This window comes from Rhodococcus sp. C26F (assembly GCF_053345925.1).
On record NZ_JBKFBA010000015.1, the window covers coordinates 11,739 to 66,797 of the forward strand.

Below are 55,059 nucleotides of genomic sequence, written 5' to 3' on the forward strand. Positions count from 1 at the left end.
CACGGCTGCGCGGCACCGCTGTGGCAGGCCGGCGCTGTCATGGGCACCGTTGCCGTCAGTAATGTCCCACCGAAAGCTTCGTCAAACACATATGTCCAGTTACGTTCGAACCGTGTGCTCTCGGGCACACTGTGGGACATGACCGATCGCCAGAGTCCGCGAACCGCCCACACCCGCCCGGAAGGCGTCTCCGACGCCACTGTGAAAGCGACCGGCAAACTGTCCGAGGCCCTCGAGACCGTCGAGCAGGCGCGAGGCCATCTCTATGCCTTCCACCAGCTGATGGGCCGCGCCGATCTGCTCACCGGCGACGCCGAGGAGTTGTTCCGCGAGGCCGGGCACGACAAGATCGCCGAGCGGCTCGGCACCGAGATCATCGGACGCAACATCGCCGAGGGTCGCTGGACCTTCCAGCTCGTCGAGGAGTTCGACGACGGCTACTGGTCGGACTTCCGCACTTTCGAGAAGCAGGTGCGCGACGAACTCGTGCAGGGCCGGCGCCATCTGTTCGAGGCCGAGATGAAGGAATCGCGGCGCACGCACGGCCGCCGCCATCACGAGGCCTGCCCGGCCGAGGAGCAGTGACCGTGGAGATCCTCAGCAGCCGCACCATCCTCCGTCCGCGCGACCCCGAGGCCGCCCTCGAGTTCTACGGTTCGACGCTGGGACTGGCGATCGCCCGCGAGTATCCCGGCGGAACCGTCTTCTTCGCGGGGCAGTCGCTCATCGAGATCGCCGCGCACGGCCGATCCGACGACAGCGACGAAATGTTCCACGGCGCCCTGTGGCTCCAGGTGCGCGACGTCTACGACGCCGAGGCCGAACTGGCGCTGAAGGGCGTGCGCATCGTCCGGGGTGCGAAGCAGGAGCCGTGGGGACTGCACGAGCTGTGGATCGCGGATCCCGACGGGATCCCGATCGTCCTGGTGCAGATCCCCGAGGACCATCCCTTGCGGCGCGACCTCCGTTGACGAACGGAGGTACCCGGGCACGGCCGGAGGCAGTCGCGCGGCGCCGGTGATCTTGCACACAAGCCGCGCGGTCTGCTCTGCACTCCGCTCATGGTCGGAGTCCGAAAGAACCGGTCGGGCGTGACGGCGAGACGCAGAATTCACATCCCCGTCGCTGTACATTCACCTGCCCGCTACCCCACAATCGACAGACGTGACCGCAGAGTTCGTCGTGCTCCTGGTGGTGGTCGTCACTGCCCTCGCATTCGATTTCACCAACGGCTTCCACGACACCGGCAATGCCATGGCGACATCCATCGCCACCGGCGCCCTCAAACCCAAGACCGCGGTCACTTTGTCCGCGACCCTCAACCTCGTCGGCGCCTTCCTGTCCGTGGAAGTCGCCGCGACCGTCGCGAAGGGTGTCGTCGACCTCGACACCGTCGGCGGTACCGATCTGTTGCTCATCGTCTTCGCCGGTCTGGTCGGAGCGATCCTCTGGAACATCTCGACCTGGCTGTTCGGCCTGCCGTCCAGCTCGTCGCACGCTCTGTTCGGCGGTCTCGTCGGCGCTGCACTGGCGTCGATCGGTGTCCAGGGCGTCGTGTGGGACGGAGTCCTGGGCAAGGTCCTGATCCCCGCCGTGCTCGCGCCCGTCATCGCGGCGCTCGTGTCCACGGTGGGCATCTGGTCGATGCACCGCCTGACCCGATCCGTCTCCACCGAGCACCGCGACCGCGGCTTCCGGCTGGGACAGATCGGCACGGCGTCCCTGATGTCCCTCGCGCACGGCACCAACGACGCGCAGAAGACGATGGGCGTGATCTTCCTGGCCCTCGTCGCCCACGGCACCATCACCGCCGACACCGAGATGCCGTTCTGGGTGAAGGTCGCCTGTGCCGTCGCGATCGCACTCGGCACCTATCTCGGTGGCTGGCGCATCATCCGCACGCTGGGCAAGGGCCTCGTCGAGATCGCCCCGCCGCAGGGCCTGGCCGCCGAGTCGTCGTCGGCCGCCATCATCCTCACCTCGAGCCATTTCGGTCTGCCGCTGTCGACCACGCACGTCGCCACGGGGTCGATCCTCGGAACGGGTCTGGGCACCAAGGGCGCCGAGGTGCGCTGGTCGGTGGCGCGACGGATGGTCGTCGCGTGGGTCATCACCCTGCCGTGCGCCGCGGTCGTCGGAGCGATCTGCTGGGCGCTCGCCCACCTCATCGGCGGCATGTCCGGCGTGCTCGTCGTGTTCGCAATCCTGTGCGCCCTGGCCCTGTTCATGTGGCTGCGCTCGCGCCGGCAGCCCATCGACGCCTCCAACGTCACCGCCGACTGGGACGACAAGCTCGCCCAGGCGCCAGGTGCCTCCGAAACGGTCAGCAGGGAAGGACGCTCGTGAACCTGTTGACGCACACCCTCGATTCCCTGTGGCAGGTCGTTCTCGTGGGCCTGCTGCTCGGCGCCGGCCTGCCCTCCCTGTTCGCCCTGGGGGTCCGCGCCCTCGACACCGGTCGGGGCAGCGACGGCACACCGAATCCCGTGGCGCGGACCGCCGCGGTGTTGTGCTTCGCCGTGGTCGCCTGCGCGATCCTGGCGGGAATCCTCCTGCTGGCGTCCGATTTCCTCGCCGGAACGTTCGGCATCGACATCTTCTGATCGGAGTGACGGGTGGCTCTCCCGCCGTTTCTCGCTTCCATCGTCGAGTGGCTCCGCGCCGGTTACCCCGAAGGGGTACCGGAACAGGACTACGTACCCCTGTTCGCACTGCTCGCGCGGCGCCTGTCCGACGAGGAGGTCGCCCAGGTCGCCGACACCTTGGTCGAGGACGGTGACCTCTCGATCAACCGCATCGACATCGCGGTCCTGATCAGCAAGATCACCAACAACATGCCGTCGCCCGACGATGTGGACCGGGTCCGCCGCCAGCTCGAGGCAGGCGGATGGGACACGACACAATACGATCTGTGACCACGCTCGAGCTCCTGCCCGTCCCTGCCGGGTCCGCCGTCCGCTCCGTGCTGCCTACCCTGCAGCGCATGCTCGACGGTGACGGACCGGCGCTGCTCCCCGTCCCCGCCGGGGACGAGCGGGAGACGCTCCGACTCACCGCCGCACTGAGCCCCGGTGAACCCGTCGCGGACGGCGTGGGACTGGTGGTCGCGACCTCCGGCACGACCGGGACCCCGAAGGGTGCCATGTTGTCCGCGCAGGCGCTGCGCGCGAGCGGCGACGCCACCCACGCCCGGTTGGGCGGGACGGGCTCGTGGCTCCTGGCCCTGCCCGCCCATCACATCGCGGGCATGCAGGTGCTGCTGCGCAGCCTGCTCTCCGGAACCGAACCCGTCGTCGTCGACGTGTCCGCCGGTTTCGATCCTGCGGATCTGCCGGCGGCGGTGGACGCCGTGCCGGGCCCCCGCCGGTACAGCTCGATGGTTCCCACGCAGCTGATCAAGGCCCTCGACCATCCCGACGCCACCGCGGCGCTCGCCCGCCTCGACGCGATCCTGCTCGGTGGGGCCGCGACTCCCGTGCCGGTCCTCGACCGCGCCCGCGCGGCCGGCATCACCGTCGTGCGCACCTACGGCATGAGCGAGACCTGCGGCGGCTGCGTCTACGACGGCGTGCCGCTCGACGGCGTGCACGTGCGCGTCGACGGCGACTCGCGGGTGTGGCTCGGCGGCGCCACGCTCGCCTCGGGCTACCGGAACCTGCCCGACCATCCCGCCTTCGCCGAACCCGGCTGGTTCCGCACCGACGACGCGGGCATGCTCGACGACGGGGTCCTGCGCATCCTGGGACGGCTCGACGAGGCCATCTCGACCGGTGGGCTCACCGTGGTCCCCCAGGTGGTCGAGGCCGTGCTCGTCGAGCACCCGGCCGTCCGGGAGGTCGCGGTGGTGGGTCTGCCCGACGCCCGGCTCGGTCAGCGCGTCGCGGCGGTCGTCGTGCCCGTCCCCGGCGCGACGCCGACGCTCGCCGAACTCCGCGACCACGTCGAGGCCACGCTCGATCCCACTGCTGCGCCGCGTGAGCTGCAGGTCGTCGACACGCTGCCGCTGCGTGGACCGGGCAAGGTCGATCGCCGCGCCCTCGTCTCGCGCTTCTCCTGACGGGGTGCGCACGACGCGGCAGGCAGGCCCGGGTGCGAAGATCGATCCATGGCAACGGCTGGTCAATGGCTCGAAGGCGCTCGTCCGCGCACCCTCCCCAACGCGATCGCACCCGTCCTGGCGGGCACGGGCGCTGCGGCGTGGCTCGGTGAGGCCGTGTGGTGGAAGGCGCTGCTGGCACTGGTCGTCGCGCTCGGACTGATCATCGGCGTGAACTTCGCCAACGACTACTCCGACGGCATCCGCGGCACCGACGACGAGCGGGTCGGCCCGATGCGGCTCGTGGGTTCGGGGGCGGCGAGCCCCGGCGCCGTCAAGCGCGCGGCGTTCGTGTGCTTCGGCATCGCGGCCGTCGCGGGACTCGCTCTCGCCGTCACGACCGCCTGGTGGCTCGTGCTCGTCGGCGCGGTCTGCATCGCCGGGGCCTGGTACTACACCGGCGGAAAGAACCCGTACGGCTACAGCGGCTTCGGTGAGATCGGCGTCTTCGTCTTCTTCGGGCTGGTCGCGGTGCTCGGCACCCAGTTCGTTCAGGCCGGTCGCGTCGACTGGGTGGGTCTGGCCTGCGCGGTCGCCGTCGGCTCGATCTCGACGGCCGTCCTGGTGACGAACAATCTCCGCGACATCGCCACCGACGCGGAGACCGGCAAGCGGACCCTGGCGGTCAAGCTGGGCGACCCGAGGACCCGCACGCTCCACCTGGTGCTGGTCGTCGTGCCGTTCGTGATGTCGCTCGTGCTGGTCGCGGCGACGCCGTGGGCGCTCGCCGGCTTCCTCGCCGCACCGTTCGCGGTCCGCGCGCACAAACCGGTGCGGGCCGGTGCCCTCGGTCTCGCGCTGATCCCGGCGCTCAGCGATTCGGGTGTCGCGATGCTCGTGTGGGCGGTGGCCACCGCGCCCGCGCTGGCCTTCGGCTGACCATGACGCGGGCGCGGCGGAACCGGTCGCGGGCGGACGGGATCAGTCGCGGTCCGGGACGACCAGGCCGAGGACGAAGTTGACGATCGCGATGATCACGCCGCCCCACAGCGCCGCCCAGAAACCGTCGATCGTGAGGCCGTACTCGGTGAACCCGCTCAGCCACGCGGTGAGCATGAGCATCAGCGCGTTGACGACGAGCAGGAAGAGCCCGAGGGTGAGGATCACCAGCGGCAGCGACAGCAGCTTCACCAGCGGCTTCACGAGTGCGTTGACGACGGTGAAAATGGCGGCCAGCACGACGAGCGAGATGACCTTGCGGGTCGTGTCGGAGGTGCCTGCGGGATCGGTGAAGTCGATTCCGTCGACCAGCTCGACCGCGAGCCACAGACCGACCGCGTTGATGATCAACCGCAGTATCAGAGAAATCATGGTGCCACTGTGGCACACCGAACTCGGTCTCGTAACGGGCAAATCGGACCCATCCGGGATCGCCCCTCCCCCTCAGGGGCCTCTCAGCGACGGACGGTAGCGTCGGCCGGCGTGCGTTCACGTCTTCTCCCCCTGCTTCTCGCTGTGACCGGACTGCTCCTCGTGGGCGCGGGTTCGGTCTTCGCCTGGCTCGACCGCCCCGAGACGACGGTCGCGACCGTCGCGGAAGAGCCGAGTCCCTCGGCGGACGGCGTCGACGAGGCGCGGAGCAATCTGCAGCGGGCCGGACTGCCACTGTCGGTGCTCGACGGCGGGGTCGGGCAGCTGACGGAGGGCAGCACCCAGCTCGACGACGGTGCCCACCAGCTCTCCGACGGCCTCCGGCAGGCCCGTGACGGCGGGGAGCAGCTCGCCGATGGTCTCGGGCAACTCGACGGCGGTGTCGACATGCTCGGCGACGGTGCCCGCCAGGTGAGCGGTGGCGTCGACGAGGTGGTCGACCGGCTCTCCGGCTTCGGGGAGATGCAGGGCGACGTCACGGCGCGGCTCACGGCCGTCGCCGACACGCTCGGCGCGTCCGCGGATCCGGTCTCGCAGGGCGCGGCCGGCCAGCTGCGCGGACTCGTCGAGACCCTCGACACGCAGGGCCTCGGGCCGGACACCCTCGATCAGCTCGGGCAGTTGCGCGACGGCGCACGGCAGCTCGCCTACGAACTCACCGATCCGAACGCGCAGTTCGTCGCGGGCATGGCGCAGGCCGCCGACGGCTCGCGCCAGCTCCGCGACGGCCTCGTTCTCCTCGACGACGGTGGCCGGGCCCTGACGGACGGCACCGGACAGCTGGTCGATGGCGTCGGGCCGGTGGCCGACGTCGTCGGTGGCATCGCCGACAACGTCCGGTCGGCCACCGAAGCGCTGCCGCGCACCGCGCCGGCCGCTACGGACACGCAGGCCGCGGAGGTCACGGCGACATCGGATCGTCAGTGGTGGCCGTTCGCGACGATCGCGGTCGGCACGCTGCTGCTCGTCGCGGCGACGGTCGTCCCGCTCGTCGCCGGGCGTCCGCTCGCCGTCGCCCCCGCGCAGCCGACCCGGTAACCACCCGAAGGCTCGACGACGTCAGGCAGCGGCGTCGAGGTGGCCGCTCAGGCGCTGACGGAGCTGCGCGCGCGGCACGTGCGCTTCCACGAGGGCGCCGGTCGCCGGATCGTCGCTGCGCAGCAGTCCGAGCAGGATGTGTTCGGGACGGATGACCCGTTCGCGGCGTGCGATGGCCTCCCGCAGCGCGAGTTCGAGCGACTTCTTCGCCGCCCGGTCGAACGGGATGTGACCGAGCCGGTTCGCGACGCCCTGCCGATCGGTGCTCTTCCCGTCGAGCACCCCCTTGCCGAAGGCCGCTTCGAGACGGCTCCGGACCTCGTCGAGATCGATCCCGATCGCTTCGAGCGCCGCAGCGTCCTCGTCACCGAGCGGGGCGTCGGCGGTGCGGGCGGCCCGGTCGGAGCGGAGCCCGTCGACCGTGAGACCTTCCTCCGCGAGCAGGACCCGCAGCGGTTCGTCCGCAGCGACAGCGGCCCCGATGAGCAGGTGCGACGCCTCGATCCGGGGATCGCACACCCGGATCGCCTCCTGTTGTGCTGCGACGACGGCGGATCTGGCACCGTCGGCGAATCGTTCGAACATGTCGATCACCTGCGCTTCCGATTGTGCTTCTGATGGACCGCCTGGCGGCTGACACCGAGCTCGTCGGCGATGGCCTGCCAGGACCAACCCCGCTCACGGGCATTCGCGACCTGGACCTCCTCGAGCCGTTCCAGCAGGCGGCGCAGGGCACGCACAGCGCGCAGGCCCACTGCGGGATCGGAGCTCGCGGCGGCAGCGGCGAGGGTGGTGGCTTCACTCATGTTGTCAATATAGGTTGACAACGAGAGCGCGTCAACGAACATTGACAGAAACGGGAATCTGCGCAGGTGGTGCAGGCTCTATTGCGGCCACTGACCGGTAGTCGCGAACTTCTCCAGCACCGCGAGCGGCCCTGCGAGGTCCATCCCCTCCGCAGCGACCCACTCGTCGGAGAAATAGGTGTCGGCGTAGCGCTCGCCGCCGTCGCACAGCAGCGTCACGACGCTGCCCTCACGGCCCTCCGCGAGCATCTCGGCGATCAGGCCGAAGGCTCCCCAGAGGTTCGTGCCGGTCGAGCCGCCCACCCGACGTCCGAGCGCGGTGCTCGCGTGCCGCATGGCGGCGATGGACGCCGCGTCGGGCACCCGCACCATCCGGTCGACGACCTCGGGCACGAAGGACGGCTCGACGCGCGGACGTCCGATCCCCTCGATGCGCGAGGGCATGCCGGTCGTGTAGTCGGCCGATCCCGTCTCGAACCCGCCGAAGAACGCCGAGTTCTCCGGGTCGACGACCGCCAGCCGCGTCCGGTGACGGCGATAGCGGATGTAGCGGCCGAGGGTCGCGCTCGTGCCGCCGGTTCCGGCGCCGACGACGATCCACTCCGGCACGGGATGACGCTCGAGACGCATCTGCGAGTAGATGCTCTCGGCGATGTTGTTGTTGCCCCGCCAGTCGGTTACCCGCTCGGCGTTCGTGAACTGGTCCATGAAGCAGCCGCCGAGCTCGTCGGCGAGCCGCTGAGCCTCGGTGTAGATCTCGGGCGGGCGATCGATGTAGTGGCACCGGCCGCCCTGCGCCTCGATGAGCGCGACCTTCGCCGGTGAGGTGCGGCGCGGTACGACGGCGACGAAGTCGAGGCCGAGGAGTCGCGCGAAGTACGCCTCACTGACCGCGGTGGACCCGGACGACGCCTCGATGATCGGGGTCCCTTCACGGATCCAGCCGTTGCACAGGGCGTAGAGGAACAGCGAGCGCGCGAGACGGTGCTTGAGGCTGCCCGTGATGTGCGTCGACTCGTCCTTCAAGTACAGGTCGATGCCCCAGTCCGCGGGGAGGGGGTAGCGGAGCAGGTGGGTGTCGGCGCTGCGCTGGGCGTCGGCCTCGATGAGCCGGACCGCGTTGTCGACCCAGCCCCGGGGTGCGCTGCGGTCGACGACCGCACCGGTCGCCGTCACCGCCCGTTCTCGCCGCGCATGCGCTTCTCGAGGTCGGCGCGTTCGGTGCGCCGACGCTCGTCGACCGCGGCGATGCCCACGTTGACGCGACGCCGAAGCGACGCGAAGAGCACTAGCGAGACGGGCAGGGCGATGAGCACGGCGAACAGGGCTGCGACGAGGAGGGGGATTTCCACCCCGAATGCCCGGGGAACGTAGAGAATGAGCAGAGTGAGCACGACCACGAGGGCGAGTCGGGCCACCGAGTACAACGCGACGTCCCGGATCAGGGACCCGGTCCCCGCCTGACCGCCGGCGGCCGTGGCGCCCTCACCGTGAGGGTGTGGAGTGCGCTGGGAGGGGGTATCCGAGGGTTCGTTCCGGCGTTCGTCGTTCACCACTCCAGGTTAACCGGCCGCCCGGACGACGAGCTCCGCGACGATTTCCGGAAGTCGGACATCCGTCCGTTTTGTCTATTACTTCCGCTTTACCAACCGTAGACCGTTCGAGCAACCAGGGGTATCGGTGCCACCATGGGCTTGGACATCCCGATCGAACAACTCGATCGCGTCGAACAACACGATCACGACAACCGGGAGGACATTCGCAATGAGCGCACCCACTTTCAACGGCGCGAAGGAATCCCTGCTGACCCCGGGCCAGGTGGCGGCACTGTTCCATGTGGATCCCAAGACCGTCACCCGGTGGGCCCACGCCGGCCGATTGGGCTCGCTGCGGACCCCCGGTGGCCATCGCCGCTTCCGTGAGTCCGAGGTCCTGGCGCTTCTCCGCTCCCTCACGACCGAAGCGACACGCTGATCCGAGACAGCAGAATCCGCACCTCCGGCGTGCACCTGCCGGACCCCGGCCGACCACCCGCGGAACCCACGTGCCGGACCGGGTTCCGCCCACCTAGAATGTGGACGAACCGGTCTGCGGTCGCCGCGGCCCGGAGGTGCACGGCGAGGGCACGTCCTCGTCCGGCACCACCACGGTCAGGAGGTGCAACGTGCTCTATCTGTTGGCACTCATCGGTGCGGTGACACTCGCCGTCCTGCTGTGGAAGGCGTACGGTCCCACATCTCGTCCGCCGTCCCGCGTGATGGGTCCGGACGACGATCCCGACTTCCTGTGGAAGGTCGATCGCGAGGTGCACCGCCGCCGGAGTGGCGACGGCACCGGCGAGTCCGATCAGGAGCGGGGCGACTGACCGTTCGCCGTGTGCGGTGAGCGCGCGGCGAAACCGTCGGCGATATCCGCGGCGAGTCCGAGCAGGGCGCGTCGCGTACCCGACTGTAGCCGGTCCAGATCGATCTCCGCCCCTTCTTCGAGGTGGGGATCGAAGGGCAGGACGTGGACCGCGCGGCACCGCTGTTCGAAGTGTCGCACCACGAGGTCGAGGTCGACCTTGCCCGACCTCGGCCGCACCGCGTTGACGACGGCCACCGACCGCTCGACGAGTTCGCGACAGCCGTGCGCGTCGAGCCAGTCGAGCGTGGCCGACGCGCTGCGGGCGCCGTCCACCGAACCGGAACTGATGACGACCAACGTGTCGGCGTTCTCGAGGATCGCGCTCATAGCGGAGTGCATGAGCCCGGTCCCGCAATCCGTGAGCACGATGCTGTAGAACCGCTCGAGAAGACCCAACGTCCGTTCGTAGTCGTCGGCGCAGAAGGCCTCCGAGACCGCCGGATCGGTGTCCGAGGCGAGCACCTCGAGACGATGCGTGTTCTGCGAGGTGTAGGCGCGCACGTCCGCATACGTCTCGAGCAGCGACTGATCGCGCAGCAGCGTGCGCACCGTGGCCGACGTCTGTTCGGCCACCTTCTGACTCAACGTCCCGCGGTCCGGATTCGCATCGACCGCGACGATCCGATCGCCACGCAGCTCCGCGAAGGTCGAACCGAGCGTGACCGTGGTGGTCGTCTTGCCCACCCCGCCCTTGAGACTCAGCAGGGCGATCCGATGGCAGCCGTGCAGCGGTGCACGCACCCGCTCGGCCGATTCCTCCTTGCGCTGCTGCCGGGAACTCTCCCCCACGTGCACGCGACCACCGGTCGCCCGGTAGACGACCCGCCGCCAGCCCTTCCGCGGCGGCGCGGCGACCGGGCGTACCAGTAGCGACGAGTCCAGCGCCGTCGCGTCCAATGCGTGTCCGTCGAGCCCCGACGACCCGTTACCGGCCCTATCCACCGCGTTCTCCCCCCGTCGACTGTCACGGACGACGGCGCGACGATAGCAGCCTCAGTTGAGCCCGGCGTACGAGTGCAGGCCCGAGACGACCATGTTGATGATGAACAGGTTGAACAGCATCGCGATGAAACCGGCGACGTTGATCCAGGCCGCGCGGGTGTTGCGCCAACCGGAGGTCGCACGTGCGTGCAGGTAGGCGGCGTAGACGACCCACGTGATGAACGAGACCGTCTCCTTCGGGTCCCAGCCCCAGAAGCGTCCCCAGGCCGCCTCGGCCCAGATGGCACCGAGGATGATGCCGGCACCGAACAGCGGGAAACCGATGATCGTGGTGCGGTAGGCGAGCCGGTCGAGGGTCTGGGCGTCGGGCAGACGCTCGGCGAGCGCCGCGAACACGCCGCTGCGCTCCTCACCCTTGGGGAAGCGGATGCGCAGCAGGAACAGCAGGCTCGCGACACCCGAGACGAGGAAGATGCCGCTGCCGACGCTGATGATCGTCACGTGGATCGGCAGCCAGAACGAGCGCAGCGCGGGAACCACGGGAGCGGCGTCGGCGTAGAGCACGGTCGCCGCGAGGAACATGAGGATCAGGACGGGGACCAGCAGGTACACCCACATGGTCCGGTAGGCCGGCTTGCGCAGGACGATCAGGCCGAAGATCACGGCGGCGGTGCACGCCATCGCGACGAACTCGTACATGTTGCCGAGCGGGAATCGCTCGGTGGCCAGGCCGCGCAGCACGATCGAGGCGACCTGCAGTCCGGCGACCACGACGACGAGCGCGCGGCCCATGTTGCCGAGACGCTGCGACAGGGCGCGCTTCGGCGCCTCCTCGACACGACCCGGGCCGGCGGTGCGTTCGACGGTGTCGGAGGCCGCTCGACGGCCGGCGGCGACCAGTTCGCGTTCCCGCTCGGCCACGACGTCGGCGCGGTGGGTCGCGTATTCGGCGACGAGCAGCACCAGCGCCAGCACGAGCACCGCGAACGCCGATTCGAAGGCCCAGTCGCTGTACCGCGCCAGGGTGTCGTTCTCTGTCATCAGTTCTTCTTCTCCTGTGCCGCCGGGGCGGAGGGTGCATCGTCACCGAGAAGACGCTCGACCAGTCGGTCGAACTCGTCTCCCCATCCGGCCTGATCGGTCCGTGCGAGACCACCGAGTTCTACTACGGTTCGTCGTTCACCGTCGTTCACTGTACCGCCCGGGTACGCGCGCGCCCACACTCTGCGTCGCTTGACCAGCAGCGACACGAGCAGACCGGCCATCATCGCGATCGCCGCGACGAGCACCCACTGCTGCGCCGGGTCGTGCGAGACCTGCAGGTTGACGAAGTCGGTGGCCTTGTCGAACCGCACCTCGGTGCCGTCGGCGAGCGTCACGCTCTCCCCCGGACGCAGGTTCACGCGATCCTGCTTCACGAGGCGACCCTGGTTGATCAGTTCCTTGTTGAGCGAGAACAGCGACTGCGGGCTGCCGGTGTCGAGACCGGAGTCGCCCTTGTAGACGTCGATGGCGACGGCCGGGTCCATCATCGACGGGAAGATCGACGTGAGCAGCGTGCCGTGGAAGGACGCCGTCGGCGCGAACAGTCCCTCGAGTGCGATCTGGTTCTTCCGGCGCTCGTCGGCGTCGGGGTACATGCCGCCGGGCGGGTCGAAGCGCATGGCGCCGCTGCTGAGGAAGGTCGTCGCGTCGTCGGGCGCCCACTGCATCGTCTCGGTGCGGGTCTCGCCGTTCGGCCAGGTGACCGTGAAGGTCGGGGCGTAACCGTGACCCTGCAGGTAGACGCGGTCGCTGCCGACCCGCAGCGGATGGTTGACCTTCAATTGCGCGTCGCGCCAGGTGTTCGTGACGAGGTCGTCGCCGTACTGGTACTCGATGTCGGAGGTGAACATCTCGGCCTGGCCGTTGTCGAGATAGTCGGCGGCGAAGGTGTTCACCCGCACGCACATGGGGTTCAGACCGGTGCCGTCGAGCGTGCTGCCGGCGCGGAACGAGTCGAAGGAGGCGGGCGAGGTGGTGCAGAACTCCTCACCGTTCGCGACGAGGATGCGCTGCCCCTCGTAACCGAAGAGCTTGCCGGCGGCGACGGCGACGAGCAGCCCGACGAGGGAGATGTGGAAGACCAGGTTGCCGGCCTCGCGCAGATAACCCTTCTCGGCGGACAGGGTCACCTCGCCGTCACGCCCGCGGGCACCGCCCTCGCGGCGCACGACCTTCCAACCGCGCAGCTCTTTCTGGATCCGGTCGAGGGCGTCGGCGGGGGCCTCGGCCACCGTCGTCTGCGTGTGGTGCGGCAGGCGCTGCAGGTTGCGCGGCGCGGCGACCGGCGGGGTGCGCAGGGCGTGGAAGTGCTCGACGCAGCGCGGCAGGATGCAGCCGACCAGCGAGACGAACAGCAGCACGTAGACGGCGGTGAACCAGAAGCTGCCGAAGACGTCGAACAGCTCGAAGCGGTCCATGATCGGTCCGAGCGTCGGCCGGGCCGCGATGTACTCGTCGACCTTCTGGGTGTTGAGGCTGCGCTGCGGCAGGAGTGCGCCCGGGATCGCGGCGAGCGCGAGCAGGAACAGCAGGACCAGCGCGGTCCGCATCGACGTCAGGCCGCGCCAGGTGTTCCGCACGAAGGCCGTGGCACGTCCGAACGCGCCCTGTCGCGGCGGAGGCGACGGCTGCGGTGCGGGGGTCGGGGTGTGTGTCGCGGTCATACGGGCAGAGTCACTTCCGAGATGAACGAGTCACGGACCCAGGACACGAACAGGTCCCACGCACCGGTGACGAGAGCGATGCCGACGGCCATGAGCATCAGGCCACCGACGATTTGCACGGTCCGCGCGTGGGTGCGCAGCCAGCCCACCCCGCGCAGCGCCCGCGCCGAACCGAGCGCGAGCACGACGAACGGCAACCCGAGGCCGAGGCAGTAGGCGACGATCAGCGTCACCCCGCGTGCCGCGGTGGTGCCCTCGGTGCCCGCCGCGAGCGAGATGACGCCGGCGAGGGTGGGGCCGAGGCACGGGGTCCACCCGAGCGCGAACACCGCGCCGAGCAGCGGGGCTCCCGCAAGGTTCGAGATGCGCCGGGGCGCCGGACGCGTGTCGCGCTGCAAGGCCGGGATGAGACCGATGAAGACCAGGCCCATCACGATGGTGACGACACCACCGATCCGCATGAGCAGTTCGCGGTTGACGGCGAGCGCGGAGATCGCCCCGAACACCGAGGCCGTCGCGAGGACGAACACCACGGTGAATCCGAGGACGAACAGCCCGGCGGCACCGGCCACTCGGAGGCGGCCGTCGCTGCGGACGGTCGTGGTGCGGGCACCGGCCTGCTCGGCGGTGACGGCGGGGGCCTCGGCTCCCACCACTCCGGCGAGGTAGGACAGATAGCCGGGAACGAGCGGCACGACGCACGGCGATGCGAAGGAGACGAGACCGGCGAGCAGGCACGCGCCCATCGCCAGCAGCAGCGGACCCGACAGGGCCGCGTTCTGGAAGGTCTCCCCGACACCCGACGCAAGGATCACTGTTACTGCTCCGAATCCGGTTCCGCCGCGACCCGCTCGACGACCGGTTGCAGGTCCTCGGCGAGCAGTTCGGTCAGGTAGACCGCAGCCACGCGGTGCTCACGGTCGAGGACGACCGTCGTCGGCACGACCGAGGTCGGGTAGTTGCGGCCGAGGGCGAGCAGCGACCGCATCGGCGGGTCGTAGATCGACGGGTAGCCGATCCGCTGGTCGGTGACGAAGTCCTGGGCCTTGTCGCGCTGATTGTCGCGGACGTTGATGCCGAGGAACTGCACCCCGAGATCCTTGGTGGCCTCGTAGACCTCCTCGAGATCGTCGGCTTCGCTGCGGCACGGCGCGCACCACTGGCCCCACACGTTGAGCACGACGACCTGGCCCTCGTAGTCGTCGAGGGAGATGGTCTCGCCCTCGTTCATGAGGTCCTCGCCGGTGAGCTCACCGAGGGTGCCCCGGTCGGCCGGGGGGTCGTAGAAGATGCGGGTCTGCCCGCCGGGCGAGACGAAGTCGAACGTTCCCCCGGTGGCGACGGCGTCGTCCCCGGTGGCGCAGGAGGTGAGAAGGACGGCACCGCAGATCGCGGCGACCGTCGCCCGGAACACCTTTCTCATGCGCCGTGGACGTTCGGGTCGGAGGCGCCGGCCGGCTCGGAGTAGACCAGGTCGACGAGGGTGTCACCCTCGTAGACCAGGGAGGTCAGCGAGGCGAGGCTGCACTGGCGGCGACGCGGGTCGTGCCACAGTCGCTCGCCCTCGAGGAAGCGGCGCAGCGTCCACACCGGGAGCTGGTGGCTCACGCACACCGCTTCCCGCCCCACCGCGGCCACGCGGGCCGCGTTGACGGCGGCGAGCATGCGGTGGGCGATCTGCAGGTAGGGCTCGCCCCAGGAGGGGGTGAACGGATCGCGCAGCTTCCACCAGTGGCGCGGGCGGCTGAGCGCACCGTCGCCGACCGAGACCTTCAGGCCCTCGAAGTCGTTGGCCGCCTCGATGAGGTTCTCGTCGGTGCGGATCTGCAGTCCGTGCTTCTCCGCGATCGGGGCGGCGGTCTGCTGGGCCCGTTCGAGCGGGGACGCGACCACGTGTGCGATGTCGTGGTCGGCGAGCGACGCCGCGACCGCCCGTGCCTGGGCCTCACCGGTCACCGACAGCTTGAAGCCGGACAGGCGGCCGTAGAGGATTCCGGAGGGGTTGTGGACCTCTCCGTGGCGGAGCACGTGCACGATCGTGCGGGTCTCGGACGGGGCGGCGTCGGTCACGTCGATGTTCCTCGAGGGGTGTGGGAGGGGCGGATCGGGCTGGGCAGGCAGGAGAGCGGTGCTACGGCGCGGTCGCCGCGGCGGCCGCGCGCGCGGCGTGCGGCAGCGCGTCGGCGATCCGCGAGAACGCGTCGTCGTCGAGCGCGGACGAGACGAACCACGTCTCGAAGGCACTCGGGGGTGCGTAGACGCCGCGCTCGAGCAGCGCGTGGAAGAAGGCCGGGAAGCGCCAGGTCTGCGCGGCCTTGGCCTGCTCGTAGTTCGTCACCGGCTCATCGGTGAAGAAGACGCTCAGCAGCGTGCCGGCGTTCTGGACGCGGTGCGGCACCCCTTCGGCGGCGAGTGCCTCACCCAGCAGACGCCCGAGGGTCTCGGAGTTGCGGTCCAGGGTGGCGTAGACCTCGGCGTCGGCGGCACGCAGGCTCGCGAGGCCGGCGGCCACGGCGACGGGATTACCGGACAGGGTGCCGGCCTGGTAGACCGGTCCGCTCGGGGCGAGATGGGCCATGACGTCGGCGCGGCCACCGAAGGCCGCGGCGGGCAGACCTCCGCTCATGACCTTGCCGAAGGTCATCAGGTCGCCGGAGACACCGTCGATGCCGTGCCAGCCGGTCGGGCTCGCGCGGAAGCCGGTCATCACCTCGTCCATGATCAGCAGCGCGCCGTGCTCACGGGTGAGCTCGCGCAGGCCCTCGTTGAAGCCGGACACCGGCGGGACGGTGCCCATGTTGCCGGCGGCGGCCTCGGTGATGACCGCGGCGATCTCACCGGGGTTCGCCTCGAAGGCGGCGCGCACGGCGGCGAGGTCGTTGTAGGGGACGACGATGGTGTCGCCCGCCTGGGCGCCCGTGACGCCGGGCGAGGTGGGCAGACCGAAGGTGGCGAGGCCGGAACCGGCGTCGGCGAGCAGCGCGTCGACGTGACCGTGATAACAGCCCGCGAACTTCACGATCTTCGACCGTCCGGTGAATCCGCGCGCGAGACGGACGGCGCTCATCGTCGCCTCGGTGCCGGAGTTGACGAGCCGGACCTGCTCGACGGGTGCGATGCGGGCGACGATCTCCTCGGCGAGTTCGACCTCACCCTCGGTGGGGGCACCGAACGACAGACCCGCCACGGCGGTGGATCGGACGGCCTCGACGACCGCCGGATGCGCGTGCCCGAGAATCATCGGACCCCAGGAACACACCAGGTCGACGTAGGTTTTTCCGTCGACGTCGGTGAGCAGCGGACCCGATCCCGATGCGAAGAAAGGAGGATTGCCGCCGACCGATCCGAACGCGCGGACCGGAGAGTTGACGCCCCCCGGTGTCACCTTCGATGCCCGGTGGAAGAGTGCGGCGGATCGAGTGTCGTGGGTGGACGAAGCATCGGGGGTCGCAGTCACGACTTCCAGTGTCCGTAGTTTCGCGGGATTTGCCAAAAACAGCGGTCCCCAAACCTCGTGTGTTTTTTCTCCCTTACCAGGAAAAAGGGACACCGTGAGTGACTTGTCGCACCTATCGTCTGAGGCATGCCGACGACAGCCGAACACCTGCGCATCGCACTCGACGGTGCGTGGCACGAAGCCCGCGAACGCGCCCGCAAGGATCTCGCGCACGAGAAGTTCGCGCCGCACTACACCCCCGAGACCGACAAGGCCCGCGCCATCACGCTCGAGCAGATGCGCATCCTCGCCGAGCACGGCTACGCCGCGTCGGGTTTCTCCGTCGAGTCCGGCGGCACGGGCGACGCGGGCGGTGCGGTCGCCTCCATCGAGATGCTCGCGATGTCCGACCTGTCGCTGATGGTCAAGGCCGGCGTGCAGTGGGGCCTGTTCGGCGGTGCCGTCGAGAACCTCGGCACCGAGCGGCACCACGAGAAGTACGTCAAGCGGCTCATCGATCTCGACGTGCTCGGTTGCTTCGCGATGACCGAGACGGGTCACGGCAGCGACGTGCAGTCGCTCGAGACCACGGCGACCTACGATCCGGAGACCCAGGAGTTCGTGATCCACTCCCCCACCCCGTCGTCCCGCAAGGACTACATCGGTGGCGCGGCGCAGCACGCCCGGTTCGCGGCCGTCTTCGCGCAGCTCGTCACGCAGGGTGAGACGCACGGTGTGCACTGTTTCGTCGTCCCGATCCGCGACGAGGACGGCAACGACCTGCCGGGTGTGACGACCTCCGACTGCGGTTACAAGGGCGGCCTGCCGGGTGTCGACAACGGCCGCATCGTCTTCGACCAGGTGCGCATCCCCCGGGAGAACCTGCTCAACAAGTACGCGGACGTCGAACCGGACGGCACCTACGCCTCGGACATCGACAACCCGAGCCGACGGTTCTTCACGATGCTCGGCACGCTGGTCCGCGGGCGCATCACCGTCGGCGGCTCGGCGGGTGCGGCGGCGCGGGTCGCGCTGAGCATCGCCACCCGCTACGCCGAGAAGCGTCGCCAGTTCGACGCCCCCGGACGCGACGGCGAGGTGCCGATCATGGACTATCTCGTCCACCAGCGGCGCCTGCTCCCGCTGATCGCCCGCTCGTACGCGCTCGGCTTCGCCCAGAACGAGCTGCTCACGACGATGCACCGGCTGCAGTCGACGTCGTTGCAGGAACTCGACGCGCAGGAACAGCGCGAACTCGAGGGCCGCGCGGCCGGCCTCAAGGTCGCCAACACCTGGCACGCGTCGCGGGCGATACAGGAGTGCCGCGAGGCGTGCGGTGGTGCCGGCTACATGGCCGAGAACCGGCTGACGGCGCTGCGCGCGGACGTGGACGTGTTCACGACCTTCGAGGGCGACAACCACGTCCTGACCCAGCTGGTCGCGAAGGAACTGCTCACGGCCTACGCCGACGAGGTGCAGGGCATGAGCCCGGTGGAGTGGATGCGCTTCGCTGCGACCACCATCTCCGACATCGTCAAGAAGCGCACCGCGGCGCAGCAGATCATCCAGACGATCGTCGACACCCGCCAGGACAACGAGGAGGACGGCAGCCTCTTCGACCGCGGCACCCAGGTGACGATGTTCGAGGACCGGGAGCAGTACCTGCTGTCCACTGCGGCCCGGCGCCTGCAGGCCGCGATGAAGCGCGAGGACAACCCGTTCGACGCCTTCAACTTCGTGCAGGACCACGTTCTGCACGCCGCCCGCGCGCACATCGACCGGGTCGTGCTCGAGGCGTTCGTCGCCGCGATCGAGGACTGCAAGGACGAGACCGCCCGCGACCTGCTGTCGGAGCTGTGCGATCTCTACGCGCTGACGATCATCGACGAGGACAAGGCGTGGTTCATGGAGCACCGCCTGCTGTCGGTCGAACGCGCCAAGGCCGTCACGCGCGGGATCAACGAGCGGTGCCGCAGCCTGCGTCCGCACGCGCTGACTCTCGTGGACGGGCTGGGTGTGCCCGACTACCTGCTCGGCTCGGCCATGCTCGACCGTGAGGGAGCGGTCGTCCTGCCTCAGGACGTCGCGGTCTGACCGGGGTCGCCGAGCCGTGCTCGCAGCTCGTCGGCGTCCTTCGCCCACGCCCGCACGAACGTTCCTCCGATGAGCCGCAGTCCGACGGGCTTGCGGCCGCGCGGCACATCCGCCAGTTCGCCGAGGCTCCGGGCGGTCTCCCAGCGTTCCGGATCGCGCCGGTCGTCCGGTGGCGGCGGCAGCACCGCCTCGATCTCGGCGACCGGCAGTTCCTCGGTGCCCTGCCGCAGGACCGTGGAGGTGAGCTCGACGCTGACGTGCCGACGAGCAGCCACGACCATCACGTAGGAGAAGCCGGCGAGCACGATCGCGATGATCGGCAGCGCGACCCAGTGCACGACGGGGCCGGTGAGCAGTTCGACGACGAGGGCCACGACGCAGACCAGCGGGCCGATGGCGACCGTGCGCCAGCGCGCTCCGGGTTCGTGGAACAGCGGCCCGGCCGGGTCGGTGCCCATCGGATCAGGGGTCGCCGGATCGGGGGCCGTCGGGTCGGTCAAGCGGCGAACGCGCCGGGGATCACCAGCAGCACGGTGGTCACCAGGCCGAGGAGGGCGATGAGAGCGATCAACACCAATTCGCGACGGCGCCCATAGGGCCGCGGTTCCACCTGCATGACGTCCTTTTCGCTCGACGGAAAGGGCCGTGCGGCCCACATGGTGAGCTCACCGTACTCTTCCGTCGCGCCGGACGAAACCGAGTGGTACGTCTATCCTTCCGGCAGTCGCAGGAAGAAGCGGTTGGCATCCCGCCGGTGCATCAGCACGATCGCTCCGACGGTCGCGACGGCTTGCAGAATGCCCACCACACCGAGTATCCAGCCCGCGCCGCCCTCCCCGACGCCCACGCCGAAGACGGTGGGCAGGGTCGACAGCGACATGAACACCCCGAGCAGGGTCAGCAGCATCCGGGCCCAGTTCTTGGCCTTCAACAGCTGCCTGACCACCAGATACAGCAGTCCGACGATCACCAGGCCGATGCCGGCGGTCAGCGCGACCAGCACCGGGACCGCCGACTCGAGCTGCTCCGTGGTGACGCCCTCGACGGCCTGATCGGCGGCCATCGTGGTCATGAGGTCGAGCAGTTCCTCGCGTCGACTCAGCAGATCGGCGAGACTTGCCGCCAAACTCACGACGGCGAGAGCGAGTACCCCGCACCACAATTGGTGGGCCGTCGTGACGTCTCCGGGAACGGGACGATTCGCCGCGGGGCCGGGCCCGACAGGAGGTGCGGGGAAGCTCATGACAGGCGGCCCGCGACCTCGGCGGCCCAGTAGGTGAGGACGACGTCCGCACCGGCCCGCCGGATGCCGACCAGCGATTCGAGGATCGCCGCGTCGCGGTCGATCCAGCCCTTCTGCGCGGCCGCGGTGATCATCGAGTACTCCCCCGAGATCTGGTAGGCGGCCACCGGGACGGGCGAGCGGTCGGCGACCTCGCGCAGCACGTCGAGATACGACATCGCCGGCTTGACCATCACCATGTCGGCGCCCTCGGCGAGGTCGAGGTCCACCTCGTGCAGCGACTCGCGACGGTTCGCCGGATCCTGCTGGTAGGTGCGGCGATCGCCCTCGAGGGACGAGCCGACGGCGTCGCGGAAGGGACCGTAGAACGCCGAGGCGTACTTCGCGGAGTAGGCGAGCTGACCGACCTCGGTGTGCCCGGCCTCGTCGAGCGCGGACCGGATGAAACCGATCTGGCCGTCCATCATGCCGCTCGGGCCGAGCAGGTGCGCTCCGGCCTCGGCCTGCGCGACGGCCATCTCGGCGTAGCGCTCGAGGGTCGCGTCGTTGTCGACGACACCGGTGTCGGTGAGCACACCGCAGTGGCCGTGATCGGTGAACTCGTCCAGGCAGGTGTCGGCCATGATCACCGTGGAGTCGCCGAGTTCGCTGCGCAGCGACCGCAGCGCGCGGTTGAGCACACCGCCGGGATCGCTCGCCGCGGAACCACGGGCGTCCTTGTCCTCGGGGCGGGGCACACCGAAGAGCATCAGGCCGCCGACACCGGCGGACACGGCCTCGACCGCGGCCTTGCGCAGCGAATCGGCGGTGTGCTGGTACACCCCGGGCATCGACGCGATCTCGCGCGGCTCGTCGAGGCCGTCGGCCGCGAACATCGGGAGCACGAGGTGGCGGGGTTCGAGGGAGGTTTCTGCCACGAGCCGTCGGATGGCGGGGGTGCTGCGCAGCCGGCGGGGACGGATGTCGGGAAACATGGGGAGAACACCTTCCATACGGGTCGTGCGCGGCCCCGGTAGTGGCGACTACCGGGACCGCGCACGGATCATCGGATCACGAGAGATCAGCGGCGGGCGCGGGACTTCTTCCGCGGCGGAGGCAGTGCGCCCTCCGCACGGAGCCGGGCCGCGTGCTCGGCGAGCGCGTCGACCAGGGGCCCGATCTGCGCGGTCTCGGGCTGCACGTCCACCCGCAGACCGAACTCGATCGCCGTCTCGGCCGTCTTCGGGCCGATGCACGCGACGATCGTGCGGGCGTGCGGCTTGCCGGCGATACCCACGAGATTGCGGACGGTCGACGACGAGGTGAAGCACACCGCGTCGAAACCACCGGTCTTGATCATCTCGCGGGTCGCGGCCGGCGGCGGAGCGGCACGCACGGTGCGGTAGGCGGTGACGTCGTCGATCTCCCAGCCGCGCTCGCGCAGACCCTCGGCAAGGGTCTCGGTGGCGATGTCGGCGCGCGGCAGCAGCACCCGGTTGACCGGATCGAAGACGTCGTCGTACGGGGCGAACTCGGCGAGCAGGCCGAGGCTGGACTGTTCGCCGCTGGGCACGAGCTCGGGGATGATGCCGAACGAGCGCACCTTCGCAGCGGTGGCCTCACCGACGCACGCGATCTTGACGCCGGAGAACGCGCGCGCGTCGAGACCGAACGCCTCGAACTTCTCCCACACCGCACGCACCGCGTTGGTGGAGGTGAACACCACCCATTGGTACCGGCCGTCGACCAGGCCCTTGACCGCACGTTCCATCTGCGCGGGGCTGCGCGGCGGCTCGACCGCGATGGTCGGCACCTCCATCGGGATCGCGCCGTGCGTGACGAGCCGCTCGCTCATCTCGCCGGCCTGATCCTTGGTGCGGGGCACGAGCACGGTCCAGCCGTACAGGGCGCGCGACTCCCACCACGACATCTTGTTGCGGTGCGAGACGACCTTGCCGACGGTGACGACCAGCGGCCCGACGAGCTCGGAACCCGCATCGTTCAGGGTCGCGAGCGTGGCCTCGACGGTGCGCTGCTGACGGGTGGTGCCGCGCACGGTGATCGCGGCGGGGGTCTGCGGCGCGAGACCGTGTTCGACGAGCGCGCTGGCGGTCTCGGCGAGGTGACCGGAGGTCGCGTGGAGGACGAGGGGGCCGGGGGCTGCGGCGAGCGCGGCCCAGTCGACCTCTCCGCGCACGTCGACCTCGGTGTGGCACGAGCCGAGCGCCATGCCGGCGTAGCTCGGCACCGACGACCCTGCGGGCAGGCCCGGCAGGACCTCGAAGACCACCTGGGTGCGGGCGACGGCGTTGACCTCGGCGATCACCGAGTCGGTGGTGAGGGGGTCGCCGGCGACGAGGCGCACGACGTCGCGTCCGGCCTTCGCCTCGGCGACGAGCGTCTTGGCGACCTCGGCGGGCTCGCCGAGCGCGGGACGGACCTCGGCGACGGGCTCACCGGTCTCCGGGTCGGTGCCGTGGTCGACACCGACGAGGGCCACGACACCCTTGTCGACATCGGGGTCGGTGAAGGCGATCGTGGCGCCCGCCAGCACGTCACGCGCGCGCACGGTGAGCAGCGCAGGATCGCCCGGACCCGATCCCACGAACAGGATGCGCCCGGGGTTGTGCTTACGGACTCGGCTCATCGGTCATTCTCCAGTGCGGTCAAATCAGCGGTAAGGGCAAATCGGGTGACGGTGACGGCTGGGTCAATCATCGGCAGGTCTCGTCTCGGGGAGGACCCCGTGCTCGACCATGAGCTCGCGCGCACCGAGGTCGAGCAATTCGCGGGCGACACGACGACCGAGTTCCTCGGCCTTCTCCGGCGCCCCCACCGCGCTCGCTCGCAGCACATCCGATCCGTCCATGGCGGCGGCACATCCGCGTACCGACAGTTCCTCGATCACCCGGCCGTCGTCGTCGAGCGATTCGACGACCTCGGCGATCGCCCCCACCGGTGCGGTGCATCCGGCTTCGAGTTCGGCGAGCAGCGAGCGCTCCGCAACGACGGCAGCGCGGCTGGCCGCGTGGTCGAGTCCGGCGAGTAGTTCGATCATCTCGGGATCGTCCGACCGGCACTCGACGGCGAGCGCACCCTGCGACGGCGCGGGCAGCATCTGCACCGGTTCGAGGGACTCGGTGACCCGGTCCAGGCGTCCGATCCGCGACAGTCCGGCACGCGCGATGACGATCGCGTCGAGTTCGCCGGAGTCGACCTTGCCGATGCGGGTGTCGATGTTGCCGCGCAGCGGTTCGATCTGCAGTCCCAGGCCGAGCGCGGCGAGTTGTGCCCGCCGGCGCGGCGCCGAGGTACCGACCTTGGAGCCGGGCGGCAGCTCGCCGAGGACGAGTCCGTCGCGGGCGACGAGCGCGTCGCGCGGGTCCTCCCGCTCGGGGACGGCCGCGACGACGAGGCGCGGATCCTGGAAGGTCGGCAGGTCCTTGTAGGAGTGCACGGCGACGTCGACTTCACCTGCGAGCAGCGCCTCGCGCAGCTCGGCGGTGAACACGCCGACGCCGATGCGCTGCACCGGGCCGGGCGTCACATCGCCCTTGGTGGTGATGATGACGAGCTCTGCCGGGCGACCGGCGGCGATCAGTGCGTCGCGCACGGTACCGGCCTGGGTCGTGGCGAGCACGCTGCCGCGGGTACCGATCCGCAGGGGACGATCCTGCCGAGCAACATCGTCGCGGGAAACCGATGCGGCTTCGGTGCTCATGCGGTGCCGTCCTTTCGTGAGGCCTGGAGTTCGGTGGTGACAGCGGGGTCGAGTGCGGCGGACAGATCCCCCGAGAGGGTGGGATCGGTCAGCGAGCTCAGATCCTTGGTGGGTGTCGCGACCGCCTCGACCGAGCCCGGGCGCAGCTCGAACAGCTCGCGCAGGGCTTCGGCGTACTGGTCTCCTCCCGGCGTCGACGCGAGTTGCTTGACGCGCACCGTCGGTGCGTGGAGGAGCTTGTCGACGACCCGGCGCACGGTGCGGGCGACCTCGCCGCGCTGGCCGTCGTCGAGATCGGGCAGTCGCGATTCGAGGCGCATCAATTCGCCCTCGACCACTTCGGCGGCGCGCTGACGCAGTGCCGTCACGGTGGGGGTGACCTCGGCGAGTCGCTGCGCGGTCAGGTACTGCGACAGCTCGGCGGCGACGATCTTGCGGGCGGCCTCCGCGTCGGTCGCGGCGGCACCGGCCGACGGATCGCGCTGCAACGATTCCATGTCGAAGACCTGCACGCCGGGAAGACCGGCCACGGCGGTGTCGACGTCGCGCGGCAGACCGAGATCGCAGATCGCGAGGGGGCGTTCGCCGCGGCCGGGCTGTGCGAGTGCGCGGTGCGCGTCGGCGAGGGTGACGACGGCGCCCACCGCTCCGGTGCAGGTGACGGCGACGTCGGCGCGGCTCAGCGCGGCGGCGAGATCGTCGAATCCGACGACCTCGGCGTCGACACCGGCGGCCCGTGCGGTCTCGGCGAGTCGCTCGGCGCGGTCGCGGGTGCGGTTGGCGACGACGATCGAACCGACCTCGGCGCGGACGAGATGCGCGACAGCGAGGCCGCCCATGGCGCCGGCACCGATCACCGCGGCGGTACGGCCCTTCAGGTCGCCTCCGAGGAAGTTCGCGGCCTTGTCGAGCGCGACCGACACGACGGACGCACCGGCGGCGTCGATGCCGGTCTCCGAGTGCACGCGCTTACCGACGCGCAGCGCCTGCTGGGCGAGTTCGTGCAGGGTGCGGCCGGCGGCCTGCTGAGCGTCGGCGGCGGCGTAGGCGGTGCGGATCTGGCCGAGGATCTGCTGCTCCCCCACGACCATCGAGTCGAGCCCGCTGGCGACGGAGAAGAGGTGTTCGGCAGCGGCCTCGCTGTACCGGACGTAGGCGTGCTTGTGCAGTTCGGTGACGGGCAGACCCGAGTGCTCGGCGAGCAGTTCACTGACCGCGGCGAGCGCGCCGTGGAAGGCGTCGACCACCGCGTAGATCTCCACCCGGTTGCAGGTGGAGACGATCATCGCTTCGGAGATCTTGTCCGACGCCAACATCTTGTCGGTGAGCTTGGGACGGTCGGTGTCCGTGACCGCCACCTTCTCGAGCACCGGGACCGGTGCGCTCCTATGCGATATCCCGACGAGGAGAACACTCACGGTGCGATCACCGATCCGTTTCTGGTCGCGGCCGAGCCCATCGGACCCGCCTTTCCTGTTGTGGTACGCCGAGCAGAGCTTCGGGTGGACACCCGCGGGATGCCGGCGGGGCGTACGTCGCCGGCAGCAGGACGAACGTCAGCGGTCGCGGCACGGGGGGTCTCCCCGTTGCGAGTGCTGTTGAAGGACAGGACCTGCATCTCGACGGACAGATCGACGCGTCGGATCTCGACGTGGTCGGGGACATCGAGTTCGACGGGAGCGAAGCTCAGGATGCTGCGCACTCCTGCGAGCACGAGCCGATCGCACACCTGCTGCGCTGCCTCGTCGGGGGTGGCGACGACACCGATGGTCGCGCCGAGTTCACGGGCTCCGTTCTCGAGATCGTCGACGTGACGCACGACGAGATCGCCCACACGTGTGCCCACCACGTCGGGATCGGAATCGAAGAGTCCGGCCATCGTGAAACCGCGGCGGTCGAAGCCGGGATACCGGGCGAGGGCGCGTCCGAGACTGCCCACTCCGACGAGCACGACGCGATGGCCACGGTCGAGTCCGAGAGCTGCTTCGATGCGGGACTGGAGGCGCAGGACGTCGTAGCCGACGCCGCGCACTCCGTTGGGTCCGAGGAAGGACAGATCCTTGCGCAGTTTGGCCGAACCGACCCCGGCGGCGGCCGCGAGTTCCTCACTGGAGACGATGAGCGTGCCCGCTTCGGCGAACGCACCGAGGACCCGGAGATAGGTCGCGAGACGCGTCACAGTAGCCTGTGGGATATCGCGGACCGGAGGGGTGGGAGTGGCACCCTCGCCGGACTCGGCGGTGCCGCGAGCGTCCTCGCCCTGCGGTGGGTGCAACTGCGTCACGGTACGTGGCTCCTCGTCCGGCCGGTGGATACACGCCTGGCCTCACGGTGATCCGGGAATTCGTTCACACCACGGTAACCGCTTGTGAAGCCATGCACAAAGTTGCTCGAAGCACCCCGAATGTGCTTCCCACCTGCTGTACGACGAGGACCTGCCGACTCAGCGAGCGAGATCTGCGCGCAGTCGCGGCTCGTCGACCTCCCAGTAGCTGTGCTCGCGTCCGTCGAGCAGAACGACGGGCAGACGGTCCCCGAATTCGGCCCGCAGATCGGGATCGGTTGCGGCAGCGACATCCACGTCGATGCAGGTGACCTCGACGCCGAGCTCCTCCGCGAGCGCCTCGAGCTGCTCGCGCGCCGGACCGCACGCACCGCACCCGGCGCGCACGAGAAGGGTCAGGTGATGACGGCTCGCGGAGCCGCTCGTTGCCGATGACGATTGCTCACTCATGCCTCCACTGTGCGGCACGGCCTGTCGAGATGAACGTCACACCCGGTCACGGGGGCGACGGCCTCCCGGTGAGGGGCGGTGTCGCGGGCTAGGCTTGGCGCGGGTCGCCCGTGCATGCGGTCACCGTGTGGGCGGCGCCCGGAGCGCAGGGGTCCACATGGGGCCCGCCCGTTTCGACAGCCCCGCCCGTTACGACACCGGAGGTGCGAGTGCCAGGACGTTCGTTTCCCTACGGATGGGGCATGGGTGAGACGTGGGCGCGCATCATCCGTCCCGGACGTCGGCTCTTCTCTCGCAAGTTCGGACCCAGCGAGGAAGAGGTCCGCGCCAATCTCGCAGGTGAGGCGAGCGCCGATGCTGCCCTCGCGTTGCAGGAATCCCGCGTCGAGCCCGAGCCCTCCCCCGACACCGCTGCCGTCCCGCGCGATCTGACCGCGGCGGCGTTCTTCGATGTCGACAACACGATGGTGCAGGGCGCGTCGATCATCCACTTCGCCCGCGGCCTCGTCGCCCGGGACTACTTCGACAAGTCCGACCTGTTCGAGTTCGCCTGGCAGCAGGTCAAGTTCCGCCTGACGGGCAAGGAGAACATGAACGACGTCGCGTCCGGTCGCGACAAAGCGCTGTCGTTCGTGCAGGGCCGCTCCACCGAGGAACTGCGCCGGCTCGGCGAGGAGATCTACGACGACATCATCGCCGACAAGATCTGGCCGGGCACTCGCGCACTCGCGCAGATGCACCTCGACGCGGGCCAGCAGGTGTGGCTCGTGACCGCGACGCCGGTCGAACTGGCCGACGTCATCGCCGAACGCCTCGGTCTCACCGGTGCGCTCGGCACCGTCGCCGAGTCGGAGGACGGCGTCTTCACGGGCCGCCTCGTCGGCGACATCCTGCACGGTCTCGGCAAGGCGCACGCGGTGCGGGCGCTCGCGATCCGTGAGGGTCTGAATCTCAAGCGCTGCACGGCCTATTCGGACAGCCACAACGACGTGCCGATGCTCTCGGTGGTCGGCACGGCCGTCGCGATCAATCCCGATCCGGATCTGCGGCAGGTCGCTCGCACACGCGGGTGGGAGATCCGCGACTTCCGGACGGCGCGCAAGGCCGCGAAGGTCGGGGTGCCGACGGCGCTCGGTCTCGGTGCCGCGGGTGGTGCTGTCGCGGTCCTCGTGGGTCGCCGCCGCGACCGAGCGGCTTGATTTTCGAGGTGCTCAGCCGAGGAAGACGTTCCGCCGGCGCGTGAGCAGCTTGTAGAGGGTCTGCTGGATCGTCTCGCGCACGTGGTCGGTGACCTCGAACAACACCATCGGATCCTCCGCCGAGGCCTCGTCGTACACGTCGGTGACGATGGGTGTGCCGAACTCGATGTACCACTTCGACGGCAGCGGCACGATCCCGAGCGGGCCGAGCGCCGGGAACAGCGGGGTGATCGGGAAGTAGGGCAGGCCGAGCAGGCGCGCGAGCGAGGTGAGGTCGGCGATGTTCGGGTAGATCTCCTCGGAGCCGACGATCGAGCACGGCACGATGGGTGCCTGGGTGCGCAGGGCCGCCGACACGAAGCCGCCGCGGCCGAACCGCTGCAGTTTGTAGCGTTCCTTGAACGGTTTGCCGAGGCCCTTGTAACCCTCGGGGAAGACCGCGACCACCTGGTCCTGGCGGAGGAGCCGTTCGGCGTCGGGGTGGCACGCGAGGGTGTGGCCGGCCTTGCGCGTCACCGTCCCCACCACGGGCAGACCGAAGGCGAGGTCGGCGGCGAGCATCCGCAGGTGACGATCCGCGTGGTCGTGCACGGCGACGGAGGTCATCAGCGCGTCGACGGGAAGTGTGCCGGCGTGGTTGGCGACAACGAGTGCACTGCCTTCGGCGGGGATGTTCTCGACGCCGCGGACCTCGACGCGGAACCACTTGTCGAACAGGGGTCGCAGCACCGGCAGGACGACGTTCTCGGTGAAGTGCTGGTCGAAGCCGAAGTCGTCGACCTCGTAGTCGCCGGTCATCCGGCGACGGACGAACTCGGCGGTGGCGGTGACCTGTTGCGCGAGAGTGCCGCGCAGGTCGTCGAGGAACCGGTCGGTGCGGCTCATCTGCTCGGGGGTGGGCGGTGGCCCCATCGACGGATGGGGTGTGCGTGTGACCCGTTCGCCGGGACGGCGGTTGCCGGCGTGCAACGGGATGACCTTCGCGACCTCCGTCATCGCGTCTCCCTCGTCTCTCCGAGCACGGAGAGCGCCATCGACTCGGCCTTGTCCACCCATTCGGTCTTCACGATGCGGGTGAGGGCGAGGCCCCGGGCGAAATCGTCGAGCGCTTCTCTCGTGGTCCAGCGTGGTTCGAATCCGAACTCGTTGCGCATGCGCGTGGTGTCGAGTCCGCATCCGAAATGGAAATAGTCGAGTTCTTCCTTGGTGAAGGAGTTCATCACGGAACCCATGAGTGCGTGCCCGACCGTGCGGAACAGCGCGTAGGGCATCGGCACGGTGACGCCACCGGCCCGGCGCACGGCCTGGGTCATCATGACGATCCCCTCACCGGCGATGTTGTACGTCCCTGAGGGTCCGGCGACGACCGCGTGTTCGAGCGCACCGAGTGCGTCCTCCTCGTGCAGCAACTGCAGTCGCGCGTCGCGGCCGAGCACGTTGGGGACGAGCGGGGAGGTGAGATAGCTCGACACCGAGCCGGGCAGCCGGTTCCCGACGGTGGGTGCGAACCGGAGGATGGTGGTCGCGATGTCGCTGCGCCGCCGGGCGACGCCGCGCAGATATCCCTCGACCTCCATCATGTCGCGGGCGAAGGCGCCCGTGGGCCGGCGGCGGGCGCTCATCTCTTCGGTGAACTTCGCGGGGTCCTTGGCACTCGATCCGTAGACGACGGACGACGAGCGCAGCACGATCCTGCGCACCGAGGGTGCCTTCTGGCACACCGCGAACAGCTGCATCGCGCCGAGGACGTTCATGTCCTTCATCGCCGTGCGGCTCCCGGACTTCGGGGCCTTCGTGACGGCGGACGCGTGGACGACGGTGTCGACGTCCATGTTGCGGATGATCTTGCCGATGAGTGGGTTGCGGATGTCGGCGAGCACGAACTCGGCCCGCCCCATGCGCCGGAGCATGTCCTTCGACGGCGACTGGGTGTCGACGCCGATCACCCGCTCGATGTCGGGATTCTGGGCAAGCCTGGTGACGAGGAAACCACCCAGGAACCGACTTGCTCCGGTGACCAGCACGACTCGTGGACGTGCCACTTCGTGCCCCTGCGAAACCACTCGTGAAACCCCCTGCTGCACCACACGCGTCATCGGTCACATTCGCCCCGACGCGGTATGCCGTCCCACAATACGGCCACTTCGCTGCCATCGCACGACTCGTGGGTGAACTTTCGGGTACCGGGATGCACAGACGAACGATGCCCGCCACCATGGAAGGTGACGGGCATCGGACAGGTGCAGGGCTTACTTGCCGAGTTTACGACGCTGCACTCGGGTGCGGCGGAGCAGCTTGCGGTGCTTCTTCTTCGACATGCGCTTACGGCGCTTCTTGATCACAGATCCCATGTGGGCATCCCTCACGTTCCTTGTAGCGTTCCTGCGCACGCCGGTGACGTACGCCTGATGTATGTCGACGCTGGGCCTCGTGGCGACGAGTAACAGCGCCTCACGACACCGGCTGGCCGGTACGACGACAAGCAATCCTACCGGGGCGGCCCACCCGGCGTGAAACCGAGGTCCGCCCCGGAACGCGACTTCCCTCGCGCACCGGATCCGTTCGTCGTACCGTCGTCCCCCGACGACGCGCCGATCGTCCCTGTCCGACCTCTATCCGACGTCGAAGTACGACGTCTCGAGGTAGTCGTGGACGGCCTTCGCATGCACGCGGAACGAGCGTCCCACGCGCACTGCGGGTAGTTCGCCACTGTGCACCAGCCTGTACACGGTCATCTTCGACACCCGCATGAGAGCTGCCACTTCGGCAACCGTCAGGAACTGGGTACCGGCGAGAACCGACTGTCCGTCTTGAGGTTGACCCTTCGACGGCGTGTTTCCTGAAACCATTACACACCTCCGGCACGCCCGCGCCGCCGGCTTCCCCTCCGGCGGAACAGACACGCACGTGCTGATTCGAGCTTAGCGTGACGAATGGTTCCTGTGCGACGATGCAGCTGGGGAATTTCCGGCGGGCGGCTGTTCGTCGCCACGCTACGCCCCGCAGTGACGTCTGTCAGCGTTCCGCAGTGACACCTGTCAGTGCCTCGGGTGGATGCCCTGTCAGGCCGTCCCGGAGAGCCCCTCGCGGGCCGCAGGCGACGGCTGATCCGATGCCGCCCCGAGTTGCGCGGAACGGCGCTTCGCAGCGTCGAGCGCCTCGTAGAAGGCCGTACGCAGGCCTCCACGCTCGAGTTCGCGGATCGCGGCCGCCGTGGTGCCACCCGGCGAGGTGACCGCGGCGCGCAGGTCGGCAGCGTTGTCCCCCGAGCGCGCGAGCATCGCGGCCGAGCCGGTCATCGTCTGCACCACCAGATCGGTGGCCACCGCCCGCGTCAGGCCGAGCGAGACACCGGCGTCGATCATCGCCTCCGCGACGAGAAAGAAATATGCGGGCCCGGATCCGGAGACCGCGGTGACCGCGTCGATCTGCGCCTCCGGGACCACCGAGACCGTTCCCACACTCGCGAGGATCTCGCGGACCGTGTCGAGATGCTGCTGCTTGACGTACCGACCGGCGGACAGCACGCTCGCGCCCTCCCCGACGAGCATCGGGGTGTTCGGCATCACGCGCACGACGGGGAAGCCGGCCGGGAGCTTGGTCTCGTAGCGGACCGTCGGGATGCCCGCGGCAAGCGACACCAGGATCTGCTCGTCGTCGTTCCCGGCGTCGACCGCCGCGAGGGCGGTGACGACGACGTCCACGTCGTTGGGCTTGACGGCCACGACCACCACGTCGGCGCCTTCCGCGGCGTCGGAGGTGCTGTCGGTGACCCGGATCGAGTAGGCCCGGGACAGTTCCTCACGCCGTTCCTCGAACTTCTCGGCGACCACGAGATCCTTGGTCGCGAAGCCGTTCTTCAGCAGACCCGAGATCAGCGCCTCGCCGATCCTGCCGCCACCGATCACTGCGATTCTCGTCATGGGGACAGCCTGCCACGACCGCCCGTGCGGCCTACACCACGGTCACCGCCTGTCGGGACCTGCCGCGTTCGGGCGTATCAGCGCGGCATCATGGCCAGCTGACGCGATTGCACGACCACCTGGCCGGTCGAGTCGACGACGGTGTGGTCCTCCTCGAACCAGGTGCTGCCGAGCACGCTGCTCTCGGCGATGACCCGCAGCCATCCCGGAGCCGGAACCCGCCGCAGATAGGCGGTGAGCTGCACCGTCGGCGCCCAGCCGAATCGGCCGAGGTTCATCGCGACGGGAGCCGACACGTCGCCGCACATGAGCGCGAACAGCACCGAGGTGTCGACGTCGGCCTCGTCGCCCGGCGACGGCCGCGTCCACATCGACACGAGCGGTTCACCCTGCTGCCCATCGAGGAAGCGCGCGGTCGAGGCGTCGATCCGGAGCCGGGAGGTGGCGGCGAACTTCACGATCTGCCCCATGGGGTGCTCGGGGGTGACGAGCACCGACTCGGCCGGCGGGTCGACGGGCATGGTGGTCGCGCGGTGCGGCACCGTGTGGAAGGGCTCCTCGGTATCCGGCGTACCGAGGGTGACACTCGCCCGCACCGCCACACGTCCGGCCTGGGACAGTTCGACGTCCACAAGGGCGATCTGCTTGCCCTGCTTGCGTAGGACGGTGGTGAGTTCGACGTCGCCGGGATCGGGCGCGGCGACGAACGAGGCACTCACGGCGAGGGGCTGGGTGAGCGGGTCGACGCCGGCGTCGAGCACCGACCTGCGCGCCGCGGACGCGCAGACCGCGAGCATGCATCCGCCGTGCACCTTGGGCCCGATGGTCCACACCGGATCGATGTGCGCCTGCCAGGCCGCGGTGCCATCCGGGTGCTCCCCCGGCGCCCGGGTGACCGAGGTCAGGTCGAGGAAGGGCTGGTCGGTGAGGGTCACTGCTGCTCCTGGTCGTCGTTCGGGGCCGGATCGGCGCCGGTCGTGGGGAATCCACCGGACCCGAACATGCGGGCGGCGAGATGCTGGTGGGCCAACCGGCGCATGGCCGTGAGGACCGGTTCGTACAGGGCGGTCCCGAGCACGGCCGCTTCCACGGTGGCTTCCCGGGAGTGCGTCGGCAGCAGTTCGAGGTCGAGTTCGGCGATGGCGCGGACGTGACGGCCGTAGGCGTCGATCCGGCGGTCGTCCATCCGCAGGCCGGCGGCTTCGAGTGCCGCGAGCGCGTGTTCGAGTTGCGCCACGGCCGCGAACCGTGGGTCGTAGATCTGGCCGAGGCGTTCGAGCAGGTGGCGGGCGCGGGGATAGCCGGGACCGGCCGAGTCCTCGACGTAGGGCGGCAGCGCGGCGATGGCGTGGCCGAGTTCGACGAAGAGGTCGTCGCGGGGATTGTCGACGAGATCCACGACGGTCTTGATCTTCTCGAGGGGCAGACCCTGCGCGGCGAGTGCCCGGACCAGGCCCAGGCGCCGCACGTGCCGGTCGTCGTAGGTCGCCGAGGTGACGCTCGTCGCCACGCCCGGCATGAGCAGTCCCTCGCGCAGGTAGTACTTCACCGTCGGCAGCGGTATGCCGCAACGCTCGGCGAGTTCCGAGATACGCACCGATCACCTCCGTCCCTTGACATCGGATACTACAACTATCCAGTATTGGATAGCGAAACTATCCAGTCACGGAGTACGGCCGAGGAGGCCCTCATGCATCCGCTCGTGACCATCGTTCTCGGGAGCACCGTGCTCACCGTCGCAGGCATCGCCTTCGGAGGCACCTTCCTGCTACGCGTCGCCGCGGGCGGCGTACCCACCAACGACCTGCAGAAGACGTTCTTCCGTGCCGGTCACGCCCACGCGGGAGTACTCGTCACACTCGGGCTGCTCATTGCCGTTCTCACGCACGTCGTGGGCGCATCACCCGGTTGGTCGGCGGCCGGCGCCATCGCCGTGCTCGTCGCGGCGATCCTGATCCCGGCGGGCTTCTTCCTGTCGGTTCTCGGGCCCGATCCCGAGCGACCCGGCCGGATGTTCGCGGCGGTCCGGCTCGGCGCCGTCTCCCTCACCGCGGGCGTGCTGATCTCAGGCGTCGCCGTGCTCGCCGCCGGAATCGCTGCCCTCTGAGGCGGGGACGCGCGCGATATCCGTGTGCCGGGGACTCTCGGGGCCGGCCGTGATCGCGCGCGTCGCCGAGCGATCCAGGTGCGTGCGCGCGAAGGCCAGCGAACGCGCCAGCATCCCGGCGCGCTCCGCACGCGTCCGTGCGCTCTGGGTGCTGATCTCGAGCACCACGTGCCCGCCGAAGTCGCTCGCGGCGAGCCGGCGGCACACGTCCGCACACGGCTGCGTGCCCGTTCCCGGGACGAGGTGTTCGTCGAGCGAGGAGCCCCGGCCGTCGGCGAGATGGAGGTGGGCGAGCCCCTCCCCCATCCGATCCGCGAGCGCGAGGGCGTCGGCCCCCGCGGTCGCGGTGTGCGACAGGTCGAGCGTGTAGTGCGCGAAACCGGTGTCGGTGGGGTCGAGTGACGGACTGTAGGCCGAGACCGCACGGCCGGGACCGCGCCGGCGCAGACGTTCGGCGCCGCGATCACGACCGCCGAAGACGACGTCGGCCCTCATCGGGTACATGTTCTCGACCGCGACCACCACGTGGCTGTCGGCCTCGAGCGCCGCGACCTGGTCGGAGAATCCCTCCGCATAGCGACGCTGCCACCGGAAGGGCGGATGGACCACGACGGTCTCCGCACCGAGGATCTCGGCGACACGCACCGAACGGTCGAGCTTGGCGGCGGGATCGGATCCCCACACGCGCTGCGAGATCAGCAGACACGGCACGTGCACGGCGAGCACCGGCACGCCGTACTCGCGGACCAGACGCTCCACCGAGGTGGGGTCCTGGCTCACCGGTTCGGCCCACACCATCAGCTCGACCCCGTCGAAACCGAGATCGGCCGCGAAGCGGAACGCCGCTTCGGTGTTCTCCGGATAGACCGAAGCGGTGGACAGCCCTACCCGGATTCCCTGCGCGGTCGGCATCGGCTCACCCGGGCAGCAGGAACAACAGCGGCCCGAAGGCCACGAATGCTCCCACCGCGAGCGCGATGAGCTGACTCGTGATGTCATCGGTGCGCCGCAGGACACGCACCAGCGCGACCAGGCCCACGATCACCAGCAGCGCGAGCGCGAAGGCGACCCACGGCATGAGGTCCCACAACCGCTCGAAGCCCTTGAAGAGCAATCCGCCCGCGACGATCGCGGCGACGCTCTCGCCGATCAGCAACGCCCACTGCTTGAGGCCACTGCTCTGCTCCGCGTCGGTGGACTCGTCGTCCGCGCTCTTCCGTGCCGAGTCGTCGGCGGCGTCGGACGTCGCCTTCCCACCCTTGCCGCGGGACTTCCGCGACCGCGACGATGCCGCTCCCTCCGAAGCGTCGGGCGCGGCATCCGCAGCACCGCTGGTGTCGGTCGAGTCGTCGGCGTCGGAACCGGTGCCCTGCAGGTCGCTGGCCGGGCCGGACAGTAGTCGCGGTTCGGCGACGTCGGCCTTGCGCACCGACACCGCAGGGGCGCTCGCCTTCTCGGACTTCTTGTCGGCGACCGCCGCTCCCTCACCGGACGGCGAGCTCGTCGCGACCGCTCCGAGATGCGCCCGCGCACGCCGCGGAAGCGCCTCGGGGCGGATGACCTCGGTCGGCGACTCGATCTTGGGCGGAGCCGCCGCGGCCGTCTTGGACGCTGTCTCCGCCGATGCGGCCGCCTTGGACGCTGCGCCCGTCTTCGACACTGCGCCCGCCTTCGACACTGCATCCGTCTTCGACACTGCGTCCGTCGATGCGGGCGTCTTCGAAGCCGGGACTGCCGGTGTCTTCGCGGCGGGCGGCGCCTTCGTGACGGCAGGCGTGCCCGTTCCGGCCTTCGCCGGGGGCGTCTTCGTCTCGACGGCGACCCGCGGGGTCACGGTGGTCTTCTCGATGTCGGACAGCGCGAAGGTCGCCTTCTTCGGCGTCTCGAGCTTCGGCGTCTCGCTGTTCGGGGTCTCGACCTTCGGGGTCTCGACCTTGCGCGGCGCCGGGACGACCTTCGGTGGGGTCCTCGCATCGGTAGTCGCGACAGAGGAAGCCGAATCCGACTGTCCGGCAGCACTTTCCGCGTCGTCGGCGGTGTGCCGCTCGCCCTTGCCGTCTGCGCGGTCGTCGGCCGCGCGCGTGATCGGGATCTCGCCCGTCAGTTCGGCGACGGAGATGCCTCCGCTCGCGCCTCGTCGGCGTCGTCCCCCGGCCCGCGTTCCCACCTTCTGGCCGTTACGCGCCAACAGCTCGGCCACGGAGATCTGCCCCGTGTCGTTGCTGCGATTCTCGCTCATCCGGTTGCCACCACCAGTTCGCCACCCATATCCGTATCGAGCTTCCGAAGAATCAGGCCTTCGCGCAACGCCCACGGGCAGATCTGCAGCGTCTCCACTCCGAGGGCACGCATGCTCGCCTCCGCGACGAGGGCGCCGGCGACGAGTTGCTCGGACCGGTCCGAGCTGACGCCTTCGAGTTCTGCCCGGTCGGCCGTGGTCATCCGGGAGATGAAGGCGATGAGCTGGCGCAGTCCGCTGGCCGTCAGGGTCCGTTGTACCCGCAGACCGGCGGACGAGGGGGCCGCGCCGGTCAGGCGGGCGAGGGTCCGGAAGGTCTTGGAGGTACCCACACACAGGTCGGGGTCGCCCGCGTTGCGTATGACCTTCGCCGGCTCGGCGAGTTCGGCGTCGAGCCAGTCGCGCAGCGCCGAGATCCGGCGCTTGCCGGGCGGGTCCTCACGGAACCAGTCGCGGGTGAGCCGTCCCGCACCGAGCTGGAGCGAGTAGGCGATCTCGGGGTCCTCGTCGCCGCCGAAGGTGAGCTCGAGCGAACCACCGCCGATGTCGAGGTCGAGGATGTTTCCGGCGCTCCAGCCGTACCAGCGGCGCACCGCGAGGAAGGTCAGCCGCGCCTCGTCCTCGCCGGAGAGCACGTCCAGCGACACCCCGGCCTCCCGGCGCACCCGCTCGAGGACGGCCTCGGAGTTGCCGGCGTCGCGCACCGCGGACGTCGCGAACGCCATGAGCTCGCCGCATCCCGAGGTGCGGGCGATGCTGGCGAATTCGGCGGTGGTCTCGACGAGCCGATCGGCGCCCTTGGAGGTGATGTCGCCGTTGTCGTCCATGTTCTCGGACAGCCGCAGCGTGGCCTTCGTCGAACTCATCGGCGTGGGGTGCCCACCACGATGGGCGTCCACCACCAACAGGTGAACGGTATTGCTTCCGACGTCGAGTACCCCTAAGCGCACATCAATACGGTACTGGGTCTACCGTCGGGACCTGTGACAGCAGGTATGTCCCATGCCCCACACAAACTCGACCCGGCCCCGGAAGTCCCTCTCGACTTTCCTCGGGAATGGGTGGAGTTCACCGACCCCGACAACGACGAACACGTCATCGCCGCAGACATGACATGGCTGCTCTCGCGGTGGACCTGCGTGTTCGGCACTCCGGCGTGCCAGGGCATCATCGCCGAGCGACCCGACGACGGGTGCTGCTCGCACGGTGCGTTCCTGTCCGACGACGACGATCGCAAGAAGCTGGCGAAGGCAGTGAAACACCTCACGCCGGCCGATTGGCAGTTCATGGACAAGGGCCTGGGCAAGAAGGGCTACCTCGAAGAGGACGAGATCGACGACGAGCCCGCCCTGCGCACCCGCCGCTACAAGGGTGCGTGCATCTTCCTGAACCGTCCCGGATTCGAGGGCGGCCAGGGCTGTGCCCTCCACACCATGGCGTTGCGACGCGGCATCGAACCGCTCGAGATGAAGCCGGACGTGTGCTGGCAGCTCCCGATCCGCCGCACCCAGGACTGGGTGGAGCGTCCCGACGGCACCGAGATCCTGCGCACGGTCATCACCGAGTACGACCGACGCGGCTGGGGTGAGGGTGGCCACGACCTCGACTGGTACTGCTCGGGCTCTCCCGACGCGCACGTCGGCGAGCGTCCGGTCTGGCAGTCGTACGCCCCCGAGCTCACCGAACTCCTCGGTGCGGCGGCCTACGACGAGCTCGCGCGCCTGTGCCGGCGACGCCAGGGACTGGGTCTGATCGCGATCCATCCCGCGACGTCGGCAGCACAGGCGGGCTCCGATGCCGGCTCCGATCAGGCCTCGAGCTTGTAACCCAGGCCGCGCACCGTCACGAGGTGACGCGGCTTGGCCGGATCCTCCTCGATCTTCGAGCGCAGACGCTTGACGTGGACGTCGAGGGTCTTGGTGTCGCCGACGTAGTCGGCGCCCCACACCCGGTCGATGAGCTGTCCGCGGGTGAGCACCCGCCCGGAGTTCCGCAGGAGATATTCGAGCAGGTCGAATTCCTTGAGCGGCATGGCGACCGGCTCACCGTTGACGTGCACGACGTGACGGTCGACGTCCATCCGCACAGGTCCGGCCTCGAGCAGTCCGTCGTCCGCCGCTACCTCGCTCTCGGTGTCGGCCCCGCGCCGCAGGACCGCACGGATCCGGGCGATGAGTTCACGCGCCGAGTACGGCTTGGTGACGTAGTCGTCGGCGCCGAGTTCGAGCCCGACGACCTTGTCGATCTCGCTGTCGCGAGCGGTGACCATGATGACCGGCACACCCGAGCGGGTCCGCAACTGCTTGCACACGTCGGTGCCGCTCATCCCGGGGAGCATCAGGTCGAGCAGGACGATGTCGGCGCCCTCCCGGTCGAACTCGGCGAGGGCCGAGGGGCCGTCGCCGGCGATGGTCGTCTCGAACCCCTCCTTCCGCAGCAGGAAGGCGAGCGGATCCGCCAACGATTCCTCGTCCTCGACGATCAGCACACGCGTCACGAGCTGGTCCTCCGTCTGTTTCTCGATATCCGTCCGCCCGGGAGCCCGGGTGGGGTCTGCGTCACGATCCGACCACCTTCTCGGTGCGGTCGGCGGTGTGGTTCTCGTCGTCCTCGGCGTCCTCGACGTGGGCCGGGACGAGAAGGGTGAAGGTGGAGCCGGTACCGGGCTTGCTCCACAGGGTGATCTCGCCGTGATGGTTCGCGGCGACGTGCTTGACGATGGCCAGCCCGAGGCCGGTGCCTCCGGTGGCCCGCGACCGGGCCTTGTCGACGCGGAAGAAGCGCTCGAAGACCCGCTCCTGGTCCTCCTTGGCGATACCGATCCCCCGGTCGGTGACGGCCATCGCGACCTTGCCGTCGCGCAGCGACCTGCTGATCGTCACCGGTGAGCCGGCCGGCGAGTAGGCGATCGCGTTCTCGATGAGGTTGGTGAGGGCGCTGACGAGCAGCGTCCGGTCGCCGAGGATCTCGAGGCCGCTCGGCCGGTCGGTGCTGATGGTGATCGAGGCGTTCTCGGCGGTCAGGCGCGTGCGGTCGAGAGCCTCGTCGACGACGGCGTCGACGTCCACGACCTCGAGATCGGGCAGTTTCTCGGCACCCTGGAGCTTCGAGAGGGCGATCAGTTCGGTCACCATGTTGCCGAGGCGCGTCGCCTCGCGTTGGACCCGTTCGCCGAAGTGGCGGACGGTCTCGGGATCGTCGACGGATTCGAGCAGCGCCTCCGCGAGCAACGCCATCGCGCCGACGGGGGTCTTCAGTTCGTGGCTGATGTTGGCCACGAAATCGCGCCGGGTGGCCTCCATGCGGACGTGCTCGGAGTCGTCGAAGGCGTAGAGCACGACGAAGCGCGGATCCTGGTCGAGCAGCGGCCGGACGGTGCAGCGCACCGCGACGGGCTCGCGGCCGAGCAATGCCTTCGCGCCCAGGTCGAGTTCGATCGGCTTCCTCGTCTCGAGCACCTGGCAGGCGGCCGCCCAGGCCCGGTCGTCGATCTGCCGGTTGCGGACGAGGCCGAGTTCCTCGGCGCGCGGGTTCGACAGGACGACGTCGTGGAACTTGTCGACCACCGCGATACCGGTCGACGCCCCGTGCACGACCCGGTCGAGCACGTCGAACATCGTGAGGTCGGCTTCGTCGCTACCGTGGGCCCGGCGCTGCACAAGCCTCCCGACGGCGACGGTGACGATCCCGCCGAGGACCGCTGCGACCACGGCCAGCAACACGGCCTGCGTAACACTCACACTTCGAATCGTAATGACACCGGTACCCCACCGGACAGCGGGTCGACGGCATTTCCCGCACGTCACACCCCATTTTTCGGGTGTTGGAGTGTTGTTCACCCTTTGTTCGCCCAGAACGGACCACTCCGCGACGGACCTGCACGAACGAACCGACCCCGTCACCGAACGGCAACGGGGTCGGGTCTCGCTTCCGTGGGGCTGCTACTTGGCGCCCTGGTTCGCGACCGCCGCCGCACCGGCAGCTGCGGCCTCGGGGTCGAGATAGGTGCCACCCGGGTTCAGCGGGCGCAGGTTCTCGTCGAGGTCGTAGCGCAGCGGGATGCCCGTCGGGATGTTGAGTCCGGCGATGTCGTCGTCGGAGATCCCGTCGAGATGCTTGACGAGCGCGCGCAGCGAGTTGCCGTGCGCGGTGACCAGCACGGTCTTGCCCGCGAGCAGATCCTTGGAGATCGTCGACTCCCAGTACGGGATGAAGCGGGCGACGACGTCCTTCAGGCACTCCGTCAGGGGGACTTCGTCGACGTCGGCGTAGCGCGGATCGGTGTCCTGGCTGTACTTCGAACCCGGCTCGATCGGCGGCGGCGGGGTGTCGTAGCTGCGACGCCACAGCATGAACTGCTCCTCGCCGAACTCGTCCTTGATCTCGGACTTGTTCTTGCCCTGGAGCGCGCCGTAGTGGCGCTCGTTGAGACGCCAGTCGCGGATGACGGGGATCCAGTGCCGGTCGGCGGCGTCGAGCGCGAAGTTGGCGGTGCTGATCGCGCGGCGCAGCAGGGAGGTGTAGGAGACGTCGGGAAGCACGTTGTGCTCGGCGAGGAGGGCACCGGCCCGCTTGCCCTCGGCGATCCCCTTGTCGGTCAGATGCACGTCCACCCAGCCGGTGAACAGGTTCATCGCATTCCATTCGCTCTCGCCGTGGCGGAGCAGAACAAGTGTTCCGATAGTCATGACCCAATCCTGACATGCACGGATGGCGATTTCGCCACGGGCGCCCCCGATCGTGGGCTATATCTGACAACGCGCGTTGCCAGGAACGCGGGAGTCGGCGCCGCGCACCACAGTTCGTCATCACCGACACACACGGGGGTTCGATGTCACACGGGGGTCCGAAGTCACACGGGGGTCCGCAGCCACACCGGGGTCCGCAGCCCGACGGACGCATGTCCCGCCGCACCGTCCTCACCGCCCTCGGAGCGCTCGGGGCCGCCGCAGCCCTGCCGGTCACGGCGGGCGCACAGCCGAGCCGCCGCGCACCGGCGGTGCACTCCGGCGGACGCCGGGTCGCGATCCTCGGCGGCGGGATGGCCGGACTGGCCGCCGCGCACGAGTTGATCGAACGCGGCTTCGAGGTCATCGTCTTCGAGCCGACCGCGCTCGGCGGCAAGGCGCGCAGCATCCCCTCCCCCGGCACCGCGGCAGGCGGCCGCCTCGATCTGCCCGGTGAACACGGCTTCCGCTTCTTCCCCGGCTTCTACCAGCACATCCCCGACACGATGCGACGGATCCCGTTCCCCGGAAACCCGAATGGCGTGTTCGACAACCTCGTTGCGGGACACGGCTTCCGGATGGCGATCCCCGGCGCGCCCGACCTCACCGCCCCGGCCTCCATCGCACCGCTGCGCTTCGACATCTACGACCCGCTGAGTCTGCAGGAGAGCCTGACGGCGGCCTTCTCCCTCGGCGGCTCGATCCCGCCGCACGAACTCGCGGTCTTCATGCGCAAACTCGTCATGTTCCTCACCAGCAGCCTCGAACGTCGCAACGGCCAGTGGGAACACGAGACGTGGGCGCAGACCCTCGAGGCCGACGGCAAGTCGAAGGGGTACCGCGAGATCCTCGTCTCCGCACTGACGCGACAGCTCGTCGCGGCGCGGCCGCAGACGGTCTCGACCCGCACCATCGGCATCATGGGCCAGGCCTTCGTGTGGAACGCGATGGGCACCGTGCCGCAGTACGGACATCTCGACCGCCTGCTGTCGGCACCGACGAACGAGGCGTGGATCGATCCGTGGGCGCAGCTCCTGCGCGACCTCGGGGTGAAGTTCGAGATGGGTTGGGCGGCCGAGTCCCTGGAGATCTCCGGCGGACGGATCACCGGCGCACGGGTCGTCGACGGGTCGGGCAACCGGGCCCGCGCCGAGGCCGACTGGTTCGTCGCGGCGATGCCGGCCGAACGCGCCGTCTCGCTGTGGTCGCCCGAGATCCTCGCGGCCGATCCCGGCCTCGAACGGATGAACGCTCTGGTCACCGACTGGATGGTCGGCATCCAGTACTTCCTGCGCCGGCCCACCCCCATCACGCCGGGCCACGTCGCCTATCTCGGTTCGCCGTGGGCGCTCACGTCGATCAGCCAGGCCCAATTCTGGCGCGGCGACTTCGTCCAACGGTACGGCGACGGTTCGGCGCACGACTGCCTGTCGGTGGACATCTCCGACTGGGACACCCCCGGCATCCTCTACGGCAGAACCGCCAAGCAGTGCACGCCGGAGGAGATCGCCCGCGAGGTGTGGGCGCAGATGTCGGCGTGCCTCGAGGACGGGACGGGCGCGATCGACGAGAACGACATCGTCTCGTGGTTCCTCGATCCCGGCGTGAAGTGGGGAGCCGGCGGCGTTACCAACGACACCCCGCTGCTCATCAACACCGCTGGGTCGCTCGCGAACCGGCCCGAGGCACACACCGCGATCCCGAACCTGTTCCTCGCGGGCGACTACGTCCGCAACGACATCGACCTCGCGACGATGGAGGGCGCGAACGAATCGGCGCGGGCGGCAGTGGGTGCGTTGCTGCAGACGGCCGGCTCCCCCGCCGCACCGCCGGCACTGTACAAGTTGCACGAACCGCCCGAACTGGAACCGTTGCGGCGCATCGACGCCGACCGGTACCGAGCGGGACAGCCGCACATGCTGGCCTGATCGGACAGGATCCTCCACGGCCCGAGGGGTGGAGACTCGGCGGTCCCGTAGCAGGGCCCGGACAGCGGAATCCCCGGGAGACACACGATCTCCCGGGGCTCCACACGTCGTCGGTGCGCCCGTCAGGCGTTCAGGGCACGCAGATCCTTCCGAAGAATCTTGCCCGCAGAGGATTTCGGCACCGTGTCGATGAACTCGACCTGGCGGACCTTCTTGTGCGGCGCGACCCGTGCGGCCACGAAGTCGATGACCTCGCCCTCGTCGATCGTCGAATCCGGCTGCCGGACGACGAAGGCCTTCGGGACCTCCTCGCCCTCGTCGTCGCGGACGCCGATCACCGCGGCGTCGGCGATCTGCGGGTGCGTGAGCAGCAGAGCCTCGAGTTCGGCCGGCGGCACCTGGTAGCCCTTGTACTTGATGAGTTCCTTGAGCCTGTCGACGATCCGGACGGCACCCTTCCCGTCGACCGTGGCGATGTCGCCGGTGTGGAGGAAGCCGTCATCGTCGAGGGTGTCGGCCGTGGCCTCGGGATTGCCGAGATAACCGACCATGACGTTCGGTCCCTTGCACCACAGTTCGCCGGGCGCCGAAACGCCGTCGCCGGTGGGATATTCGACTTCCTCGCCGGTCGCGGGATCGACGATCTTGCATTCCATGTTCGCGATCGTCGGACCCACCGAATCGAGTTCGGTCTCGTTGTCCTCGAAGGGAATTGCATGCGACACGGGCGACATCTCCGACATGCCGTATCCCTGCCGGACGTTGCAGCCCAAGCGCTTCGCGACCGATCCGGCGAGTTCCTTGTCGAGCGGCGCGGCACCGGAGAAGACCGTGTGCACGCTCGACAGATCGTACTGGTCGACGAGGGGGTGCTTGGCGAGCGCGACCGCGACCGGCGGCGCGATGAACACGTACGTGCACTTGTGTTCCGAGATGTAGGTGAGGAAGTCGACGAGGTCGAACTTCGGCATCGTCACCAGCGACGCGCGGTTGTACAGCGCGGCGTTCAGCAGCACCGTCATGCCGTAGATGTGGAAGAACGGCAGCAGTGCGAGCACGCGGTCGTCGGCGGCGATACCCATCCGCGGGGTGATCTGGCAGACGTTCGCGACGAGATTGCGGTGCGTGAGCATCACGCCCTTGGGCCGGCCGGTCGTGCCCGAGGAATACGGCAGTACCGCGAGGTGGGTGGCCGGATCGAACTCGACCGCGGGAGCCGGTGACCCCTCGGTGAGCACGTCGCGCAGGGACGGATGGCCCTCGGCCCCGTCGAGCACGAAGAGCAGCTCATCGGGGATCCCGGCGGCCGCGGCGGCCTCCTTCGCCTGCGGCAGGAACGGGGACACCGTGAACAGTGCCACGGCCCCCGAGTCGTCGAGCTGCTTCGAGATCTCCCCGGCCGTGTAGAGGGCGTTGATCGTGGTCGCGGTGGCGCCGGACCTCAGGATGCCGTGGAAGACCGAGGCGAAGGCCGGCACGTTGGGTGCGAGCAGCCCGACGACCTTCCCCACACCGATGCCCCGGGCGGCCAGCGCTCCGGCGACGGCGTCGATGTGGGCCACGAGCGTGCGGTAGTCCGTCACGGTGCCGGACGCGCCGTCGATCAGCGCGGGTCGATCGAGCTCGGACTCGTCGAGCGAACCGAACAGGAAGTCGTAGACACTCGATGCCGGGATGTCGACGTCGGGAAAGGGACTGCGGAAACTCATTACTCATCCTCCGAGCATTCTGCTGGCACGCCGTGCCGACTTTCGGTCGAGTTCACACTACCGCAGCGGCTGTGAAGCCCATCACACACGCTGTGTGAGGATTGCGAGGATACCGTTCCCGGCGCGATTCCCCTGCCGGAAAGCACGAACCCCGCGNCACGCGGGGTTCGGAAGCTGCTGGAGCTGCGCTCACGATGGCGTGTGAGCTGCGCTCGCTACGCCGGAGGGCGCTGCGGTCAGAGGTACTGACCGCAGACCGGCCATGCACCGACGCCCTGTCCGGCGAGGACGTTCTCGGCGACGCGGATCTGCTCCTCGCGCGAGGCGTTGTTCGCGGTTCCCGAGCCACCGTAGCCCTCCCAGGTGCTCTGCGAGAACTGCAGACCGCCGTAGTAGCCGTTACCGGTGTTGATCGCCCAGTTACCACCGCTCTCGCACTGTGCGACGGCATCCCAGTTGCCGGATGCGGCGTTGGCGGTACCGGCACCCAGAGCGAACGGGGTCGCAACGAGTGCAGTGGAGGCAGCGAGGGTGCCCAGGGCGCGCTTGATCGTGAACTTTGCCATGTGGATGAATCCTTTCCGGCTGCTTGCGAGGCCCCCGACGCAATGGGTCCGCCACATGTGGGCTGGACGGTCGGTGCCGGCAACACGGTGCGGTGCTGGCGCACGCCCGGTCGCTATCTCGCTCCACCCCTCGGCAGGTTGTGGATCCGACAATCCCGCGGGGGTGGAACGAGCGGCTGCGGGGCCGGTGTGTAACGCCCGTCGGTATCGGGCCTACATCGACGGTAAGGGTTCATCACGGCGAGGTCACGGGTCGATTTTCCGGTACGGCTGTGCGAGAAACCGGACCGGCGATCGACAAAACCCCAGGTCGCTTCGCGGGAACGCACCGTTTCCCGGACGTTTCCAGCGGATTTCGATTGTGGGGATGGTCACACCATACGGCCGTGCAGACCTCTCCAACCGGACATGTTCACGGCGAGATAACGGTGTCCGGCAACGCCGTCACCCGTTCGCTTCGCGCCGATCCTCGGGTTCGTCGTCGTCCACATCGGGCTCGAACGGCGTGCCGGTCTCCTCCTCGATGAGGTGACGGAACGGCTCGAGATTGCGCAACGGTTCGCCCCGCGAGACCCGCCACTCCCATTCGCGCTTGATGGACGTGATGAACCCGATACCGAGGATGATGTTGAAGTCGTGGTCCGCCGCCTCGAGGACCTGCCCGAGGACCGCGTCGATCTCCTCGGGGGTCACCGCGTGCGCGGCGATGCGTCCCACCAGATAGATGTCGCCGACCTTGTCGAGCGTGTACGCCACGCCGTACAGGCGACGGTTGCGACGCAGCAGGTAGCGGTACACCGATTCGAAATTCTCGTCCGGCTTGCGGCACACGAACGCCTCGACCCGCACACCGTGCTGTCCGACGCTGAGCAGCGTGGTCGTCTTGAGCTTCTTCTCGCCCGGAAGCTCGACGACGAAGTGCCCGCCCTCCTTGACGGAGAACTCGAGCTCGCGATCGCGCAGCGTCGATTCGATCAGTTCGATGAGCCGGTCGCTCATGCCGTGACTCCCCTCGTCCGTCGCAACTTCCACACTCCACGCTGCCGTCGCAGCGAGTGCTCGCCGGTACCGAAGGCGCGGTTGCGACGCATCCCGGCCCGTCGGTAACTGTCGAGCAGTCCTTCCGCGGTGTGTTCCCACGAGAAGGACTCCGCATGCACGGGCGCGGTCGCCGCGAATCGGGCGAGACGATCCGGATCGCCGACGAGCGAACGCAACGCCGTCGCCCAGTCGTCGATGCGGTGCCCGTCGACGAGCACGCCGGTCTCCCCGTCGCGCACGGCGACGCCGAGACCCCCGACGTTCGCGGCCAGCACGGGCGTGCCGCAAGCCTGCGCCTCGATTGCGACGAGACCGAAGGACTCCGAATAGCTCGGCACCGCAACGAGATCCGCAGCCCGGTAGACCTGGACGAGACGGTCCGGCGGCTGCGGCGGGAGGAAGGTGACCCGCGACGCGATACCCAGCGCGGACGCGAGTTCGATGAGCGCGTCGGGGCGCTCGAGACCCGTTCCCGAGGGACCTCCCACCACGAGCACCCGCAGTGGCATGCCGGGGTCGTCGGCGAGTGCCCGCGCAGCGGCCTCGAGCAGCACGTCGGGGGCCTTGAGCGGCTGGATGCGGCCCACGAACGCCACGACGGTCTCGCGCGGATCGAGTCCGAGCTCGGCGCGGGCGGCCGCGCGGTCGCCGGGCCGGTAGCGGTTCAGGTCGGCGCCCGGTGCGACGACGTCGATCTTCGCGGGATCGGCCCCGTAGATGCGTTCGAGCTGCCCCGCTTCGTCGGCGGTGTTGGCCACCAGGCGGTCGGACTCCGCGACGACCTGCTGTTCCCCGATCTGCCGGGCTGCGGGTTCGGGGGTGTCGCCCTCGGCGAGCGAGGCGTTCTTCACTGCGGCGAGCGTGTGGGCGGTGTGCACGAGCGGCACACCCCAGCGGTCGCGGGCGAGCCAGCCGACCTGCCCCGACAACCAGTAGTGCGAGTGCACCAGGTCGTAGTAGCCCTGCGGGTGCCGTGCCTCCTCGCGCAGCACGCCGGCGGCGAAAGCGCACAGCTGCGTCGGCAGGTCGTGTTTGTCGAGGCCTTCGAAGGGGCCGGCCTCGATGTTGCGGACGAGCACCCCGGGCGCGGCCTGCTGGACGGCCGGATCGGCCGACGAGGTCGCGCGGGTGAAGATCTCGACTTCGACGCCGCGACGCGCGAGCTCGACGGCGGTCTGCAGGACGTACACGTTCATACCGCCTGCGTCCCCGGTTCCGGGCTGCGCCAGCGGCGAGGTGTGGACCGAGATCACGGCCACGCGGTGCGGGCGGCTGGGCTGGGACGTCACCCCTCCATACTGCCCTGCTGCCGATCTTCGCGTGTCGCCGCCTCCGCCGTCGCGGCCCGAGCGAACTCTCCGACCTCCGACACGAACCGGTGGGGATCCTCGACGAACGGACCGTGGTCGACACCCTCCCAGATCGAGGTCGTGGCGCGCCGCAGCAGCGACGCCGCGTGGTGCGCCGCGGAGACGTCGACGACCGAGTCGGCGTCGCCGTGCAGGAGGAGAACCGGCACGTCCAGGGCGGCGAGCAGGTCGTCGTTGCCCACCGCCCGGTCGAACAGCGCCGCACGGACGCGGGGCGGGGTGGACAGGCTCGCGCCGAACAAGGCCTGCGACACCGCGCCCTTGCCTTCGAGGAGAGCGCTGCCCTCGACGACGGGACCGGTGAGGGCGTTGCCGAAGGAGCCGAGTGCGCGCACCGCTTCCTTCGGGTCCTCCGACATCGCGGCGGGGATCGCGGCACGCATCGAGGCACCGACGCGTCCGCCCTTCTCGCCACGGCCGATGCTCGTGATGGCACCCACGAGGACCAGGCCGGCGACGGCTCCCGCGCCGTGTTCGGCGAGATAATCGCAGATCACCAGGCCGCCGTACGACCAGCCGAGCAGCACCGCCGGGTTCGTCTCCGAGACGTTCTCGGCGGCGAGCACCGCGGCGAGGTCGCCGGCCCACAGGCTGCGATCGGCGTATCCGGTCTCGGGAGCCTGCGAATAACCGTGTCCGCGCAGGTCGACGGCGACCACACGGAAGTCGCGGGCGAGTGCGTCGAGGACCCCGTCGCCCCAGCACCGCGACGACTGCGCCCACCCGTGGAGCAGCACCAGAACCGGTGCCGTCTCGGAGCCGAATGCGCGATAGACGAGGGAGGTGCCGTCGATACCGGCCACTTCACGAACTGCCATGCGCGTCACTCTAACCGTGCCCGCACATGGATCCCGCCGGCACAGGTGACCGCGAGGATGCCCGCGGCGACCGCCACGAGATATCCGGTGCCGGCGTCGGTCCGGTCGATGACCTGTCCCACCAGCGCCGAACCTGCGGCGACGCCGACGCCGAGACCCGCGACCGTCCACGTGATGCTCTCGGTGAGCCGGTCGGGCGGCACGATCTGCTGCGTCAGCGACGTCGCCACGATCATGATGGGCGAGATCGCGCATCCGGCAACGAAGTACAGCACCGTGAGCATCGGCACCGAACCGGCGAGCAGCAACGGGCACAGCAGGACGGCGAGAGTGCCGGTGGCGACGAACAACTGGCGGGTCGGAGCACTCGATCCCACCCGGCTACCGAAGATCAGGCCGCTCATCGCCGAACCCGTCGCGAACAGTGCGAGCGCGAAGGTGGCCGATCCCGGAGAGTTCTGTTCGGCCGTGAACGCGACGGCTGCGACATCGATCACGCCGAAGACCACACCCATCGCGACCATCACCACGACGATCGACAGGAGGACGGGCATGCGCAGGATGTTCGTCCGCGCACGGTCGTCGGTGTGCGGTTGCACGGGAGGCTCCGTGCTGCGCAGCGCCGCAAGGGCGAGGGTGCCGACGAGCAGCAGGACCGCGCCGAGCAGCGGGCCGGCCTCGGGAAAGACCGCCACGCTCAGGCCCACCGACAGGACGGGGCCGACGATGAAGCACACCTCGTCGACCACCGCTTCGAGCGCGAAGGCGGTGCGCAGTCGCGGGGTGCCGCCGTAGAGCTGCGTCCACCGCGCCCGCACCATCGCGCCGATCGTGGGCATGAGTCCTGCCGGGATCCCGCAGACGAACAGCCACACCGTGGGCACCTCGAACCGGACGCCCGCGAGCATCGCGAGGGTGGCGACCGCACTGACGGCCGCCGCCGTGGGCAGGACCCGTCGCTGGCCGTACCGGTCGACCGCGCGGGAGACGAGCGGGGTGAGCACGGCGTACGACAGCGCGAACACCGCGGACAGTGCGCCGCCGACCGCGTAGTTCCCCTCGAGCTGGGAGAACATCGTGACGATGCCGATCCCGACCATCGCGATCGGCAGTCGCGCCACGAATCCCGCCAGGCAGAACGCGGCTGCACCCGGCGCTGCGAACAACTCGCGGTACGAGCCGCCCTTCTCTCCTGTCACGTACTTCTCGCGTTCTCTTCGGTCCGATCCGGTCCGGTCAACGTTATGGCCGACCGACCACGCGAGGTGCAGGTACCTCCCCCGCGTCCGCACATCGCTGCCCGATTCCGCACGTTCCGTGACGGGAACGGCCATGCTGGGTACATCCGGAGAACGGACAGGACGGATCCACGGAACGGAGCGGGCATGGCGGTGCACGAACGACACGGACGGCTCTCACCGAAGGATCTCTCACCGAGGAGTCTGTGGACCCGCTACCGCGCGTCGGGAGCGGATCTGCCCTTCGGGAATCCGCTCGCCGCGCACGGCGTCGCGATGGAGGGTTACTTCTGGCGCTTCACCCAGCCCGGAACCGGCCGCGTCGTCATCGCCCTGTGCGGGGTCAACCGTGCGGACGACTCGGGAGGGCCCGGCTCGTACTGGGCAACGCTCGGCCTGGCCGCCCATCCCGGGGGTTTCCTGCGCACCGCCGCGCATCCGGTGGCCGCTTCCGATCCCGATCGGCTCGGCGCATCGGCCGGCGACGTCTTCTGCGGCGACAGCGAACGCGTGTGGATGGATCTCGGCGACGACGCCCGTCTCGACATCCGGTTGTCGGATCTGCGGCTCTGGCCGCGACGCCGCTTCGGCGCGTCGAGCGTGTTCCATTCCGTCCCCGGTCTCAACCAGTACTGGCATTCCTGGCTGCTCGGCGGCCGGGTGGAAGGGCACGCGATCCTCGGCGACGAGAAGTGGGATCTGACCGGCGCCCAGGTCTACGGCGAGAAGAACTGGGGCAAGGGCGGTTTCCCCGAGTCGTGGTGGTGGGGTCAGGCGCAGGGATTCGCCGACCCGCAGGCGTGTGTGGCGTTCGCCGGCGGGCAGGTGCATTCGGGTCCGCTGCGCACGGAGGTCACGGCGGTCGTCGTCGCACTACCCGACGGGCGCATCGTGCGGCCGGGCAATCCCGTCACATCCCCGGTCCGGGCGACGGTCACCGACGAGAGCTGGCACCTGCGCGGCCGCAATGCCCGCTGGAGCGTGGAGATCTCGGGAAGTTCACCCCTCGGAGCGGCGCACGTCCTGCCGGTCCCCCTGCCCGCGGAACGACGGAACGTCGCCGGTTCGATCGAACATCTCGGCGGTCGCATGACCGTGACGGTCCACGAACGGGGGAAACTGGTGTGGGCCGACGAATCGCACTCGGCCGCACTCGAACACGGCGGGCTGGACCGGGCCCGGGCGGAACTCGACCGGCGGGGCGCCGCTGCGGACGCGACGGACGCCCCGCCGAGCGTGTGAATCCGACGGGATCGCTCAGAGTTCGGTGCGCTTCATCGCCGCGATCGGATCCGAGAACAACGAGCTGAGCGAGACGACACCCGCGGCGTGGGCCTGCACCCGATTGCCGAAGCCGGTGATGCGGATGTCCTTGCGCGGCAGGGTGGTCGACGCGGCGAACGCGCGGGCGACGTGCGGAACCGCGGCCGGGTACTCGGTGAAGGCCTGTCCGCCGAGAATCACACGGTCGGGATTGAACAGGTCGCGCAGCATTCCGACGGTGCGGCCGAGCACGGTGGCCCGCTCGACGAGCAGACCGTGGGCGGCCTCGGAACCGTCCCGCGCGAGGCGGTAGAGCGACTGAATGGTGTCGTCGCCGTCGGCGAGGATGCCCTCGGCCACCGCGCGCTGCACGACCGCCCGATCGCTCACCGTCGCCTCGAGGCAACCCGTGCCGCCGCACGAGCACCGGGCCGACGAACCGGTGGGGAAATGCGTCACCGAACCCGGACCGCCGGCAGGGGTGTGCACCTTGCCGTCGAAAGTGATTGCCACACCGGCCGTCTCACGAACGTAGAAGTACAGGCCGGTGCCCTTGGCCTCGGGGGCGTCGCGATCGGGGGTGAGGAGCAACTCGGAGGCGGCCATCGCCTCGACGTGCGCGGCCACCGAGACCGGAAGCCCCATACCGCCACCGACGATCGCGCCGACCCGGGCGTCGACCCAGCCGAGTCGCGGGTGCGTGACGACGGCGGTGTTCGAGTCCACCCGCCCGCCGAGTGCGACGCCGACCCACAACGGGGTGCGGCGGTGCCACCGCCCGGCGAAGGCCTTGGCGCTCGCGGTGATCGACGCGAGCGCAGCGTCCTGGTCGCCGGTCGGCGTGGGGACCTCGACGGCGCCGATGATGCGACCGCGCAGGTCGCTGGCGACGATGCCGGTGGTGACGGCACCGATGTGGATGCCGACCGTCAGGTACCGCTCGTGGTCGACCTCGACGGGAACACGCGGCCGGCCGACCGCGCCGGGTTCGGTCAGGTCGGCGCGCTCACGCAGCAGACCTGCCGAGAGCAGGGCCGACACCTGACGATTGACGGTGGCGATGCTCGCACCGGTGACCTTGGCGATCACGTCGCGCGAGACGGGGCCGCGGTTGGCGGCGACACGGAAGACCGACGCCCCGGTGCCGTCAGCGATACGCAGGTCCGGCGGAACGATCCTGACCGGGCTCGACACACGGGAGGTGCGGGGACGGACGACCGTCGCACGCGTGGATCCGCGGACGGCGGAACCGGTGGCGCGACGGGGCGCGGACGACCGCGAGGGAAGGGAAACGGACGGCGAGAGAGTGGGAACCGACACGGCGCTGATCCTTGGCTGCTGATCCGGACGTGACGACCGGAGAACGGGCGGGAGACGATCGACGCACCGAGACCCCGACGTGGAGAACACGATCGGAGACGGACCCGCACGACGAGAGCGGGATCGGTGCGGAGTTACTTTCCGCAGCAGCGACAACAGAGTTCGCGCGCCAGAGGCAGCCGTGATCCCAGCGCGGCGGTCACATAGGTGACCCGCGGTGCGGAGGTGTGGCCGACTGACATGTCGATCAAACTATCGCCCGAACCGCGTCGTGTCCAATCCTCACCGATCCGGTGGGAAACCTTCCTGCACGTCCCCGCGTGCGTGCGCGGTCTCCGCCGACACCGGGGCGAGCAACAACGCCTCCCATGCGTCGACGAGCGCGGCGAGTTCTGCCGTGGTGGGTGATTCGCCTGCACGGTGACACCGCGCCAGCGCACCGACGGTGCCGGAGTAGACCAGCCGCAGACGCTGCCCGGCGATGTCGTCGGGCAACGGCCCGAGCAGGGTCCGTAGCGCGGTGTCGGACCGGCGGCCGCTCTCGGTTCCCGTCGGTCCGGTGACGCGGAAGCACTCGGCGAACCGGTCGTGGTTCGACAGCCGGTCGAGGAAGGCGACGTAGTGGTTGTTGCGGCCGAGCGTGCCGGCCAGGGGGCGGATGATCACCCACAGCAGGTCGCGGACCGAGAGGGTCTCCCGCGTCCGCAGCATCTCGGCGAGGAGCGCTTCCCGCTGGGAGTTCAGGGCGGCCAACCGGTGGGAGAAGACCGCCTCGAGCAACCCCTCCTTGGTGCCGAAGTAATAACCGACCACCGACGAGTTGTGCTGTCCGGCGGCCTTGCGGATGTCGGCGAGGGTGACCCCGTCGTATCCACGGCGGGCGAAGAGCCGCTCGGCGGCTTCGACGAGCCGGATCCGGGTCTGTTCGCCCGAACTGTATCGACCGCGGGTGGTGGTCATACGCCGCAGGGTAGCCGCACGGAAAGGACTTCGCAGGCCGGGACGTGCGGCGGCATCCGGTGCCCGACACTACGATTGCCCCCATGAGCATCTCTCCCGATTCCCGCGTCGCCGTCGTCACCGGAGCCTCCTCCGGAATCGGCGAGGCGACCGCCCGCACGCTCGCCGCACAGGGCTTCCACGTCGTGGTGGGCGCACGCCGCCTCGACCGCCTGCAGAAGCTCGCCGACGAGATCGGCGGTACCGCGCTCGAGCTCGACGTCACCGACGAGGATTCGGTCGACGCTTTCACCACGGTGCTGCCGCGGGTCGACGTGCTGGTCAACAACGCCGGTGGCGCCAAGGGACTCGCACCGGTGGCCGAGGCCGTCGAGGATGACTGGCGCTGGATGTGGGAGACCAACGTCATCGGCACCATGCGCATCACCAAGGCTCTGATCCCCAAGCTCATCGCCTCGGGCGACGGCCTGATCGTCACCATCACCTCGGTCGCGGCCTTCGAGGCCTACGACAACGGCGCCGGCTACACCTCGGCGAAGCACGCGCAGGCCGTGCTGCACCGCACGCTGCGCGGCGAACTGCTCGGACAGCCCGTCCGCCTCACCGAAGTCGCGCCGGGCGCGGTCGAGACCGAGTTCTCGCTGGTGCGCTTCGAGGGCGACAAGGATCGGGCCGACAAGGTGTACGAGGGCATCACCCCGCTCGTCGCCCAGGACATCGCCGACATCATCGGCTTCGTCGCGTCGCGGCCGTCGCATGTCAACCTCGACCAGATCATCGTCAAGCCGCGCGACCAGGCCAATGCCGGCCGGTTCCACCGCGTCACCGACTGACCCACCGCGGTGGTGGGCGCGGCGAGGCGGTCGCGCCCACCCCCGTCGGTACTGTCACGGGATATGCGCCAACGACGCCTCGCGCCCGGACCGCTGCTCGACGACGACGGGAGGCTCGCCGAAGCCGGCTGGAGCACCTCCGAGGTCCGCACCTACGACCGGCAGCGGGTCGCGGCGTCACGGTTCCGCATCAAGGAGTGGGACTACCACTGTGTTCTTTCCGACGGGGAGGACGGACCGTTCGGGATCGCGCTGACCGTTGCCGACAACGGCTACGTCGGGCTCCTCGGAGTCAGCGTGCTCGACCTCGCGGGTCGCTCCGAGACCACCGAGAACGCCCTCGTCCCCTTCCCGCTCGGCCGGATGCGCCTGCCGTACACCGCCGACGGTGGCGATGTCGTCGTCCGTCACGGCGGACTCCGCATCGAGTACCACCACGACGGGCAAGCCCGGCGGCTGGTCGTCGACCATCCCCGTTTCGGTGGCGGGCGTGGACTGTCCGGCGAACTTGTGCTCACGCAACCGTCCGACGACCGGATGGTGATCGCGACGCCCTTCCCCCGGGCACCGAAGGCCTTCTACTACAACCAGAAGATCAACTGCCTGCCCGCGCAGGGCACGGTCACCGTGGGTGGGCGGGAGCTGGTCTTCGATCCCGCCACCGCCTTCGGGGTGTTCGACTGGGGTCGAGGGGTGTGGACCTACGACAACACCTGGTACTGGGGGTCGGCCTCGGGGATCCACGAGGGCGTGCGGTTCGGGTTCAACATCGGCCACGGCTTCGGCGACACCACCGCGGCGAGCGAGAACATGCTCTTCCACGACGGTGTGGCGCACAAGCTCGACCGCGTGCACTTCCATCTGCCCCGCGACACCTACGACGGGGCACCGTGGCGCTTCACCAGCAACGACGAGCGGTTCGAGATGGAGTTCGAACCGATCCTCGACCGCGCGGCCGACGTGAACGCCCTGCTCGTGCGGTCCACGCAGCACCAGGTCTTCGGACGGTTCACCGGCAGTGTCGTGCTCGACGACGGCACCCGGCTCGAGATCGAGAACCTCCTCGGCTTCGCGGAGGAGGTCCGCAACCGCTGGTGACGGGCGGGCCGTCCGTCAGATCACGCAGTTCACGGTGACAGGTTCGGGATGCAGACGGACCCCGAAGGCGTCCTCGACGCCGTCGCGCACCGTCCGCGCCAGCGCCACGAGGTCCGCGGCCGATGCCGCTCCCCTGTTGGTGAGCG

The 55,059-nt window shown here is 69.4% G+C and carries 61 protein-coding genes (1 of these 61 cut by a window edge); 18 read left to right on the top strand and 43 right to left on the bottom strand.

Annotation, left to right across the window (positions count from 1 at the left end):
- The first annotated feature begins 138 nt into the window (after positions 1–138).
- The 7 genes from ACLBYD_RS16585 (at position 139) to ACLBYD_RS16615 (ending at position 4,975) form a co-directional block, all read left to right on the top strand.
- Positions 139–585 (top strand): hypothetical protein, encoded by a 447-nt coding sequence (locus ACLBYD_RS16585; RefSeq protein WP_447817297.1) that lies wholly within the window; start codon positions 139–141, stop codon positions 583–585.
- A 2-nt stretch (positions 586–587) separates the two neighbouring features.
- Positions 588–971 carry a VOC family protein gene (locus ACLBYD_RS16590; protein ID WP_447817298.1) on the top strand — a complete coding sequence of 128 codons (384 nt, stop codon included), beginning with the start codon at positions 588–590 and terminating at the stop codon, positions 969–971.
- Positions 972–1,164: 193 nt separating this feature from the next.
- Positions 1,165–2,346 carry an inorganic phosphate transporter gene (locus ACLBYD_RS16595; RefSeq protein WP_060650702.1) on the top strand — a complete coding sequence of 394 codons (1,182 nt, stop codon included), beginning with the start codon at positions 1,165–1,167 and terminating at the stop codon, positions 2,344–2,346.
- Positions 2,343–2,603 (top strand): hypothetical protein, encoded by a 261-nt coding sequence (locus tag ACLBYD_RS16600; protein ID WP_060650701.1) that lies wholly within the window; start codon positions 2,343–2,345, stop codon positions 2,601–2,603. The genes ACLBYD_RS16595 and ACLBYD_RS16600 overlap by 4 nt, the downstream gene beginning before the upstream one ends.
- 12 nt (positions 2,604–2,615) lie before the next feature.
- Entirely contained in the window at positions 2,616–2,915 is a 300-nt protein-coding gene (locus tag ACLBYD_RS16605) for a DUF3349 domain-containing protein (RefSeq protein ID WP_006552314.1), read from the top strand.
- Positions 2,888–4,057, top strand: a complete 1,170-nt coding sequence (gene menE, locus ACLBYD_RS16610; RefSeq protein WP_447817299.1) for an o-succinylbenzoate--CoA ligase — start codon at positions 2,888–2,890, stop codon at positions 4,055–4,057. The genes ACLBYD_RS16605 and menE overlap by 28 nt, the downstream gene beginning before the upstream one ends.
- Positions 4,058–4,105: 48 nt before the next feature.
- Positions 4,106–4,975 carry a 1,4-dihydroxy-2-naphthoate polyprenyltransferase gene (locus ACLBYD_RS16615; protein WP_006552316.1) on the top strand — a complete coding sequence of 290 codons (870 nt, stop codon included), beginning with the start codon at positions 4,106–4,108 and terminating at the stop codon, positions 4,973–4,975.
- A 42-nt stretch (positions 4,976–5,017) separates the two neighbouring features.
- Here ACLBYD_RS16615 and ACLBYD_RS16620 read toward each other — a convergent pair whose 3' ends face one another.
- Positions 5,018–5,407, bottom strand: coding sequence for a phage holin family protein (locus tag ACLBYD_RS16620; RefSeq protein ID WP_033096110.1), 390 nt, complete (start codon positions 5,405–5,407; stop codon positions 5,018–5,020).
- A 111-nt stretch (positions 5,408–5,518) separates the two neighbouring features.
- Between ACLBYD_RS16620 and ACLBYD_RS16625 the strand changes: the two genes are divergently transcribed.
- Positions 5,519–6,505 (top strand): hypothetical protein, encoded by a 987-nt coding sequence (locus ACLBYD_RS16625; protein WP_447817300.1) that lies wholly within the window; start codon positions 5,519–5,521, stop codon positions 6,503–6,505.
- 21 nt (positions 6,506–6,526) lie between these two features.
- Here ACLBYD_RS16625 and ACLBYD_RS16630 read toward each other — a convergent pair whose 3' ends face one another.
- From ACLBYD_RS16630 to ACLBYD_RS16645, 4 genes are all read right to left on the bottom strand, one after another.
- The gene (locus ACLBYD_RS16630) at positions 6,527–7,090 is read right to left on the bottom strand and encodes a Clp protease N-terminal domain-containing protein (protein WP_447817301.1); all 564 of its coding nucleotides are present in this window, start codon (positions 7,088–7,090) and stop codon (positions 6,527–6,529) included.
- 5 nt (positions 7,091–7,095) lie between these two features.
- Positions 7,096–7,311 (bottom strand): helix-turn-helix domain-containing protein, encoded by a 216-nt coding sequence (locus ACLBYD_RS16635; RefSeq protein WP_016694332.1) that lies wholly within the window; start codon positions 7,309–7,311, stop codon positions 7,096–7,098.
- Between the two features lie 78 nt (positions 7,312–7,389).
- The gene (locus ACLBYD_RS16640) at positions 7,390–8,487 is read right to left on the bottom strand and encodes a PLP-dependent cysteine synthase family protein (RefSeq protein WP_447817302.1); all 1,098 of its coding nucleotides are present in this window, start codon (positions 8,485–8,487) and stop codon (positions 7,390–7,392) included.
- Positions 8,484–8,867 (bottom strand): DUF4229 domain-containing protein, encoded by a 384-nt coding sequence (locus ACLBYD_RS16645; RefSeq protein ID WP_447817303.1) that lies wholly within the window; start codon positions 8,865–8,867, stop codon positions 8,484–8,486. The genes ACLBYD_RS16640 and ACLBYD_RS16645 overlap by 4 nt, the downstream gene beginning before the upstream one ends.
- Positions 8,868–9,075: 208 nt before the next feature.
- Between ACLBYD_RS16645 and ACLBYD_RS16650 the strand changes: the two genes are divergently transcribed.
- Both ACLBYD_RS16650 and ACLBYD_RS16655 read left to right on the top strand, forming a co-directional pair.
- Positions 9,076–9,285, top strand: a complete 210-nt coding sequence (locus ACLBYD_RS16650; RefSeq protein ID WP_006552323.1) for a BldC family transcriptional regulator — start codon at positions 9,076–9,078, stop codon at positions 9,283–9,285.
- Positions 9,286–9,475: 190 nt separating this feature from the next.
- Positions 9,476–9,676: a hypothetical protein gene (locus ACLBYD_RS16655; RefSeq protein WP_024101710.1), complete on the top strand. Its 201-nt coding sequence runs from the start codon at positions 9,476–9,478 to the stop codon at positions 9,674–9,676.
- Here the strand turns inward: ACLBYD_RS16655 and ACLBYD_RS16660 are convergent.
- From ACLBYD_RS16660 to hemL, 7 genes are all read right to left on the bottom strand, one after another.
- Positions 9,658–10,659 carry a MinD/ParA family ATP-binding protein gene (locus ACLBYD_RS16660; RefSeq protein WP_447817304.1) on the bottom strand — a complete coding sequence of 334 codons (1,002 nt, stop codon included), beginning with the start codon at positions 10,657–10,659 and terminating at the stop codon, positions 9,658–9,660. The genes ACLBYD_RS16655 and ACLBYD_RS16660 overlap by 19 nt on opposite strands.
- Positions 10,660–10,710: 51 nt before the next feature.
- The gene (gene ccsB, locus ACLBYD_RS16665; RefSeq protein ID WP_060650693.1) at positions 10,711–11,700 is read right to left on the bottom strand and encodes a c-type cytochrome biogenesis protein CcsB; all 990 of its coding nucleotides are present in this window, start codon (positions 11,698–11,700) and stop codon (positions 10,711–10,713) included.
- Positions 11,700–13,367 carry a cytochrome c biogenesis protein ResB gene (gene resB / locus ACLBYD_RS16670; protein WP_447817305.1) on the bottom strand — a complete coding sequence of 556 codons (1,668 nt, stop codon included), beginning with the start codon at positions 13,365–13,367 and terminating at the stop codon, positions 11,700–11,702. The genes ccsB and resB overlap by 1 nt, the downstream gene beginning before the upstream one ends.
- Complete coding sequence (locus ACLBYD_RS16675) at positions 13,364–14,182, bottom strand: cytochrome c biogenesis CcdA family protein (RefSeq protein ID WP_060650691.1); 819 nt, start codon at positions 14,180–14,182, stop codon at positions 13,364–13,366. The genes resB and ACLBYD_RS16675 overlap by 4 nt, the downstream gene beginning before the upstream one ends.
- Before the next feature lie 2 nt (positions 14,183–14,184).
- Complete coding sequence (locus ACLBYD_RS16680) at positions 14,185–14,790, bottom strand: TlpA disulfide reductase family protein (RefSeq protein WP_006552330.1); 606 nt, start codon at positions 14,788–14,790, stop codon at positions 14,185–14,187.
- Complete coding sequence (locus ACLBYD_RS16685) at positions 14,787–15,437, bottom strand: histidine phosphatase family protein (protein ID WP_060650690.1); 651 nt, start codon at positions 15,435–15,437, stop codon at positions 14,787–14,789. The genes ACLBYD_RS16680 and ACLBYD_RS16685 overlap by 4 nt, the downstream gene beginning before the upstream one ends.
- Before the next feature lie 61 nt (positions 15,438–15,498).
- Positions 15,499–16,824 carry a glutamate-1-semialdehyde 2,1-aminomutase gene (gene hemL / locus ACLBYD_RS16690; RefSeq protein WP_060650689.1) on the bottom strand — a complete coding sequence of 442 codons (1,326 nt, stop codon included), beginning with the start codon at positions 16,822–16,824 and terminating at the stop codon, positions 15,499–15,501.
- A gap of 126 nt (positions 16,825–16,950) precedes the next feature.
- Here hemL and ACLBYD_RS16695 point away from each other — a divergent pair, with 126 nt between their 5' ends.
- Positions 16,951–18,897 carry an acyl-CoA dehydrogenase family protein gene (locus ACLBYD_RS16695; protein ID WP_447817306.1) on the top strand — a complete coding sequence of 649 codons (1,947 nt, stop codon included), beginning with the start codon at positions 16,951–16,953 and terminating at the stop codon, positions 18,895–18,897.
- Here ACLBYD_RS16695 and ACLBYD_RS16700 read toward each other — a convergent pair.
- The 9 genes from ACLBYD_RS16700 to ACLBYD_RS16740 form a co-directional block, all read right to left on the bottom strand.
- The gene (locus ACLBYD_RS16700; RefSeq protein ID WP_447817363.1) at positions 18,879–19,355 is read right to left on the bottom strand and encodes a hypothetical protein; all 477 of its coding nucleotides are present in this window, start codon (positions 19,353–19,355) and stop codon (positions 18,879–18,881) included. The two genes, ACLBYD_RS16695 and ACLBYD_RS16700, sit on opposite strands and share 19 nt — an antisense overlap.
- Before the next feature lie 38 nt (positions 19,356–19,393).
- Positions 19,394–19,555 carry a hypothetical protein gene (locus tag ACLBYD_RS16705; protein ID WP_024101716.1) on the bottom strand — a complete coding sequence of 54 codons (162 nt, stop codon included), beginning with the start codon at positions 19,553–19,555 and terminating at the stop codon, positions 19,394–19,396.
- 51 nt (positions 19,556–19,606) lie between these two features.
- Positions 19,607–20,140 carry a hypothetical protein gene (locus ACLBYD_RS16710; RefSeq protein WP_447817307.1) on the bottom strand — a complete coding sequence of 178 codons (534 nt, stop codon included), beginning with the start codon at positions 20,138–20,140 and terminating at the stop codon, positions 19,607–19,609.
- Positions 20,137–21,114 carry a porphobilinogen synthase gene (hemB, locus tag ACLBYD_RS16715; protein ID WP_447817308.1) on the bottom strand — a complete coding sequence of 326 codons (978 nt, stop codon included), beginning with the start codon at positions 21,112–21,114 and terminating at the stop codon, positions 20,137–20,139. The genes ACLBYD_RS16710 and hemB overlap by 4 nt, the downstream gene beginning before the upstream one ends.
- An 86-nt stretch (positions 21,115–21,200) precedes the next feature.
- Positions 21,201–22,766, bottom strand: coding sequence for a bifunctional uroporphyrinogen-III C-methyltransferase/uroporphyrinogen-III synthase (locus ACLBYD_RS16720; protein WP_016693742.1), 1,566 nt, complete (start codon positions 22,764–22,766; stop codon positions 21,201–21,203).
- A gap of 63 nt (positions 22,767–22,829) precedes the next feature.
- Positions 22,830–23,840: a hydroxymethylbilane synthase gene (hemC, locus tag ACLBYD_RS16725; RefSeq protein WP_447817309.1), complete on the bottom strand. Its 1,011-nt coding sequence runs from the start codon at positions 23,838–23,840 to the stop codon at positions 22,830–22,832.
- The gene (locus ACLBYD_RS16730; RefSeq protein WP_447817310.1) at positions 23,837–25,258 is read right to left on the bottom strand and encodes a glutamyl-tRNA reductase; all 1,422 of its coding nucleotides are present in this window, start codon (positions 25,256–25,258) and stop codon (positions 23,837–23,839) included. Before ACLBYD_RS16730 ends, hemC begins: the two co-directional genes overlap by 4 nt.
- Complete coding sequence (locus tag ACLBYD_RS16735) at positions 25,255–26,124, bottom strand: redox-sensing transcriptional repressor Rex (protein WP_026061479.1); 870 nt, start codon at positions 26,122–26,124, stop codon at positions 25,255–25,257. Before ACLBYD_RS16735 ends, ACLBYD_RS16730 begins: the two co-directional genes overlap by 4 nt.
- Positions 26,125–26,283: 159 nt before the next feature.
- A complete protein-coding gene (locus ACLBYD_RS16740) occupies positions 26,284–26,574 on the bottom strand; it encodes a glutaredoxin family protein (protein ID WP_006552340.1) in 291 nt (96 codons plus the stop codon).
- A 242-nt stretch (positions 26,575–26,816) separates the two neighbouring features.
- Here ACLBYD_RS16740 and ACLBYD_RS16745 point away from each other — a divergent pair, with 242 nt between their 5' ends.
- Positions 26,817–27,773 carry an HAD family hydrolase gene (locus ACLBYD_RS16745; protein ID WP_447817311.1) on the top strand — a complete coding sequence of 319 codons (957 nt, stop codon included), beginning with the start codon at positions 26,817–26,819 and terminating at the stop codon, positions 27,771–27,773.
- Between the two features lie 12 nt (positions 27,774–27,785).
- Here ACLBYD_RS16745 and ACLBYD_RS16750 read toward each other — a convergent pair whose 3' ends face one another.
- The 7 genes from ACLBYD_RS16750 to ACLBYD_RS16780 form a co-directional block, all read right to left on the bottom strand.
- Positions 27,786–28,769, bottom strand: a complete 984-nt coding sequence (locus tag ACLBYD_RS16750) for a lysophospholipid acyltransferase family protein (protein ID WP_447817312.1) — start codon at positions 28,767–28,769, stop codon at positions 27,786–27,788.
- Positions 28,766–29,797 (bottom strand): NAD-dependent epimerase/dehydratase family protein, encoded by a 1,032-nt coding sequence (locus tag ACLBYD_RS16755; protein WP_447817364.1) that lies wholly within the window; start codon positions 29,795–29,797, stop codon positions 28,766–28,768. The genes ACLBYD_RS16750 and ACLBYD_RS16755 overlap by 4 nt, the downstream gene beginning before the upstream one ends.
- Before the next feature lie 225 nt (positions 29,798–30,022).
- Positions 30,023–30,124: a 30S ribosomal protein bS22 gene (locus ACLBYD_RS16760; RefSeq protein ID WP_003402602.1), complete on the bottom strand. Its 102-nt coding sequence runs from the start codon at positions 30,122–30,124 to the stop codon at positions 30,023–30,025.
- 261 nt (positions 30,125–30,385) lie between these two features.
- Positions 30,386–30,622, bottom strand: a complete 237-nt coding sequence (locus ACLBYD_RS16765) for a helix-turn-helix domain-containing protein (protein ID WP_006552345.1) — start codon at positions 30,620–30,622, stop codon at positions 30,386–30,388.
- A gap of 213 nt (positions 30,623–30,835) precedes the next feature.
- Complete coding sequence (proC, locus tag ACLBYD_RS16770; protein ID WP_447817313.1) at positions 30,836–31,696, bottom strand: pyrroline-5-carboxylate reductase; 861 nt, start codon at positions 31,694–31,696, stop codon at positions 30,836–30,838.
- A 77-nt stretch (positions 31,697–31,773) separates the two neighbouring features.
- Entirely contained in the window at positions 31,774–32,631 is an 858-nt protein-coding gene (locus ACLBYD_RS16775) for a thioesterase family protein (RefSeq protein ID WP_447817314.1), read from the bottom strand.
- Complete coding sequence (locus ACLBYD_RS16780) at positions 32,628–33,293, bottom strand: MerR family transcriptional regulator (protein ID WP_447817315.1); 666 nt, start codon at positions 33,291–33,293, stop codon at positions 32,628–32,630. The genes ACLBYD_RS16775 and ACLBYD_RS16780 overlap by 4 nt, the downstream gene beginning before the upstream one ends.
- A gap of 93 nt (positions 33,294–33,386) precedes the next feature.
- On the opposite strand from ACLBYD_RS16780, the gene ACLBYD_RS16785 reads away from it, so the two are divergent.
- Entirely contained in the window at positions 33,387–33,803 is a 417-nt protein-coding gene (locus ACLBYD_RS16785; protein ID WP_258258849.1) for a hypothetical protein, read from the top strand.
- Here ACLBYD_RS16785 and ACLBYD_RS16790 read toward each other — a convergent pair.
- Genes ACLBYD_RS16790 through ACLBYD_RS16800 form a run of 3 tightly spaced genes read right to left on the bottom strand, consistent with a single transcriptional unit; the run spans position 33,762 to position 36,992 of the window.
- Positions 33,762–34,715 carry a sugar phosphate isomerase/epimerase family protein gene (locus ACLBYD_RS16790; RefSeq protein WP_271037724.1) on the bottom strand — a complete coding sequence of 318 codons (954 nt, stop codon included), beginning with the start codon at positions 34,713–34,715 and terminating at the stop codon, positions 33,762–33,764. The genes ACLBYD_RS16785 and ACLBYD_RS16790 overlap by 42 nt on opposite strands.
- A gap of 4 nt (positions 34,716–34,719) precedes the next feature.
- On the bottom strand, positions 34,720–36,042 hold the full coding sequence (locus ACLBYD_RS16795) for a hypothetical protein (protein WP_447817316.1): 1,323 nt from the start codon (positions 36,040–36,042) through the stop codon (positions 34,720–34,722).
- A complete protein-coding gene (locus ACLBYD_RS16800; protein WP_447817317.1) occupies positions 36,039–36,992 on the bottom strand; it encodes a Ppx/GppA phosphatase family protein in 954 nt (317 codons plus the stop codon). The genes ACLBYD_RS16795 and ACLBYD_RS16800 overlap by 4 nt, the downstream gene beginning before the upstream one ends.
- 45 nt (positions 36,993–37,037) lie before the next feature.
- Here ACLBYD_RS16800 and ACLBYD_RS16805 point away from each other — a divergent pair, with 45 nt between their 5' ends.
- Positions 37,038–37,868 (top strand): hypothetical protein, encoded by an 831-nt coding sequence (locus tag ACLBYD_RS16805; RefSeq protein WP_271037746.1) that lies wholly within the window; start codon positions 37,038–37,040, stop codon positions 37,866–37,868.
- Here the strand turns inward: ACLBYD_RS16805 and ACLBYD_RS16810 are convergent.
- The 3 genes from ACLBYD_RS16810 to ACLBYD_RS16820 all read right to left on the bottom strand — a co-directional run bounded on the left by ACLBYD_RS16810 (position 37,850) and on the right by ACLBYD_RS16820 (position 40,730).
- The gene (locus ACLBYD_RS16810; protein WP_006552355.1) at positions 37,850–38,539 is read right to left on the bottom strand and encodes a response regulator transcription factor; all 690 of its coding nucleotides are present in this window, start codon (positions 38,537–38,539) and stop codon (positions 37,850–37,852) included. The two genes, ACLBYD_RS16805 and ACLBYD_RS16810, sit on opposite strands and share 19 nt — an antisense overlap.
- A gap of 61 nt (positions 38,540–38,600) precedes the next feature.
- Positions 38,601–39,782, bottom strand: a complete 1,182-nt coding sequence (locus ACLBYD_RS16815) for a sensor histidine kinase (RefSeq protein ID WP_447817318.1) — start codon at positions 39,780–39,782, stop codon at positions 38,601–38,603.
- Between the two features lie 201 nt (positions 39,783–39,983).
- Complete coding sequence (locus ACLBYD_RS16820) at positions 39,984–40,730, bottom strand: phosphoglyceromutase (protein WP_060650675.1); 747 nt, start codon at positions 40,728–40,730, stop codon at positions 39,984–39,986.
- A gap of 212 nt (positions 40,731–40,942) precedes the next feature.
- On the opposite strand from ACLBYD_RS16820, the gene ACLBYD_RS16825 reads away from it, so the two are divergent.
- Positions 40,943–42,697, top strand: coding sequence for a hydroxysqualene dehydroxylase (locus ACLBYD_RS16825; RefSeq protein ID WP_447817319.1), 1,755 nt, complete (start codon positions 40,943–40,945; stop codon positions 42,695–42,697).
- Positions 42,698–42,819: 122 nt separating this feature from the next.
- Here ACLBYD_RS16825 and ACLBYD_RS16830 read toward each other — a convergent pair whose 3' ends face one another.
- The 6 genes from ACLBYD_RS16830 to ACLBYD_RS16855 all read right to left on the bottom strand — a co-directional run bounded on the left by ACLBYD_RS16830 (position 42,820) and on the right by ACLBYD_RS16855 (position 49,400).
- Positions 42,820–44,406 (bottom strand): AMP-binding protein, encoded by a 1,587-nt coding sequence (locus ACLBYD_RS16830; protein WP_447817320.1) that lies wholly within the window; start codon positions 44,404–44,406, stop codon positions 42,820–42,822.
- A 236-nt stretch (positions 44,407–44,642) separates the two neighbouring features.
- Positions 44,643–44,972, bottom strand: coding sequence for a transglycosylase family protein (locus ACLBYD_RS16835; RefSeq protein WP_447817321.1), 330 nt, complete (start codon positions 44,970–44,972; stop codon positions 44,643–44,645).
- 444 nt (positions 44,973–45,416) lie between these two features.
- On the bottom strand, positions 45,417–45,971 hold the full coding sequence (locus ACLBYD_RS16840; RefSeq protein WP_006552361.1) for a type III secretion system chaperone family protein: 555 nt from the start codon (positions 45,969–45,971) through the stop codon (positions 45,417–45,419).
- Entirely contained in the window at positions 45,968–47,302 is a 1,335-nt protein-coding gene (mshA, locus tag ACLBYD_RS16845) for a D-inositol-3-phosphate glycosyltransferase (RefSeq protein ID WP_006552362.1), read from the bottom strand. The genes ACLBYD_RS16840 and mshA overlap by 4 nt, the downstream gene beginning before the upstream one ends.
- Entirely contained in the window at positions 47,299–48,201 is a 903-nt protein-coding gene (locus ACLBYD_RS16850) for an alpha/beta fold hydrolase (RefSeq protein WP_447817322.1), read from the bottom strand. The genes mshA and ACLBYD_RS16850 overlap by 4 nt, the downstream gene beginning before the upstream one ends.
- A gap of 5 nt (positions 48,202–48,206) precedes the next feature.
- Positions 48,207–49,400 (bottom strand): MFS transporter, encoded by a 1,194-nt coding sequence (locus ACLBYD_RS16855; protein WP_447817323.1) that lies wholly within the window; start codon positions 49,398–49,400, stop codon positions 48,207–48,209.
- Between the two features lie 186 nt (positions 49,401–49,586).
- Here ACLBYD_RS16855 and ACLBYD_RS16860 point away from each other — a divergent pair, with 186 nt between their 5' ends.
- On the top strand, positions 49,587–50,681 hold the full coding sequence (locus ACLBYD_RS16860; RefSeq protein ID WP_447817324.1) for a tocopherol cyclase family protein: 1,095 nt from the start codon (positions 49,587–49,589) through the stop codon (positions 50,679–50,681).
- A gap of 15 nt (positions 50,682–50,696) precedes the next feature.
- Here the strand turns inward: ACLBYD_RS16860 and ACLBYD_RS16865 are convergent, their stop codons facing one another.
- A complete protein-coding gene (locus ACLBYD_RS16865; RefSeq protein WP_230791042.1) occupies positions 50,697–52,022 on the bottom strand; it encodes an ROK family transcriptional regulator in 1,326 nt (441 codons plus the stop codon).
- A 282-nt stretch (positions 52,023–52,304) separates the two neighbouring features.
- Positions 52,305–52,982, bottom strand: a complete 678-nt coding sequence (locus ACLBYD_RS16870; RefSeq protein ID WP_447817325.1) for a TetR/AcrR family transcriptional regulator — start codon at positions 52,980–52,982, stop codon at positions 52,305–52,307.
- 83 nt (positions 52,983–53,065) lie between these two features.
- On the opposite strand from ACLBYD_RS16870, the gene ACLBYD_RS16875 reads away from it, so the two are divergent.
- The gene (locus tag ACLBYD_RS16875; protein WP_006552368.1) at positions 53,066–53,815 is read left to right on the top strand and encodes an SDR family NAD(P)-dependent oxidoreductase; all 750 of its coding nucleotides are present in this window, start codon (positions 53,066–53,068) and stop codon (positions 53,813–53,815) included.
- 63 nt (positions 53,816–53,878) lie between these two features.
- Entirely contained in the window at positions 53,879–54,913 is a 1,035-nt protein-coding gene (locus ACLBYD_RS16880; RefSeq protein ID WP_447817326.1) for a DUF2804 domain-containing protein, read from the top strand.
- A 15-nt stretch (positions 54,914–54,928) separates the two neighbouring features.
- On the opposite strand, the gene ACLBYD_RS16885 is transcribed toward ACLBYD_RS16880, so the two are convergent.
- Positions 54,929–55,059 carry the 3' end of a UDP-N-acetylmuramate dehydrogenase gene (locus ACLBYD_RS16885; RefSeq protein ID WP_447817327.1) on the bottom strand. It continues 964 nt past the right edge of the window, so the window shows 131 of its 1,095 coding nt (coding positions 965–1,095); its start codon lies off the right edge, out of view; the stop codon is at positions 54,929–54,931.

Excerpts from the sequence above, each read along its gene's own strand:
- ACLBYD_RS16585 (WP_447817297.1), top strand. The coding sequence starts at position 139 with ATGACCGATCGCCAGAGTCCGCGAACCGCCCACACCCGCCCGGAAGGC.
- menE (WP_447817299.1), top strand. The coding sequence starts at position 2,888 with ATGGGACACGACACAATACGATCTGTGACCACGCTCGAGCTCCTGCCC.
- ACLBYD_RS16615 (WP_006552316.1), top strand. The coding sequence starts at position 4,106 with ATGGCAACGGCTGGTCAATGGCTCGAAGGCGCTCGTCCGCGCACCCTC.
- ACLBYD_RS16620 (WP_033096110.1), bottom strand. The coding sequence starts at position 5,407 with ATGATTTCTCTGATACTGCGGTTGATCATCAACGCGGTCGGTCTGTGG.
- ACLBYD_RS16630 (WP_447817301.1), bottom strand. The coding sequence starts at position 7,090 with ATGTTCGAACGATTCGCCGACGGTGCCAGATCCGCCGTCGTCGCAGCA.
- ACLBYD_RS16635 (WP_016694332.1), bottom strand. The coding sequence starts at position 7,311 with ATGAGTGAAGCCACCACCCTCGCCGCTGCCGCCGCGAGCTCCGATCCC.
- ACLBYD_RS16650 (WP_006552323.1), top strand. The coding sequence starts at position 9,076 with ATGAGCGCACCCACTTTCAACGGCGCGAAGGAATCCCTGCTGACCCCG.
- ccsB (WP_060650693.1), bottom strand. The coding sequence starts at position 11,700 with ATGACAGAGAACGACACCCTGGCGCGGTACAGCGACTGGGCCTTCGAA.
- resB (WP_447817305.1), bottom strand. The coding sequence starts at position 13,367 with ATGACCGCGACACACACCCCGACCCCCGCACCGCAGCCGTCGCCTCCG.
- ACLBYD_RS16680 (WP_006552330.1), bottom strand. The coding sequence starts at position 14,790 with ATGAGAAAGGTGTTCCGGGCGACGGTCGCCGCGATCTGCGGTGCCGTC.
- ACLBYD_RS16695 (WP_447817306.1), top strand. The coding sequence starts at position 16,951 with ATGCCGACGACAGCCGAACACCTGCGCATCGCACTCGACGGTGCGTGG.
- ACLBYD_RS16700 (WP_447817363.1), bottom strand. The coding sequence starts at position 19,355 with ATGGGCACCGACCCGGCCGGGCCGCTGTTCCACGAACCCGGAGCGCGC.
- ACLBYD_RS16705 (WP_024101716.1), bottom strand. The coding sequence starts at position 19,555 with ATGTGGGCCGCACGGCCCTTTCCGTCGAGCGAAAAGGACGTCATGCAG.
- ACLBYD_RS16710 (WP_447817307.1), bottom strand. The coding sequence starts at position 20,140 with ATGAGCTTCCCCGCACCTCCTGTCGGGCCCGGCCCCGCGGCGAATCGT.
- hemB (WP_447817308.1), bottom strand. The coding sequence starts at position 21,114 with ATGTTTCCCGACATCCGTCCCCGCCGGCTGCGCAGCACCCCCGCCATC.
- ACLBYD_RS16720 (WP_016693742.1), bottom strand. The coding sequence starts at position 22,766 with ATGAGCCGAGTCCGTAAGCACAACCCCGGGCGCATCCTGTTCGTGGGA.
- hemC (WP_447817309.1), bottom strand. The coding sequence starts at position 23,840 with ATGAGCACCGAAGCCGCATCGGTTTCCCGCGACGATGTTGCTCGGCAG.
- ACLBYD_RS16740 (WP_006552340.1), bottom strand. The coding sequence starts at position 26,574 with ATGAGTGAGCAATCGTCATCGGCAACGAGCGGCTCCGCGAGCCGTCAT.
- ACLBYD_RS16745 (WP_447817311.1), top strand. The coding sequence starts at position 26,817 with ATGGGTGAGACGTGGGCGCGCATCATCCGTCCCGGACGTCGGCTCTTC.
- ACLBYD_RS16750 (WP_447817312.1), bottom strand. The coding sequence starts at position 28,769 with ATGACGGAGGTCGCGAAGGTCATCCCGTTGCACGCCGGCAACCGCCGT.
- ACLBYD_RS16760 (WP_003402602.1), bottom strand. The coding sequence starts at position 30,124 with ATGGGATCTGTGATCAAGAAGCGCCGTAAGCGCATGTCGAAGAAGAAG.
- ACLBYD_RS16765 (WP_006552345.1), bottom strand. The coding sequence starts at position 30,622 with ATGGTTTCAGGAAACACGCCGTCGAAGGGTCAACCTCAAGACGGACAG.
- proC (WP_447817313.1), bottom strand. The coding sequence starts at position 31,696 with ATGACGAGAATCGCAGTGATCGGTGGCGGCAGGATCGGCGAGGCGCTG.
- ACLBYD_RS16785 (WP_258258849.1), top strand. The coding sequence starts at position 33,387 with ATGCATCCGCTCGTGACCATCGTTCTCGGGAGCACCGTGCTCACCGTC.
- ACLBYD_RS16790 (WP_271037724.1), bottom strand. The coding sequence starts at position 34,715 with ATGCCGACCGCGCAGGGAATCCGGGTAGGGCTGTCCACCGCTTCGGTC.
- ACLBYD_RS16795 (WP_447817316.1), bottom strand. The coding sequence starts at position 36,042 with ATGAGCGAGAATCGCAGCAACGACACGGGGCAGATCTCCGTGGCCGAG.
- ACLBYD_RS16805 (WP_271037746.1), top strand. The coding sequence starts at position 37,038 with ATGTCCCATGCCCCACACAAACTCGACCCGGCCCCGGAAGTCCCTCTC.
- ACLBYD_RS16820 (WP_060650675.1), bottom strand. The coding sequence starts at position 40,730 with ATGACTATCGGAACACTTGTTCTGCTCCGCCACGGCGAGAGCGAATGG.
- ACLBYD_RS16825 (WP_447817319.1), top strand. The coding sequence starts at position 40,943 with ATGTCCCGCCGCACCGTCCTCACCGCCCTCGGAGCGCTCGGGGCCGCC.
- ACLBYD_RS16830 (WP_447817320.1), bottom strand. The coding sequence starts at position 44,406 with ATGAGTTTCCGCAGTCCCTTTCCCGACGTCGACATCCCGGCATCGAGT.
- ACLBYD_RS16835 (WP_447817321.1), bottom strand. The coding sequence starts at position 44,972 with ATGGCAAAGTTCACGATCAAGCGCGCCCTGGGCACCCTCGCTGCCTCC.
- ACLBYD_RS16840 (WP_006552361.1), bottom strand. The coding sequence starts at position 45,971 with ATGAGCGACCGGCTCATCGAACTGATCGAATCGACGCTGCGCGATCGC.
- ACLBYD_RS16850 (WP_447817322.1), bottom strand. The coding sequence starts at position 48,201 with ATGGCAGTTCGTGAAGTGGCCGGTATCGACGGCACCTCCCTCGTCTAT.
- ACLBYD_RS16860 (WP_447817324.1), top strand. The coding sequence starts at position 49,587 with ATGGCGGTGCACGAACGACACGGACGGCTCTCACCGAAGGATCTCTCA.
- ACLBYD_RS16870 (WP_447817325.1), bottom strand. The coding sequence starts at position 52,982 with ATGACCACCACCCGCGGTCGATACAGTTCGGGCGAACAGACCCGGATC.
- ACLBYD_RS16875 (WP_006552368.1), top strand. The coding sequence starts at position 53,066 with ATGAGCATCTCTCCCGATTCCCGCGTCGCCGTCGTCACCGGAGCCTCC.
- ACLBYD_RS16880 (WP_447817326.1), top strand. The coding sequence starts at position 53,879 with ATGCGCCAACGACGCCTCGCGCCCGGACCGCTGCTCGACGACGACGGG.